At 73.7% G+C, this 55,749-nt stretch carries 51 protein-coding genes, 1 tRNA gene and 1 riboswitch (1 of these 53 running past the window's edge); of the genes, 34 read left to right on the top strand and 18 right to left on the bottom strand.

Features of this window, described 5'->3' with window-relative positions; translation table 11 throughout:
• From lhgO to ACIBEC_RS41630, 5 genes are all read left to right on the top strand, one after another.
• Nucleotides 1-1,222, top strand: the 3' portion of a protein-coding gene (gene lhgO / locus ACIBEC_RS41650; protein ID WP_360505938.1) for an L-2-hydroxyglutarate oxidase. The gene continues 17 nt to the left of window position 1, outside the view; only the last 1,222 of its 1,239 coding nucleotides appear in the window; its start codon lies beyond the left edge, outside the window; it ends in the stop codon at nt 1,220-1,222.
• A 135-nt stretch (nt 1,223-1,357) separates the two neighbouring features.
• Nucleotides 1,358-2,143, top strand: coding sequence for a tRNA (guanosine(46)-N7)-methyltransferase TrmB (gene trmB, locus ACIBEC_RS41645; RefSeq protein ID WP_396290290.1), 786 nt, complete (start codon nt 1,358-1,360; stop codon nt 2,141-2,143).
• A gap of 115 nt (nt 2,144-2,258) precedes the next feature.
• On the top strand, nt 2,259-3,599 hold the full coding sequence (locus ACIBEC_RS41640) for a PrsW family intramembrane metalloprotease (protein ID WP_360505807.1): 1,341 nt from the start codon (nt 2,259-2,261) through the stop codon (nt 3,597-3,599).
• A 50-nt stretch (nt 3,600-3,649) separates the two neighbouring features.
• Nucleotides 3,650-3,723, top strand: a tRNA-Met gene (locus tag ACIBEC_RS41635).
• 565 nt (nt 3,724-4,288) lie between these two features.
• On the top strand, nt 4,289-5,476 hold the full coding sequence (locus ACIBEC_RS41630) for a hypothetical protein (RefSeq protein WP_360505810.1): 1,188 nt from the start codon (nt 4,289-4,291) through the stop codon (nt 5,474-5,476).
• Nucleotides 5,477-5,482: 6 nt separating this feature from the next.
• On the opposite strand, the gene ACIBEC_RS41625 is transcribed toward ACIBEC_RS41630, so the two are convergent.
• From ACIBEC_RS41625 to ACIBEC_RS41615, 3 genes are all read right to left on the bottom strand, one after another.
• On the bottom strand, nt 5,483-6,238 hold the full coding sequence (locus ACIBEC_RS41625; RefSeq protein WP_360505813.1) for a hypothetical protein: 756 nt from the start codon (nt 6,236-6,238) through the stop codon (nt 5,483-5,485).
• 88 nt (nt 6,239-6,326) lie between these two features.
• The gene (locus tag ACIBEC_RS41620) at nt 6,327-7,067 is read right to left on the bottom strand and encodes a sensor domain-containing protein (RefSeq protein WP_360505816.1); all 741 of its coding nucleotides are present in this window, start codon (nt 7,065-7,067) and stop codon (nt 6,327-6,329) included.
• Between the two features lie 210 nt (nt 7,068-7,277).
• On the bottom strand, nt 7,278-7,850 hold the full coding sequence (locus ACIBEC_RS41615; RefSeq protein WP_360505819.1) for a GNAT family protein: 573 nt from the start codon (nt 7,848-7,850) through the stop codon (nt 7,278-7,280).
• 42 nt (nt 7,851-7,892) lie between these two features.
• Between ACIBEC_RS41615 and ACIBEC_RS41610 the strand changes: the two genes are divergently transcribed.
• Nucleotides 7,893-8,768, top strand: coding sequence for a hypothetical protein (locus tag ACIBEC_RS41610; protein WP_360505822.1), 876 nt, complete (start codon nt 7,893-7,895; stop codon nt 8,766-8,768).
• Between the two features lie 63 nt (nt 8,769-8,831).
• Here the strand turns inward: ACIBEC_RS41610 and ACIBEC_RS41605 are convergent, their stop codons facing one another.
• Nucleotides 8,832-9,665, bottom strand: a complete 834-nt coding sequence (locus tag ACIBEC_RS41605) for a M23 family metallopeptidase (RefSeq protein WP_360505825.1) — start codon at nt 9,663-9,665, stop codon at nt 8,832-8,834.
• Nucleotides 9,666-9,677: 12 nt separating this feature from the next.
• Nucleotides 9,678-9,836: riboswitch (cyclic di-AMP (ydaO/yuaA leader) on the bottom strand.
• A 196-nt stretch (nt 9,837-10,032) separates the two neighbouring features.
• Between ACIBEC_RS41605 and ACIBEC_RS41600 the strand changes: the two genes are divergently transcribed.
• The 11 genes from ACIBEC_RS41600 (at nt 10,033) to ACIBEC_RS41550 (ending at nt 20,047) form a co-directional block, all read left to right on the top strand.
• Nucleotides 10,033-10,323: a YiaA/YiaB family inner membrane protein gene (locus tag ACIBEC_RS41600; RefSeq protein WP_360505828.1), complete on the top strand. Its 291-nt coding sequence runs from the start codon at nt 10,033-10,035 to the stop codon at nt 10,321-10,323.
• 168 nt (nt 10,324-10,491) lie between these two features.
• A complete protein-coding gene (locus ACIBEC_RS41595) occupies nt 10,492-11,319 on the top strand; it encodes an alpha/beta hydrolase (RefSeq protein ID WP_360505831.1) in 828 nt (275 codons plus the stop codon).
• Between the two features lie 77 nt (nt 11,320-11,396).
• Entirely contained in the window at nt 11,397-11,963 is a 567-nt protein-coding gene (locus ACIBEC_RS41590) for a TetR-like C-terminal domain-containing protein (RefSeq protein WP_360505834.1), read from the top strand.
• Nucleotides 11,964-12,057: 94 nt separating this feature from the next.
• The gene (locus tag ACIBEC_RS41585) at nt 12,058-14,322 is read left to right on the top strand and encodes a SpoIIE family protein phosphatase (protein WP_360505837.1); all 2,265 of its coding nucleotides are present in this window, start codon (nt 12,058-12,060) and stop codon (nt 14,320-14,322) included.
• A gap of 233 nt (nt 14,323-14,555) precedes the next feature.
• The gene (locus ACIBEC_RS41580; protein WP_360505941.1) at nt 14,556-15,821 is read left to right on the top strand and encodes a sensor histidine kinase; all 1,266 of its coding nucleotides are present in this window, start codon (nt 14,556-14,558) and stop codon (nt 15,819-15,821) included.
• A complete protein-coding gene (locus ACIBEC_RS41575) occupies nt 15,805-16,218 on the top strand; it encodes a roadblock/LC7 domain-containing protein (protein ID WP_360505840.1) in 414 nt (137 codons plus the stop codon). Before ACIBEC_RS41580 ends, ACIBEC_RS41575 begins: the two co-directional genes overlap by 17 nt.
• Complete coding sequence (locus ACIBEC_RS41570) at nt 16,215-16,580, top strand: DUF742 domain-containing protein (RefSeq protein WP_360505843.1); 366 nt, start codon at nt 16,215-16,217, stop codon at nt 16,578-16,580. Before ACIBEC_RS41575 ends, ACIBEC_RS41570 begins: the two co-directional genes overlap by 4 nt.
• Nucleotides 16,558-17,193: an ATP/GTP-binding protein gene (locus ACIBEC_RS41565; RefSeq protein ID WP_360505846.1), complete on the top strand. Its 636-nt coding sequence runs from the start codon at nt 16,558-16,560 to the stop codon at nt 17,191-17,193. The genes ACIBEC_RS41570 and ACIBEC_RS41565 overlap by 23 nt, the downstream gene beginning before the upstream one ends.
• Entirely contained in the window at nt 17,190-18,662 is a 1,473-nt protein-coding gene (locus tag ACIBEC_RS41560) for a cytochrome P450 (RefSeq protein ID WP_360505848.1), read from the top strand. Before ACIBEC_RS41565 ends, ACIBEC_RS41560 begins: the two co-directional genes overlap by 4 nt.
• The gene (locus ACIBEC_RS41555) at nt 18,626-19,759 is read left to right on the top strand and encodes a cytochrome P450 (RefSeq protein ID WP_360505850.1); all 1,134 of its coding nucleotides are present in this window, start codon (nt 18,626-18,628) and stop codon (nt 19,757-19,759) included. Before ACIBEC_RS41560 ends, ACIBEC_RS41555 begins: the two co-directional genes overlap by 37 nt.
• Nucleotides 19,760-19,789: 30 nt before the next feature.
• The gene (locus ACIBEC_RS41550; RefSeq protein WP_360505853.1) at nt 19,790-20,047 is read left to right on the top strand and encodes a hypothetical protein; all 258 of its coding nucleotides are present in this window, start codon (nt 19,790-19,792) and stop codon (nt 20,045-20,047) included.
• 63 nt (nt 20,048-20,110) lie between these two features.
• Here ACIBEC_RS41550 and ACIBEC_RS41545 read toward each other — a convergent pair whose 3' ends face one another.
• Both ACIBEC_RS41545 and ACIBEC_RS41540 read right to left on the bottom strand, forming a co-directional pair.
• Complete coding sequence (locus tag ACIBEC_RS41545) at nt 20,111-20,929, bottom strand: isocitrate lyase/phosphoenolpyruvate mutase family protein (RefSeq protein ID WP_360505856.1); 819 nt, start codon at nt 20,927-20,929, stop codon at nt 20,111-20,113.
• An 11-nt stretch (nt 20,930-20,940) separates the two neighbouring features.
• A complete protein-coding gene (locus tag ACIBEC_RS41540; protein WP_360505858.1) occupies nt 20,941-21,438 on the bottom strand; it encodes a carboxymuconolactone decarboxylase family protein in 498 nt (165 codons plus the stop codon).
• Nucleotides 21,439-21,565: 127 nt separating this feature from the next.
• On the opposite strand from ACIBEC_RS41540, the gene ACIBEC_RS41535 reads away from it, so the two are divergent.
• The 3 genes from ACIBEC_RS41535 (at nt 21,566) to ACIBEC_RS41525 (ending at nt 23,667) form a co-directional block, all read left to right on the top strand.
• Nucleotides 21,566-22,354 (top strand): NRDE family protein, encoded by a 789-nt coding sequence (locus ACIBEC_RS41535; protein WP_360505861.1) that lies wholly within the window; start codon nt 21,566-21,568, stop codon nt 22,352-22,354.
• Nucleotides 22,355-22,457: 103 nt separating this feature from the next.
• Nucleotides 22,458-22,646, top strand: coding sequence for a hypothetical protein (locus ACIBEC_RS41530; RefSeq protein ID WP_360505863.1), 189 nt, complete (start codon nt 22,458-22,460; stop codon nt 22,644-22,646).
• Between the two features lie 100 nt (nt 22,647-22,746).
• Entirely contained in the window at nt 22,747-23,667 is a 921-nt protein-coding gene (locus ACIBEC_RS41525; protein ID WP_360505866.1) for an undecaprenyl-diphosphate phosphatase, read from the top strand.
• 104 nt (nt 23,668-23,771) lie between these two features.
• Here the strand turns inward: ACIBEC_RS41525 and ACIBEC_RS41520 are convergent, their stop codons facing one another.
• A complete protein-coding gene (locus ACIBEC_RS41520) occupies nt 23,772-24,674 on the bottom strand; it encodes a sigma-70 family RNA polymerase sigma factor (protein WP_360505869.1) in 903 nt (300 codons plus the stop codon).
• 81 nt (nt 24,675-24,755) lie between these two features.
• On the opposite strand from ACIBEC_RS41520, the gene ACIBEC_RS41515 reads away from it, so the two are divergent.
• On the top strand, nt 24,756-25,202 hold the full coding sequence (locus ACIBEC_RS41515; RefSeq protein ID WP_360505944.1) for a carboxymuconolactone decarboxylase family protein: 447 nt from the start codon (nt 24,756-24,758) through the stop codon (nt 25,200-25,202).
• A 36-nt stretch (nt 25,203-25,238) separates the two neighbouring features.
• On the top strand, nt 25,239-26,672 hold the full coding sequence (locus tag ACIBEC_RS41510) for a PLP-dependent aminotransferase family protein (protein WP_360505871.1): 1,434 nt from the start codon (nt 25,239-25,241) through the stop codon (nt 26,670-26,672).
• A gap of 65 nt (nt 26,673-26,737) precedes the next feature.
• Here ACIBEC_RS41510 and ACIBEC_RS41505 read toward each other — a convergent pair whose 3' ends face one another.
• The 9 genes from ACIBEC_RS41505 to ACIBEC_RS41465 all read right to left on the bottom strand — a co-directional run bounded on the left by ACIBEC_RS41505 (nt 26,738) and on the right by ACIBEC_RS41465 (nt 37,828).
• Nucleotides 26,738-26,944 carry a DUF6126 family protein gene (locus tag ACIBEC_RS41505; RefSeq protein WP_360505874.1) on the bottom strand — a complete coding sequence of 69 codons (207 nt, stop codon included), beginning with the start codon at nt 26,942-26,944 and terminating at the stop codon, nt 26,738-26,740.
• A 32-nt stretch (nt 26,945-26,976) separates the two neighbouring features.
• On the bottom strand, nt 26,977-27,627 hold the full coding sequence (locus ACIBEC_RS41500; RefSeq protein ID WP_360505877.1) for an XRE family transcriptional regulator: 651 nt from the start codon (nt 27,625-27,627) through the stop codon (nt 26,977-26,979).
• 79 nt (nt 27,628-27,706) lie between these two features.
• Nucleotides 27,707-29,419 carry a pyruvate dehydrogenase gene (locus tag ACIBEC_RS41495; protein WP_396290288.1) on the bottom strand — a complete coding sequence of 571 codons (1,713 nt, stop codon included), beginning with the start codon at nt 29,417-29,419 and terminating at the stop codon, nt 27,707-27,709.
• Between the two features lie 221 nt (nt 29,420-29,640).
• Nucleotides 29,641-32,046, bottom strand: a complete 2,406-nt coding sequence (locus ACIBEC_RS41490) for a glycosyl hydrolase family 65 protein (RefSeq protein WP_360505883.1) — start codon at nt 32,044-32,046, stop codon at nt 29,641-29,643.
• A gap of 175 nt (nt 32,047-32,221) precedes the next feature.
• The gene (locus ACIBEC_RS41485; protein ID WP_360505886.1) at nt 32,222-32,968 is read right to left on the bottom strand and encodes a beta-phosphoglucomutase family hydrolase; all 747 of its coding nucleotides are present in this window, start codon (nt 32,966-32,968) and stop codon (nt 32,222-32,224) included.
• Between the two features lie 119 nt (nt 32,969-33,087).
• Nucleotides 33,088-33,891 (bottom strand): VOC family protein, encoded by an 804-nt coding sequence (locus ACIBEC_RS41480; protein ID WP_360505889.1) that lies wholly within the window; start codon nt 33,889-33,891, stop codon nt 33,088-33,090.
• A 205-nt stretch (nt 33,892-34,096) separates the two neighbouring features.
• Nucleotides 34,097-34,582 carry an SRPBCC domain-containing protein gene (locus ACIBEC_RS41475; RefSeq protein WP_360505892.1) on the bottom strand — a complete coding sequence of 162 codons (486 nt, stop codon included), beginning with the start codon at nt 34,580-34,582 and terminating at the stop codon, nt 34,097-34,099.
• 116 nt (nt 34,583-34,698) lie between these two features.
• The gene (locus tag ACIBEC_RS41470) at nt 34,699-36,456 is read right to left on the bottom strand and encodes an LCP family protein (protein WP_360505894.1); all 1,758 of its coding nucleotides are present in this window, start codon (nt 36,454-36,456) and stop codon (nt 34,699-34,701) included.
• A 385-nt stretch (nt 36,457-36,841) separates the two neighbouring features.
• Nucleotides 36,842-37,828 (bottom strand): LuxR C-terminal-related transcriptional regulator, encoded by a 987-nt coding sequence (locus ACIBEC_RS41465; protein ID WP_396290272.1) that lies wholly within the window; start codon nt 37,826-37,828, stop codon nt 36,842-36,844.
• A 368-nt stretch (nt 37,829-38,196) separates the two neighbouring features.
• On the opposite strand from ACIBEC_RS41465, the gene ACIBEC_RS41460 reads away from it, so the two are divergent.
• The 3 genes from ACIBEC_RS41460 to ACIBEC_RS41450 all read left to right on the top strand — a co-directional run bounded on the left by ACIBEC_RS41460 (nt 38,197) and on the right by ACIBEC_RS41450 (nt 40,249).
• Complete coding sequence (locus ACIBEC_RS41460) at nt 38,197-38,424, top strand: hypothetical protein (protein WP_360505900.1); 228 nt, start codon at nt 38,197-38,199, stop codon at nt 38,422-38,424.
• A gap of 281 nt (nt 38,425-38,705) precedes the next feature.
• A complete protein-coding gene (locus ACIBEC_RS41455; RefSeq protein WP_360505902.1) occupies nt 38,706-39,596 on the top strand; it encodes a hypothetical protein in 891 nt (296 codons plus the stop codon).
• Nucleotides 39,530-40,249, top strand: a complete 720-nt coding sequence (locus ACIBEC_RS41450) for a VOC family protein (RefSeq protein WP_360505905.1) — start codon at nt 39,530-39,532, stop codon at nt 40,247-40,249. Before ACIBEC_RS41455 ends, ACIBEC_RS41450 begins: the two co-directional genes overlap by 67 nt.
• A gap of 192 nt (nt 40,250-40,441) precedes the next feature.
• On the opposite strand, the gene ACIBEC_RS41445 is transcribed toward ACIBEC_RS41450, so the two are convergent.
• The gene (locus ACIBEC_RS41445) at nt 40,442-42,952 is read right to left on the bottom strand and encodes an AAA family ATPase (RefSeq protein ID WP_360505908.1); all 2,511 of its coding nucleotides are present in this window, start codon (nt 42,950-42,952) and stop codon (nt 40,442-40,444) included.
• Nucleotides 42,953-43,177: 225 nt separating this feature from the next.
• Between ACIBEC_RS41445 and ACIBEC_RS41440 the strand changes: the two genes are divergently transcribed.
• From ACIBEC_RS41440 to ACIBEC_RS41410, 7 genes are all read left to right on the top strand, one after another.
• A complete protein-coding gene (locus tag ACIBEC_RS41440) occupies nt 43,178-45,454 on the top strand; it encodes a TOMM precursor leader peptide-binding protein (protein WP_360505911.1) in 2,277 nt (758 codons plus the stop codon).
• A 21-nt stretch (nt 45,455-45,475) separates the two neighbouring features.
• Nucleotides 45,476-47,038: a SagB family peptide dehydrogenase gene (locus ACIBEC_RS41435; protein ID WP_360505914.1), complete on the top strand. Its 1,563-nt coding sequence runs from the start codon at nt 45,476-45,478 to the stop codon at nt 47,036-47,038.
• Nucleotides 47,035-47,847, top strand: coding sequence for an HlyD family efflux transporter periplasmic adaptor subunit (locus ACIBEC_RS41430; protein WP_360505917.1), 813 nt, complete (start codon nt 47,035-47,037; stop codon nt 47,845-47,847). The genes ACIBEC_RS41435 and ACIBEC_RS41430 overlap by 4 nt, the downstream gene beginning before the upstream one ends.
• Nucleotides 47,848-47,858: 11 nt before the next feature.
• Nucleotides 47,859-50,141, top strand: coding sequence for an NHLP family bacteriocin export ABC transporter peptidase/permease/ATPase subunit (locus ACIBEC_RS41425; RefSeq protein WP_360505920.1), 2,283 nt, complete (start codon nt 47,859-47,861; stop codon nt 50,139-50,141).
• A 64-nt stretch (nt 50,142-50,205) separates the two neighbouring features.
• Entirely contained in the window at nt 50,206-53,172 is a 2,967-nt protein-coding gene (locus ACIBEC_RS41420) for an NHLP bacteriocin export ABC transporter permease/ATPase subunit (RefSeq protein WP_360505923.1), read from the top strand.
• A gap of 25 nt (nt 53,173-53,197) precedes the next feature.
• Nucleotides 53,198-53,548: a YciI family protein gene (locus ACIBEC_RS41415; RefSeq protein WP_360505925.1), complete on the top strand. Its 351-nt coding sequence runs from the start codon at nt 53,198-53,200 to the stop codon at nt 53,546-53,548.
• 5 nt (nt 53,549-53,553) lie between these two features.
• Nucleotides 53,554-53,907, top strand: a complete 354-nt coding sequence (locus tag ACIBEC_RS41410) for a YciI family protein (protein ID WP_360505928.1) — start codon at nt 53,554-53,556, stop codon at nt 53,905-53,907.
• A 66-nt stretch (nt 53,908-53,973) separates the two neighbouring features.
• Here the strand turns inward: ACIBEC_RS41410 and ACIBEC_RS41405 are convergent, their stop codons facing one another.
• Nucleotides 53,974-54,426: an ATP-binding protein gene (locus ACIBEC_RS41405; RefSeq protein ID WP_360505930.1), complete on the bottom strand. Its 453-nt coding sequence runs from the start codon at nt 54,424-54,426 to the stop codon at nt 53,974-53,976.
• 131 nt (nt 54,427-54,557) lie between these two features.
• Between ACIBEC_RS41405 and ACIBEC_RS41400 the strand changes: the two genes are divergently transcribed.
• Entirely contained in the window at nt 54,558-55,430 is an 873-nt protein-coding gene (locus ACIBEC_RS41400; protein ID WP_360505933.1) for a helix-turn-helix transcriptional regulator, read from the top strand.
• A 2-nt stretch (nt 55,431-55,432) separates the two neighbouring features.
• Nucleotides 55,433-55,618: a DUF397 domain-containing protein gene (locus ACIBEC_RS41395; protein ID WP_360505936.1), complete on the top strand. Its 186-nt coding sequence runs from the start codon at nt 55,433-55,435 to the stop codon at nt 55,616-55,618.
• The last annotated feature ends 131 nt before the right edge of the window (nt 55,619-55,749 follow it).

Raw genomic sequence — 55,749 nt, 5'->3', positions numbered from 1 at the left:
CGACGTGCTGGTGGTGGGCGGCGGGATCGTCGGGCTGGCCACGGCGTACGCGCTGACCCGGGCGCGGCCCGGGCTGCGGGTCGCGGTGCTGGAGAAGGAGGCCGGCTTCGCCGCGCACCAGACCGGGCGCAACAGCGGGGTGATCCACAGCGGCGTCTACTACCGACCCGGTTCGTTCAAGGCCCGCTACGCCGTGGCGGGTGCCGCCGAGCTGGTGGCGTTCTGCCGCGACCACGGCATCCCGTACGAGGTGACCGGCAAGGTGATCGTGGCCACCGGCGCCGCCGAGCTGCCCCGGCTGGCGGCCCTGGCGGAGCGCGGGCGGGCGAACGGCATCCCGGTCACCGAGCTGGACCGGGCCGGGATCGCCCGGTACGAGCCGGAGGTGGCCGGGCTCGCCGGGCTGCACGTCGGCACCACCGGCATCTGCGACTTCCCGGCCGTCGCCACCGCCTACGGCCGGCTGGCCCGGGAGGCCGGCGCCGAGCTGCGGCCCGGCAGCGAGGTCCGGACGGTGGCGCGGCGCAGGGACCTGGTGACGGTGGGCACCGCCACCGGCGAGCTGCGCTGCCGGGTGCTGGTGAACTGCGCCGGACTGCACAGCGACCGGATCGCCCGGCTGGCCGGGGACGAGACCGGGGTGCGGATCGTGCCGTTCCGCGGCGAGTACTACGAACTGACCGAGCGGCGCCGGAACTCGGTGCGCGGCCTGGTCTACCCGGTGCCCGACCCGGCCTTCCCCTTCCTCGGCGTGCACCTCACCCGAGGCATCCACGGGGACGTCCACGTCGGCCCGAACGCGGTGCCCGCGCTCGCCCGCGAGGGGTACGACTGGCGCACCGTCCGACCCCGCGACCTGGCCGGGACGCTGGCCTTCCCCGGCACCTGGCGGATCGCCCGCCGGCACTGGCGGTACGAGCTGGGCGAGCTGCACCGCTCGCTGTCCAAGCGGGCGTTCACCGAGGCCGTCCGGCGGCTGCTGCCCGCCGTCTCCGCCGAGGACCTGGTGCCGGCCGCCGCCGGGGTGCGGGCCCAGGCGGTGGCCCGGGACGGCTCGCTGCTGGACGACTTCGCCTTCGCCGGCTTCGACCCGCAGGACCCGCGCTCCCCGCGCCGCGCGGTGCACGTGCTGAACGCCCCCTCCCCTGCCGCGACGGCCTCGCTGCCGATCGGCCGGGAGGTGGCCCGCCGCGCCCTGGCCGCCCTGGAAGCAGGCGGGTGAGCGGGCGGACGAGCGGCGGAGAAGCCCCGGAATGAGCCCGGTCACAGGCCCTTCGGGGGAGCCCCGGCGGCCCCGTAGACTCGGGGGATTGTGACTGCCACCGCCCCGATCCCCCAGCCCTCGCCGTCCGCCCGGATGTCCGCGGCGCCGGCCGCGTACCCCGCGCCGATGTACCCGCACAAGGCCACCGAGGCCCAGCACCGGGAGCACCGGATCCGCAGCTTCCAGCCGCGCCGGGGCCGGATGACCAACGCCCAGGCGAGCGCGCTGGACCGGAGCTGGGAGACCTTCGGCATCCCGATCGACGGCGCCCCGCTCGACCTGCGGGAGCTGTTCGGCGAACTGCCGGTGACGCTGGAGATCGGCTTCGGCATGGGCGAGACCACCGCCGCGATGGCCGCCGCCGACCCGGGCATGGGCATCCTCGCCGCCGACGTGCACACACCGGGCCACGGCAACCTGTTCGGCCTGCTGGAGCGGGACGGCTCGGAGAACGTCCGGTCGGCCGCCGGGGACGCGGTGATCCTGCTGCGCGACATGCTCCCGGACGCCTCGCTGGCCGGTCTGCGGGTCTTCTTCGCCGACCCGTGGCCCAAGCCCAAGCACCACAAGCGTCGGCTGGTCCAGCCCTCCTTCCTCGACCTGGTGCTGCCCCGGCTCGCCCCCGGCGCCCTGGTGCACTGCGCCACCGACTGGGAGCCGTACGCGGAGCAGATGCTGGCGGTGCTGTCCGCCTCGCCGGAGCTGGAGAACCTGCACCCCGAGGGTGACGGGACCGGCTGGCTGGAGCCCGCGGACCACCCGGACGGCAGCGTCCCCGGTTACGCCCCGCGACCGGACTGGCGGCCCGTCACCAAGTTCGAACGGGCCGGGATCGCCAAGGGCCACGTGGTCCACGACCTCCTGTTCCGCCGCCGCTGACGCATCGGCCGCCGTTCGAACGGCGGCCACCCGCCGACCGTACGGGCAGGCCATCGGCGGACGGTTCGTCCCGAGTCCTCCCGACGGGCGGCTGCCGTGGCCTACCCTGTGCCGCATGGGCGGCCCGTCCGGCGGCGGGTCCCGGCCGATCGTTCGTACGACTGTTCGGACAGAGGTTCAGGTCGCCGCCGACGCACCGGAGACGGTCCCGCGCACCGGCGACACCCGGACCATCCCGGGGCCCCGGAGGCGCCGGGTCCACCGCCTGCTGCCCCGGCCGGGCGGCCCGTTACCGCGGGCCGCGAACGCCCAAGCCGCCGCGCCCGGGGGGCCGCCGGGCCGCAGCCGCTCGGTGGCGCTCTCCTCGGTCACCGCGACCGCCGTCCTGACCATGGTCGGCTGCGGGGCGCTGATCCTGCACCTGGTCCAACGGCAGACCGGCACCGTCGGGCTGCTGGTCGGCCTGGGCCTGGCGATGGTGCCGCTGCCGTTCGTGCTGGGCGGCCTGGCCTGGCTCAACCTCACCGCCCGGGTGCCGCTGCGGCACACCGTGTTCTGCCTCGGCTGGGGCGCCTGCGCCGCCACCACCGTCGCCATCCTCGCCAACAACTGGACGGCCGACTACCTGACCCGGCACCAGGGTTCGCTCGGCAAACTGCTCGGCGCCGGAATCGCCACCCCGGTGATCGAGGAGACCGCCAAGGCCACCGCCCTGCTGGTGCTGCTGCTGCCGCTCGGCCGGCGGCAGCGCTGCCAGGGCCGCCGCACCGGGCGCCCCTGCGCGCCGCTGCTGCGCCGACTGCCCGCGCCCCGGCGCCCCCGCCCGTACCAGCGCCGCCAGGTCGGCCCGCACGCCCGCGGCCGGCTGCGCCCGTACCTGCGGCCGCTGCCCTACCTCCGCCCGGCCCCGCCGTCCGGCGGCGCCGGGCCGCACCGCCGCTCCCGGCCGCGCACCCTGGCCGCCGGAGTGGTGCTCGGCGGGATGACCGCGTGCGGCTTCGCCTTCACCGAGAACGCCCTCTACCTGGGCCGGGCCTTCACCAGCGACCAGCGGCAGCGGCTGGACAGCATCGGCCTCGGCGATCGGCCCAGCCTGCGCGACTTCGACAGCACCGTGCAGACCTTCGTCCTGCGTGCCCTGCTCTCCCCCTTCGCCCACCCGCTGTTCACCGCGCTGACCGGGATCGGCCTGGCCGTCGCGCTGACCACCGGGCGACGCCGGCTCGCCCGGCTGGCCGCGCCGACCGGGCTGCTGCTGGCGATACTGCTGCACGGCACCTGGAACGCCGCCGCCGACCTCGGTACGGACGGCTTCCTGGTGGTGTACGCGGTGCTGATGGTGCCCTGCTTCGTCGCGCTGGTCTGCTTCGCGGCCTGGGCGAGGGCCCGCTCGGCCCGGCACCCGGCGCGGGGCCCCCGGCGCGGGCGGTCGAAACCCTCGCCGAGGGGCGCTTGAAGAACGGATTTCCCATCTCGGCGACTTCCACGTAGTGTTGTGTTCACCGACGCGGGGTGGAGCAGCTCGGTAGCTCGCTGGGCTCATAACCCAGAGGTCGCAGGTTCAAATCCTGTCCCCGCTACTCAGTAGCCGGAAGGCCCGGAGGATTCGTCCTCCGGGCCTTTCGCGTTCCCGGCGCCACCGCACCGCGGCGAGGCCGCGAATAAATCCGTTGCCCCCCGATCGGTGGGCTGCCTATCGTGGCAGCACACTGAAAGGAGGTGATCCTGAATTGAGTACCGTCAGGATGTGTGAGGTGGCTGCTCGCTAGAGCCGCCCCTGCCTGCGCAGGGTGAGGCCCCTGGCCTCCGGCAGGCGAAATCCATAGCAGTCACCCGGCCCGCGGGCTCACCGGAACATCCCCGGTGCCTCGGCGCCTGGCCAGTGCACGGGCCGGCGCGGAGGAGTAGCCCGCGGGTCGTCTGCGTTTCCGGGGGCGCCCGGACTCCCGCGGACTCCTGGCGCCGCAGTCGGTGCTCCCCGTGTCGTAGCCGGGGCACCCGTGTGCAGCCGGGGCACCCGTGTCGCAGTCGGTGCTCCCCCGTGTCGTAGCCGGGGCGTGCCCGGGACGTTTCCGGGGTGGGGCCGCGGCGCTAGAGTCGGCGCGGGGTTCCGGAGCGGAGCGGCACGGACACAGGGGGTAGGCGATGACGAAGGCGCGACGACTGGGCGGCGGATCGGCGCTGCGGACGGCGCAGTGGGGTGCCTCCGGAGTACTGGCCGGGACGGGGCTGATCGGGCTGCTGCTGTTCGCCCTCGGCCGGGACCAGACCTGGCAGGCGCTCGGCGGCGGCCTGGTGGTGGCCGGAGCCTCGACGGTGCTCGGCGGCGGCCTGGGCTTCCTGTTCGGTGTGCCCCGGGTGCGCGGCGACTCGGGCGAGCCGCACGGCTCGTACGCGCCGAACACCAATCTGGAGCAGGTCTCGGACTGGCTGACCAAGGTGCTGCTGGGCGTCGGACTGACCCAGCTCGGGTCGCTCGGCGAGCGGCTGCACGAACTCGGGTCGGCGCTGGCGCCCACGCTCGGCGGGGGCGACGCCGCGGTGCCGTTCGCGGCGGCCCTGGTGCTCTACTTCCTGGTCTTCGGCTTCCTCGCGGGCTGGCTGGTGACCAGGCTCGCGCTGCCGCGGGCGCTGAACGACGCCGACCGGGCGCTGGACCTCTTCCTCGCCGGGCAGGACCGCGACCGGCACGGCGACAAGGTGGGTGCGGACGACCTGCGGGTCCGCGCGATGCAGCAGCTCGGGCTGCTGGGCGGCAGCGCGGAGCACCCCGCCGCGCTGGCCGGGCAGCTGCCGCCCGCCTCGGGTTCGCCAGTCGGGCCGGCGGGCGTGGTGGCCGAGGTCCGCTCGACCGCGCGGCGGTCGGCGCTGACCGCCGACCAGGTGCGGGGCCTCTTCACGGACGGCTCCGAGGGCCGGCGGATCCAGGCGCTCGCGCTGATGCAGGGCGACCCGTCGCTCGCGGACCTGGCGAGCGTGCTGGACGCGATCGAGCACCCGCGCTCGGGCTTCGAGCAATACCACGCGCTGCTGGCCGCCCGGGGACTGCTCTCCCGGCTGCCGGCCGCCGAGGCGCAGCGGCTGCGGGACGCGGTGGCGGCGCAGCTGGTCGATCCGCGGGGCATCCCGTACGGGTCGGACCGCAGCTGGCTGGCCGAGAAGATCCTCTCCCGGCTGCAGGTGACGGCCTTCGTGCCGGCCCAGCAGGCCCAGGCGCCCCAGGCACCCCAGCCGACCCAGCCATCCCAGCCGTCCGGCTCGGCTGCACCCGATGCACCGACCGCACCGGATGCGCCGACGTCGCCCGCCTCGCCCGCCACGCCGTCTGCATAGCGGCCCCTACAGCGCGGCGGGCACGGGCTGCCCGGCCTCCGCCCGGCGGCGGTCGGCGGCCCGCAGGACCAGGACGCGGCGGGTGCGTCCGTCCTCGGCCCGGGGGAAGCGGCGGACCTCGCTGGCTATCCGGCGCTCGCCGAGCGCGTACCGCAGGGGGTCGAGGTGCCCGCAGCGGCGGCCCCGGCCGTCGTGCAGGGGCTGGACGCGGACCTCGCCGCCCAAGGAGGTGACCCGGACCAGCTCGGTCAGGGCGGCCAACTGGTGCTCGGGGCCGAAGAGTTCGGGGTAGGCGAAGAGCAGGTAGCCGCTCAGGGTGAGGGCGAAGGTGCCGTCCGCGAAAGGCAGCCGGGGCAGCGCGGCGGCCACGTACCGCTGCGGGTGCGCGGCCGAGTCGGCGGCGAACAGCCGGCGGGCGCGGTCCCAGCTGCGCAGGTAGCGCTCGGGCCGGTGCGGGCGGGGCGCGGGGTAGAGGTGCGGGCGGGCGGCCATCGCGACGGCCATCGCCGCCCGGGCGGCCCGGGCGCGGTCCGCGACCACCGGCCGCGGCAGGGCGTACGCCGGGTCGGCGGCGATCACCCGGCAGCCCAGCGCGCGCGCCTCGGCGGCCAGGCCGGCCGCGCCGCCGGGGCAGTCCAGCAACGGCCCGGGGAGGGCGGCGAGCTGGGCCCGGGTGAGGTCGAACAGGGCGCAGTACTCGTCCAGCGGGCGGGAGGTGACCAGGACGTCCGGGGGTTCGGGGGGAATGCCTGGGGCGGCCACGCGGTCATCCGAACACGCGGCGGCCCCGTCCGCATCCGGAGTGCGAACGGGGCCGGGACCGAGTCGGGGCCGGACGGTCAGCGCCTGGTCAGCGGCCGAGCAGGCCCTGGGCGGCGGCCCGGTTGACGTTGGTCAGGCCGCGGACGAGCTGCGCGGTGAGGAAGACCAGCACCACCCCGACCAGCGAGAACCCGGCGATCTGCCACATCCCCTCGACGTAGTAGACGTGCCGGACGTGGTGGCCGTCGGTGTAGTCGAACAGCTGGTACCCGCGCCAGCCGGTGTAGGTCGGGAAGACCCAGTGGTAGACCGGGTAGAGCGCCATCGCCCAGCCGAGCAGCAGGAACACCAGGGTCATGGTGAAGCTGAAGATCGCCCAGGGGAACATCACCACCTGGTACAGCGCGGCCTTCCAGCCCGCCCCGTCCGCCAGCCGCGCGGTGATCGCGCCCCAGTTGCCCGGGCGGACCGGGCGCACCGGCTTCGGGCCGGCAACGTCCAGGGCCAGCATGCCCCGCGCCCGGGCCCGCTCCAGTCGGCCGAAGCCCCGGGCGGCGATGGTCAGGCCGGCCAGCACGGGCAGGCCGAGGACGGTGACGAAGGTGCCGAGGCCGAGGCAGAACAGAGTGATCGCGACGGCGAAGCCGGCGATCGCCACCGGCAGGCCGCTGAGCACGTAGCCGACCTCGCGGTAGTAGTGCGCGGAGAACGGCGCCGTCCAGAAGGCGGGCGGCTGTCCGGTCCGGTGGGCCCGGGCGGGGCGCGGGTCGTCGCCGTGACCGTCCAGGACGTCCCACTCGTGGTCCCGTGTGCTTCGGCTGCTGCTCATGTTCCGGCCCCCGGCCCCTCGTACTGACGGTCGTTCGTGCTCGCTGACGTCGTCCAGTCTGGCCGGACCGCAGGTCGCGGCGGCATCCGGAGGCCTGGCGGATCTGGGGTGGGGTTAACCCCCCGGCCCCCGGCCCCCGGCCCCCGGTCCCCCGGCCCCCGGTCCCCCGGCCCGCCGGTCTCCCTGGCCACACGGGCGCGCCGTGGGGGTTCAGCCGGTCGGGCCCGGCCACTCGTCGACGAGCAGCGCGAAGAGGTGCGAGTCGGAGCGGACGCCGTTCTCGAGCCGGTCGTGCCGGGCCCGCCCCTCCAGCCGGAACCCGAGTCGGGTGAGCACCTTGGCGGAGGCCGTGTTGCCCACCTCGGCCGAGGCCGTCAGCCGGTGCAGGTCCAGGGTGTGGAAGGCGAAGTCGCAGAGCAGGCCGGTGATCTCGCCCGCGTAGCCTCGGCCCCGGAAATCGCGGCCGAGGACGCAGCCCAGGTCGGCGGCGCGGTGCTTCCCGAGGGTGAGTGCGGCGTGTCCGATCGGGGTCGCGTCCTGCGGGTCCTCGGCGTCGGCGAGCCTGGTGACGGCGAGCCGGTAGGTGTCCCGCTCGCCGGCCATCGCCTCCTCCAGGTAGAGCTCGATCTGGTCGGCGCAGGTCTCGCGGTCGTACGGCTCGAACGGCAGGTGGCGGGTGACCTCCGGGTCGCCGAACAGGGTGTGCAGCGCGTCCACGTCGCCGTCGGTGTGGTGGTACTCGCGGATGGCCAGCCGGGGGCCGGTGAGTCGTACGGGGACCATGGCGGCCGACCCTACCGGCCCCCGGAGGCTACCGTTCGGACTATGAACGACGAAGACCTGCGACTCGCCCCGCGCACCAGGGCCGCCGACCTGCTCGCCTGGGCGGCCGAGCAGGGCCGCACGCCGGTGGCCGAGGCGCCGCTGCGCGCGGTGCTGGCGCTGCTGGAGCTGGGCGAGGGCAGGATGCACGACGGCTGGCCCGAACTGACCTCCGACGCGGTGGAGCACCTGCTGTACGAGCGGCTCCACCTGTACGTCCAACCCACCCCCGAGGAGGACCCGCTCGCGTACGGCGACGCGGTCCGGTTGCTGATCGACCACCAGCGGGCGGTCCGGCGGCTCAACGCCAAGCGCCAGGAGCGGCTGCACGCGGAGGCCGAGTGGCAGGGCGAGGTCGCGGCCGGACTGCTGCGCCGCGCCGACCTGGTGACCTGGCCCCGGCTGTACGCGCTGCTGCTGCACGCGTACGGGGTGGACGTCGCGGACGAGGCGGCGGTGCGGCACTGGCTGACCGGCTTCGGCGAGCTCCCGGAGGAGGAGCGGCTGGCCGCGTACGAGTCGCTGGTGCCGGCCGGCTGGCTGGACGAGCCGGACGAGCGGGGCTGGGGACCGGGCCGGGTGCTGTCGGTCGGCATGGCCACGGACGGCGCGCGGCGGCTGCTGGAGCAGGGCCTGATGCGGCGCAGCTACCGCAACCTGGCCGAGCTGACCGCGCTCGGGCGGCCGATGCCGGACGAGCTGGCCGGTGACTTCGGGCAGTTCGAGGAGGCGGCGGTCGACGCGGCGCTCGACCTGTTCGGGGAGTGGACGGTGCCGGGGCTGCCGCGGCTGCTGGTGGCGGAGTTCCCCGAGCTGGCGCCGGAGCCTGGCCAGGAGGAGATCGACGCGTACGTGGCGCAGTTGCCCGCGGAGGAGTGAGACGCCGCGAAAAGCCCCCGGCCGCTCGAACCGAGCGTGCGACCGGGGGCTTTCGGGTGTCCGTTACGGGTTGAGGCCGTGCTGCTGGAGCCAGGGCTCCGGGTCGACCGGGGCGCCGCCGCCGGGGCGCACCTCCAGGTGCAGGTGCGGGCCGGTGACGTTGCCGGTCGCGCCGACCTTGCCGATCTGCTGGCCGGAGGCGACGCCGCCGGAGCCCTTGATGATCGAGGAGAGGTGGCAGTACCAGATCTCGGTGCCGTCGGGCAGGGTCTCGACGATCCGGTAGCCGTACGAGCCGGACCAGCCGGCCGAGGTGATGGTGCCCTGGCCGAGCGCGTACACCGGGGTGCCGGTGTCGGCGGCGAAGTCCAGGCCGGTGTGCAGGTTGGCCCAGTAGCGGGCGCTCTGACCGTAGTGGGCGGAGAGCCGGTAGTCCTTCACCGGGAGGGTGAGGGCGGCGGCGCGCTTGGCCTCCGCCTCCGTCGCGGCGGCCTTGGCCTCCGCCTCCTTGGCGGCGGCCTTGGCCTCGGCCTCCTGCGCGGCCTGCACGCGGGCACCCTCCTCGGCGGCGGTGCGCTGGCTGTCGGCCTGCTGCTGGATGCGGGCGGCGAGCGCGAGGCCGGGGTCGGCGGCGAGCGCGACCGGGGTCTCGTCGGGGGCCTCGACGGCGGGCGCGACGGCCGGGGTGGCCGAGGCGAAGCCGGTGGCACCGAGGGTGGCGGCGACGGCGGTGACGCCGAGCAGCGGGGAGGCGCCGCGGGTCTGACGCGGCATCCGGTGCCGGTTGGCCTCGGCCTCCGGGCCGAGGGCCTCGGGCCCGTCCGCGCCGGGGTGGTCGAGGAGCTGGGTACCGGCTGCGGGGCCGGCCGGGTGTGCCGGGGTGTGCGTCGACGCCACGGAGGCGCGCTCCTTTCCTTCCTTCGCGCCTACCGGGTTAGCTGACGGGTTCGGAGCAGGAAGGTCTCCTACGGCCGGGCCGGAGCCCCGCCGATTCACCCCAAGGAACATGGTTCCCCGGCTCCCTGACCTGCCCGGAGGCCGGTCGGCGGGATTAGGCGACGGCGCACGGTGCCGTCTGGGAACGGCGTTGACGACCGCGCTGCGTTATCAAACGTTAATCCTAGGACGCCCTGATTCCAAGCCATCCGTCCGGGACGGCAGTGGAGCGAGTGATCGGACGTCAACGAACGACCCCTCATACGAGCACCCCATCTGAGTACTCCTACTCATGTGCGGCCCGGCCGGGCGGCCGCATCCTGACGCCATGAGCGCACCGATGCAGAACCGCACGACGGCCGCGTACTACATCCAGGCCATCCTCTCCTTCGCCCTGTCGGGCACCGCCCTCGCCGTCGGGATCGCCTACCTGCCGGTCGGCGGGTGGACCCGGGCATTCCTCGGGATCGGCCTCCTCTACACCGTCACCTCCTCCTTCACCCTGGCGAAGGTGATCCGGGACCGGCACGAGTCGAACGAGATCGTCAGCCGGGTCGACCAGGCCCGGCTGGAGAAGCTGCTCAGCGAGCACGACCCGTTCAAGCCCGAGGGGATCTGAGGCGAGCCGGCCTTCCCCTCTCCCGTCGACGCCCTCTTCAACGCCCTCTTCGACAGTTCCTTCGAGACTCTCTTCGGCCGGAGGCTTGACGGCTAAGGCTATTAGCCTTAGCTTTATGGCTATCGGCAGCAGCGCCGATGTCGCAGCGAAGGACCGAGGAGGCCCACCATGAACGCCCCCATCAGCCCGGACACCCAGTACCTGACCGTCCCCGGCGGGCGGATCGCCTTCGACGACACCCGACAGGGCGACGGCACCCCCGTCGTCCTGCTCCCCGGAATGCTCGACAGCCGGGCCGCGTACCGGCACCTGCGCCCGCTGCTCGTCGCCGCCGGCCACCGCGTCGTCACCATGGACCTGCGCGGCTTCGGCGAATCCTCCATCGCCTGGGACGACTACGGCCCCGCCGCCATCGCCGGCGACGTCCTCGCCCTGCTCGACCACCTCGGCATCGAACGCGCCGTCCTCGCCGGGAACTCCTACACCGGCGCGACGGTCGTCAAGGCCGCCGGGGACGCCCCGGAGCGGATCGCCGGGATCGTCCTGATCGACGCGTTCGTCGAGAACCCGCAGCCCGGCGCCCTGATGCGCGGCGCCCTCCGCCTGATGAGCGCGGCCCTCGTCCACTGGCCCGCCTTCTGGGGCTTCTACCTGCGCCGGATGGCCTTCCCCGGCGCCAAGCCCGCCGACTTCGACGGCTACGTGAACGGACTGGTCGCCGCCCTGCGCACCCCGGGCCGCAAGACCGCCACCCGCGGATACGTCACCGGGGACTCGTCGCCGGCCGGCTGGACGGCCGCCGTGCGGTGCCCGGCGCTGGTGGTCATGGGCAGCAAGGACCCCGACTTCCCGAAGCCGGAACTCGTCGCCGACCGGCAGGTCGCGGCACTCGGCGCGCGGAAGGCGATGATCGAGGGGTCCGGGCACTACCCGATGGCCGACAACCCGCAGGCCACCGCGGACGCCCTGCTGCCCTTCCTCGCCGAACTCGCCTGACCGCCGGCCCGGCCGCCCGACCGAGCCGCCGTCCGACCCGACCCGTCGCCCGACTTCCGTACGGAGAAGCCGAAACCATGCCCCGCGTAGGACTGACCCCCGACCAGGTCGTCGACCACGCCCTCGCCCTCATCGACGAACAGGGCGCCGACGCCCTCACCCTGGCCGCCGTCGCCGCCCGGGCCGGGGTCGCCACCCCCTCGCTGTACAAGCACGTCAGCGGCGGCCTCGCCGAACTGCGGCAGCTGATCGCCGTCCGGGTCACCGAGGAACTGGCTGACCGCCTCGCGGACGCCGCCCTCGGCCGCAGCGGGGACGACGCCGTCGCCACCGTCCTGCGCGCCTACCACGCGTACGCCACCGAACGCCCGCACCGCTACAACGCCCTCCCCCAGGCCCCGCAGTCCGACGACGACCTGGCCCGGGCGGCCGCCCGGCTCGTCGGCGTGATCGTCGCCGTCCTGCGGGAGTACGGCCTCGACGGCTCCGAGGCGATCCACGCTGCCCGCACCGTCCGCTCCCTCGCCCACGGCTTCGCCTCCCTCACCACCGCCGGCGCCTTCCAACTCGCCGAGGACCTCACCACCACCCAGGACCGCCTCATCACCGCCCTCACCACCGGCCTGCGCACCTGGCCGGCGTAGCGGCCCGACCAGGTGCGCAGGCCGTGGTGGGCGGGGGCCGGTGCGGCGGCTCGGTCACCCTCCACCGTCCGGGGAAATGGGGTATTAAGAATCAGTGCCCCCCTCCGAGGACGACAGCCGGACTCCCGACCAGCGCCGGACCCCGCTCAGCGGTTCGACCACGCGCAGTGCGATGCGCTGTGTGCGCCTGCTGCTCGGCTGCACCAGCGCCGCCGAACTGCTCGGCACCGTCCTGGCCGAGGGCCCGAGTTGGATCACCGGCGAGGGTTCCGCGCTCTACCTGCCGGATGCCGCCGGGATGCTCCGGCTGACCGTCTCGCACGGGCTGCCGGAGCGGGCGCACGAGCGCTACGGCGTGGTCGATCCGGCCGGTGAGCTACCCGCGGCGATGGCCCTGCGGCTGCGCCGCCCCTACCTGCTCAGCCCGGAGCACACCGGCATCGACTACCCGAACCGGAACGCCGGCATGGGCACCGGGATGGTCACCGTGATCACCCTGCCGATGGTGGTGGACGAGCGGCCGGTCGGTGTCCTGGCGCTCGCGCTGGCCCACCGGGGCACCGTCCCGCGCCGTGACATGGACGTCCTGGAGACGATCGCGGAGGCCTGCGCGCACCGGATCGACCACCTGCTCGACCACGCCGCGGACGCCCGGCTCCCGCAGGGCGCCCGCTCACCGCAGGGCGTCCGGTTATCCGACGGCCCGGTGCCGGAGGGGGCGGACGGCCGCCCCGCCGGGTCGGCCCATCCGCTGTTGTCGCTCGCCGTCCGGGCCGCCGGGCACGGCGCGTTCGAGCGCGATCTGGTCACCGGGGAGAGCTACTGGGACGCCGCGGCGTTCCGGGTGGCCGGGCGGCCGGTCTCCCCGGACGGCGCCGCCCCCGAGCTGGACCGCCTGGTCCACCCCGAGGACCTGCCGGACGTGCAGGCCGCGCTGGCCGAGGCGCTGGCCGCCGGCGGGCACTACCGGATCGGCTACCGGGTGCAGCGCCAGGGCGGCAAGGTGGCGCGGGTGGAGGAGTCCGGCGAGGTGATGCTGGACGTGCACGGGCGGCCGGTGCGGATCGCCGGGCTGCTCGCGGACGTCGGTCACCGGGAGCGGCCGCCGACCGACGAGGGGAGCTCGCCCGCCACCGCCCGGACGGCGCTGCTGCTGGCGCTCACCCGGGTGCTGTCGCGGGCGGTGACCGTCCGGGACGTCACCGCGGCGGTCACCGACATCGCCCGGCCGGCCCTCGGCGCCGCCGGCATCGTCCTCGACCTGGTGGACGAGGGCCGGCTGCTGCCCGTCTCGCACACCGTGTACGGGGGCCCGCGGCGCACCGAGCTCACCCGGCTGGCGGACCTGTCCGAGGCCGTGATGCAGCATTCGCCGGCCCGCTCCGCCCCGCTGTTCAGCGAGCCCTCCGCCGCCCGCGCCCGGCACGACCCGCTCACCCCGGCGGCCTGGGCGGTGCTGCCGCTGGTCGCCTCCGGGCAGCAGGTCGGCTCCTGCCTGATCACCTTCGCCGCCGAGCGGGTGTTCAGCCGCGAGGACCGCACCCTGTACGCGGCCTTCGCCGGCATCCTCGCGCAGTCCCTGGAGCGGGCCCGGCTGTACGACACCCACCACCACCGGGCCACCGAGCTGCAGCGGGCGATGCTGCCGCGCACCCTGCCCCGGCTGCCCGGGATCGCCAGCGCCGCCCGCTACCTGCCGAGCACCGAGGGCATGCAGATCGGCGGCGACTGGTACGACCTGCTGCGGCTGCCGGACGGCCGGGTCGGGCTGGTGATCGGCGACGTCCAGGGGCACAACGCCGAGGCGACCGCCGTGATGGGCCAGCTGCGCAGCGGCCTGCGGGCGTACGCGACGGACGGGCACGACCCGGCCGCCACCCTGACCCGCACCAGCCGGCTTTTGGCCGAGCTGGACACCGAACTGTTCGCGACCTGCCTCTACCTGACCCTGGACCCGGCCGACGGCGAGCTGACGGCGGCCCGGGCCGGCCACCCGGCGCCGGTGCGGATCACCGCCGGCGCCCGGGCCGTCGAGCTGGACCTGCCGGGCGGGCCGCCGCTGGGCGTGGCCCCGGAGCGGCCGTACCCGCTGGCGGTCGAGCGGCTGGCGGCCGGCGAGACGCTGTTGGCGTACACCGACGGGCTGGTCGAGGACCGCGAGGAGGATTACGACGAGTCGGTGCAGCGGATGCTCGGCGGGCTGGAGCTGTGGGCCCGGCAGACCGGGCCGGGGCGGATCGGTCCGGCGCCCGCGCTGGAGCGGCTGGCCGACCTGCTCACCCTGAACGTGACCGAGCGGCGGTCCCGGCCGGACGACGTGGCGCTGCTGCTCCTGCATCGGACGACGCCCCTTCCGTAACACCCTGCACACAGGTCCCACACATCCCGGGATGTGAATCGGCCATCCGGCGTGACGCCACCGCACCGCGGTCGGCCTGGCGGCGCCGTCCCGAGGTCTCGTCAGGTGCGGCGATCGAGGGCGAACGAGTCCGGGTTGGGGGCGGATTGGCGCGATTTTGACGAGATCCGGTCACTTGGCGAGATCCGTTCACACCTTCGTAGGATCATCACCCTAGAATTCGCCGCGTGACGATGACTCAGTGGTCCGTAACGGCAACCGGCGTACTCGCCGTCCTCGCCCTCGTGGCCGCCGCGCGGTACCGCGCCGTGTCCGTCACCCAGCGCCGCCGTGCCGACAGCCTCCAGCTCTCGCTGCACATCGCCGGCAAGGAGTTCCTCCTCGAACACAGCCGCCGGAACACCGAACTGGCCGCCGTGCAGCAGGAGCAGGAGCACACCGCCTCCACCCAGCGGGCCTTCCTCAGCGTCGCCCGCCGGATCCTGGTGATGGCCCACGACCAGCAGGCACTGCTGGACGAGATGGAGCGCACCCACGACGACCCGGCGCTGCTGGAGGGCCTGCTCAAGGCCGACCACGCGGCCGCCCAACAGGCCCGGCTGGCCCAGACCCTGGCCGTGCTGTGCGGTGCCCGGGCCGGGCGGCACTGGCCGGAACCGGTCACCCTGGAGGACGTCGTCCGCGGCGCCCAGTCCCGCATCCTGCCGTTCCAGCGGGTGGTGGTCCGCAGCCGGATCGAGACCGCGGTGGTCGGCGCCGCGGCCGAGGCGCTGATCCACGCGATCGCCGAACTGCTGGACAACGCCACCCGCTACTCCCCGCCCAGCACCCAGGTGTTCGTCACGCTGATGCCGGTGCACAACGGCGCCGTCATCGAGATCGACGACGGAGGCGTCGGCATGCCCGAGCAGGCCGTCGCCAAGGCCGCCGCCGCGCTCGCCGGCGGCAGCACCCTGGAAGTCTCCCGACTGGGCGAGGTGCCGCAGTTGGGCCTGGCCGCGGTCGGCCGGCTCGCCGAGCAGTACGGCTTCCGGGTCACCCTCAGCTCGGCGCCCTCACCGTACGGCGGTGTGCGCGTGGTCGTCCTGCTGCCGAACGCGCTGCTCACCGAGCCGCTGCCGCCCACCGTCCCCGGCCTCGGGCCGGACGACCGGACGTTCGACCCCGACCCCCGACCGGCCTCTCCCGTCGGTCACCCCCTGGTGGAGACCCCGCCGCCCGGTCGGGACCCCCAGCTCGGCGACACCCCGCCGCCGCTGCCCCGCCGGAGCCACCGGCGCGACCGCGCCGATCGCCCCGCCCAGCACGCCGCTCCCCCGCCGCCGCCCGCCCCGCCGTACCGCTCCGCCCGGGACGCGCAGGCGTTCATGGCGATGTTCCAGGCCGGGACCGCCAGCGGCCGATCGGCCGCCCGGGCCCAGGCCCCCTCCGACCCTTCCCGTCCTGCTTCCCCCCGACTTCCCCAGCGCTCCGGAGAGTTCCATGACCACCACCCCTGATCTCGGCTGGCTGCTCGCCGACATCATCGCCGTACCGCAGGTCCAGCACGCCGTCGTCGTCTCCAACGACGGCCTGGAGATCGGCCGCAGCACGGGCATCGCGCGCGAGGACGCCGAACGGCTCGCCGCAGCCTGCTCCGGACTGCAGTCGCTGGCCCGCGGCGTCGCGACGGGCTTCGGCGGGCCGGGCAGCGCCACCCGCCAGATCATCATCGAGTACGGCGGCGGCTACCTCTTCATCGTCGCCGCCGGGGCCGGGGCGCACCTGGCCGTCGTGACCAGCGAGGCGGTGGACGCCGGCCTCGTCGCGTACCAGATGCAGGTCCTGGTCGAGCGGATCGGAACCCACCTCACCAGCCCGCCGCGGGTCGACCACGCGGCGGGGGGCCACCGGTGAGCGGGCCGGTCCGGCCGTACGTCATCACCGGCGGGCGCAGCCGCTCCACCCGGGCCGAGCTGGCCGTGGAGAGCCTGGTCAGCGTCCTGCCCGGACCATTAGGGCGGCCCGAACCGCCGCAACTGCCCGAGCACGTGCTCCTGAACCGGGAGCACCGGCGCATCCTCGGGCTCTGCCACAGTCTGCTGTCCATCGCCGAGGTGGCGGCCCACCTGGGGCTGCCCTTCGGCGTCGTCAAGGTGCTGGTCGGGGACCTGTGGGACCTCGGCGCCGTGCAGGTGCTCCCGCCCGTCCCGCAGGCCGAACGCCTGCCCACAACCCTCCTGGAAGAGGTGCTCGTTGGCCTCCGCCAACTCCGCTGAAGCCGTCCCCGAGGCCGCCGGTGCGGCCGACGGGCCGCAGTACCTGCCGTCCTCGGTGCAGGGCGCGGTCAAGATCCTGGTCACCGGCCCGTTCGGGGTCGGCAAGACCACCCTGGTCGGCTCGCTGAGCGAGATCACCCCACTGCGCACCGAGGAGACCATGACCGCCGCCAGCAGCGGCGTCGACGACCTCACCGGGCACGACACCAAGACGACCACCACGGTCGCGCTGGACTTCGGCCGGATCACGCTCAACCCGCGGCTCGCGCTGTACCTGTTCGGCACGCCCGGACAGCAGCGGTTCTGGCCGCTCTGGGACGACCTGTCGCGCGGCGCGCTCGGCGCCATCGCCATGGTCGACCTGCGCCGACCGGACGAGAGCTTCGACGTCCTCGGCCGGTTGGAGGAGCAGCGCATCCCGTTCGCGGTGGCGGTCAACACCTTCCCGGACACGCCGAGCTACCCGGAGGAGGAGCTGCGCACGGCGCTGGACCTGCTGCCGGACGTGCCGATCCTGTTCTGCGACGCGCGCGACCGCCGGCAGTCCTACGACCTGCTGATCGACTTCGTCGACCACCTGCACCGCAGCTCGATCCTGGAGCTGCAGGGATGAGCGCCCCCGAACCCCCCATGCCCTCCGGGTGCCCCGTCGCGCACGGCGGCGGCCGCCCGCCCGGCAGCGGACTGCCCGTCGGCGTGCCGCTGACCCCGCTGTACGGACCGGCCGTCGCCGAGGACCCGCACGGCCTGTACGCCCGGCTGCGCGAACGCCACGGCCCGGTCGCGCCGATCGAGCTGGAGCCCGGGGTCGAGGCCTGGCTCGTCCTCGGCTACGCCGAACTGCTCGAACTCACCCGCAACGAGGCGCTGTTCTCCAAGGACTCGCGCCGCTGGCGGGTGCCCGCCGAGGGCCGGCTGCCCGGGAACTCCCGGCTGCTGACGATGACCTCCTGGCGGCCCACCCTGCTCAACCTGGACGGCGCCGAGCACCAGCGGCTGCGCTCCGCCGTCTCGGACACCCTCGCCCAGATCGACCACCACCAGCTGCGCGGGACCACCGAGGCCGCCGCCAACAGCCTGATCGACAGCTGGGGGCCGGACGGCACCGCCGACCTGATCACCCAGTACGCCCGGCGGCTGCCACTGCTGGTCTTCACCCAGCTGATCGGCCTGCCGGCCGAGGCCGGCCCCCGACTGGTCGAACTGATCAGCCACTTCGTGGACAGCAGTGCCGAATCGCAGCGCGCCGGTGCCGAGTTCCAGGCGATCCTGGTCGACCTGGTCCGGCGCCGCCGGGCCGCGCCCAGCGCCGATCTCACCTCCTGGCTGCTCGCCCACCCGGCCGGGCTGACCGACGAGGAGGCGGTGCACCACCTGGTGGTGCTGATGGTCGCGGGCAACGAGACCTCGATCAACTGGACCGGGAACACGCTGCGGCTGCTGCTCACCGACCGGCGCTTCCGGGCCACCCTCACCGGCGGCCGGCTCACCGTCTCCGACGCCCTGGAAGAGGTGCTCTGGCGGGACCCGCCGACGCAGAACTTCCCCGGCCGCTGGGCCACCGGCGACACCGTGCTCGGCGGCCAGTACATCAGCGCCGGCGACATGCTGGTCCTCGGCCTGGCCGCGGCCAACGCCGACCCGGCCGCCCAGGGCGTCTCCGCCGCCGCCCAGGGCTCCCTCGGCGGCAACCGGGCGCACCTCGCGTGGGGCGCGGGCCGGCACGTCTGTCCGGCCCAGCACCCGGCCCGGATCATCACCGAGACCGCCGTCGAGACCCTGCTGCACCGCCTGCCGGACCTCCAACTCGCCGTCCCGTCGGGCGAACTGGCCTGGCGCCCGTCCCCGTGGTCACGGGCCCTGACCGCCCTTCCGGTGCTGTACAGCGCCTTCACCCCGCCCCGCCCGCCAGCCCCCGAGAGGCCCGCATGGACACCACCGTCGACTCCGCAGGAACCCGCCCCGAGCCCATCAGACTCGACCCCTTCGGAAGCGACCAGCACGGAGAGAACGCCCGACTCCGCGCGGCCGGCCCCGCGGTCCTGGTGGAGCTCCCTGGCGGGGTGGTGGTCTGGGCGATAACCCACCACGACACCCTCCAGTCGCTGCTGGCCGACCCCCGCGTCGGCAAGAACGCCGGACTGTGGACGACCTTCCGGGAAGGGCGGCTCCCGGAGGGCTGGCCGCTGACCAACTTCATCGCCGTACCCGGCATGGTCACCGCCGACGGGGACGACCACCGGCGGCTGCGCGGACTGGTCTCGCAGGCCTTCACGCCGCGCCGGATAGCCGCCCTGGCGCCCGCCATCGAGGCCAGGGCCATCACGCTGCTCGACGAGGTCGCGAAGCTGGAGGGCGAGTTCGACCTCCGCACACACTTCGCCTACCCGCTGCCGATGCAGGTGATCGGCGAACTGCTCGGCCTCGCGCTGGAGCAGCAGGACGAGCTGCACGCGCTGTCCGACACCCTGGTCTCCAGCTCGGCCACCCCGGCCGCGGCCATCGCCGCGCAGCGGGGCCTGAACGCGCTGCTGGCCTCGGTGGTGGCGGCCAAGCGGGCCGCGCCCGGTGACGACCTGACCACCGACCTGATCGCCGCCCGCGAGGCCGGCCACAGCCTTGACCAGCAGCGGCTCAGCGAGGCCGAACTGGTCGGCACCCTGCTGCTGATGCTGGTCGCCGGGCACGAGACCACGCTCAACCTGATCACCAACGCCGTCCGCGCCCTGCTCGCCCACCCGGACCAGCTGCGGCTCGTCCTGGACGGCGCGCAGCCGTGGTCGGCGGTGGTCGAGGAGACACTGCGCTACGACTCGCCGGTCGGGCAGTTCCCGCTGCGCTACGCGGTCGAGGACATCGAGGTCGGCGACGTGGTGATCCGGCGCGGCGAGGCACTGCTGGCCTCGTACGCGGCGGCCGGGCGCGACGCCGGGCACCACCCCGACGCCGACCGCTTCGACCTCACCCGCCGGCCCGCCCGGCACCTGTCGCTCGGCCACGGCCCGCACTTCTGCCTCGGCTCCGGGCTGGCCCGGCTGGAGGCCGAGACGGCGCTGCGGCACCTGTTCACGCGCTTCCCCGGGCTGGCCCTGGCGGAGGGCCGGACGAACGAGCCGATCGCGTCGTTCGTCAGCAACAGCGTGCGCACCCTGTGGGTGACGGTCGGCGCCGCCCGGTGACCTGAGGGCGGCCGGGTCGTTCGGCAGGGCATGAAGAAACTCGCCACTCTGGCCGCCCTCACCATGGCGGGCCTCGCCATCGCCGCCCCGGCGGCCTCCGCCGCCACCCAGACCGCCTCCTCGCCGGACGCCACCGGCGGCCTGACCGACGGCCTCAGCCTCTCCCCCGCCGACCTCGCTCTGAAGACCGCGAGCAAGCTCCCGGTGGTCGGGCACACCGCCGACGAGGTGGAGGCCGTCGGCACCAACCAGATGAGCCACCCCGGGCTCAGCGGGCAGATCGGCTGACCACCCGGTCAGCCGAGGGCGGCCGACCGACCCCCGAACGGCCGGCCGCCCGGTTCGAGGTGCTCAGCCGGCGAAGAGCCCGTTGAGCTCCGGGTAGGTCAGCCCGCCGTCGAGGGCGGTGTACGTGCCACTCGCGTACACCTCCTCGGCGGCCCGGCGGACCGCCGCGTACGCCGCCCTGGCCAGACCCGGGCCGAGGCTGATCCGGGCCACGCCGAGCTTCGCCAGCTCGGCGACCGACGGCGAGCCCGGGCCGGCCAGCACGTTCAGCGGCGCCGGGACGGCCGCGACCAGGGCGGCGATGGTCTCCGGGTCGGCCACGCCGGGGACGAACACGCCGTCCGCGCCCGCCTCGACGTACGCCCGCAGCCGGCGGACCGCCTCGTCCAGCCGACTCTCCGGGGCGCCGATCCCCAGTAGGAACACGTCGGTGCGCCCGTTGACGAAGAGCGGGACGCCGGCCGCGTCGGCCGCCGCCCGGGCCGCCGCGATCCGCTCGGCGGCCTCCTCCAGGGGGCGTCCCCCGTCCTCCAGGTTCACCCCGACCGCGCCGGTGTCGAGCAGCGCGGTGACGCTCTCGCCGACCCCGGCGGCGGTGTCCGCGTAGCCGCTCTCCAGGTCGGCGGTGACCGGCAGGTCGACCGACCGGACCACCTGGGCGGTCCTGGCCAGCACCTGCTCGCGGTCGGCGCCGCCGCCGTCCGGACTGCCGAGCGACCAGCAGACGCTCGCGCTGGCCGTCGCCACCGCGCGGGCCCCCGCGACGGCCACCAGGCGGGCGCTCGCCGCGTCCCACACGTTCGCCAGCACCAGGGGCTCGCCCGGGCGGTGCAGCTCCCGGAGCAGCCGGGCCTTCTCCTGCTGGGCGGTCAGCGTCGTCATGTCCCCGCTCCTCACTTCGCGGCCGGGCTCATGCGGGTGCTGACGGCGATCCGGTTCCACGCGTTGATGGTGGCGATCAGCGCGACCAGCTGGGCCAGCTCCGCCTCCTCGAACTGCCCGGCGGCCTCCGCCCACACGGCGTCCGGCACGTGGCCCTGGGTCAGCAGGGTGACCGATTCGGTGAGGGCCAGGGCGGCGCGCTCGCGGGCGGTGAACCAGGGGGTCTCGCGCCACGCCGGGAGGGAGAGCAGACGGTGCTCCCGCTCGCCCTGCTTGACGGCGTCGGTGGAGTGCATGTCGATGCAGAAGGCGCAGCCGTTGATCATCGAGGCGAGCAGCTTGACCAGCTCGACGATCACCGGGTCGAGGCCCGTCCGGGAGGCCCGGTCCACGGCCACCATCGCCTGGTAGTAGGCGGGGGCGTGCTCCGGCATCGAGAGGCGCTGGTCCGGGCCGGGCACGTGGGCGTGGGTCCCGTCCGCCGTCACGGTCTCGTTCGTCGTCGTCATGGCTGCCAGCCTAGGCAGTCGGTGGCCCGTCGCACTGGTGCATTGGGTGCCGGGTTCCTTGGGCCACTTCCGGTGCACGAACAGGCGTGCGAGGATCGCTGGGAGGACGAGGTCAGGGGACAGGGTCGTGTGCACGGCGTTCGTCAGCATCGAGCCGGGTGCGGCGGTGCCGGTGCTGCTGCTGTCCGTCCGGGACGAGTACCTGGGGCGTGCCTGGCTGCCGCCGGACCACCACTGGCCGGACCGGCCCGAACTGCTCGGCGGACTGGACCTCGCGGCCGGCGGCACCTGGCTGGCCGTCGACCCCGCCCGGCGCACCGCCGCCTGCCTGCTGAACGGCTTCGGCCCGCTCGCCCCAGCCGACTCCCGGCGGACCCGGGGCCGACTGCCGCTCACCGCCGTCACGGAGGGCGGCATCGGCCACCTCGACCTCACCCCGTACGACCCCTTCCACCTCGTCCTGGTCCGCCCGGACGGTGCCACCGTCGCCGGCTGGGACGGCAACCGTCTGGCGGAGCGCGAACTGCCCGTCGGCCTCAGCGTGGTGCTCAACGACGGGCTGGAGGGCCTGGCCGCCAACCGCTCCGCCTCCGAGCGGATCAGCGCGCTGATGGCCGCCCGCGCCGCCCACTTCCGGGCCCGCTTCACCGCCGCGCCCCGGCCCGAGCCGACCGGCGACGGGCCCGCCGCGCGGGCCTGGGGCGGGTGGCTGCCGATCGTCTCCGGCGACGGGCTGGCGCCGGACGAGGACGCGGCGCTGATCCAGCGGCGGGACTTCGGCGACGGGCGGATCTGGGGCTCCTCGTCGATCTCGCTGCTCGCGCTCGGGCCGGACCGACTGCGGTACGACTTCGCGGCCGCGCCGGCGGCGGCAGCGGCGGACGGGTCGGGCTGGCAGCGGGTGGCGGTCTCCTGAGGCCCGCCGTCGGCGGCTACGGCGTCAGGGACTTGAACCTGACGTTGCGGGAGGCGGCATCGTGGCGTGCGCCGAGCCCGAAGCCGCACCCCGAGGAGCCACGATGCACCGCCTGCCTGCCGTCCTGACCGTCGCCCTGCCGCTGGTGGGCACGCCGCTCGCGGTGAGCGCCGTCGTCCTGCTCGGCGACGCGGCGCACCGGGCCGTCCCGTCCCCCACCGTACTGGCCGTCGTAGCAGGGGCGTTGATCCACCATCTCGGCGCCGATGTCGCCCGGACGTACGGTCGGTGAACTTCTGGCGGCGGGACTGCCGGGCGTCTACATGCCCGTAGTAGCTTCGCGAGGGCCACCGGATCAGGCCGGCCGCCGACCCCCCGAGCGAAGGTGCGCGATGTCCACCCTGACCTACCCGGAAGCGATAGGCGTCGGCCTGCTGCAGGGTGTGACGGAACTGTTCCCGGTCTCCAGCCTCGGCCACAGCATCCTGCTGCCCGCCCTGATCGGCGGGAAGATCCAGCACGACCTCGACATGACCGCCGAGGGCTCGTCCTACCTCGCCGCCCTGGTCGCCCTGCACCTGGCCACCGCGCTCGCGCTGGTCGTGTACTTCTGGAACGACTGGGTCCGCATCGTCGGCGGGCTCCTCAGCTCGATCCGCCACCGCCGGGTGGAGAGCCGCAACGAGAAGCTCGCCTGGCTGCTCATCCTCTCCACCATCCCGGTCGGCGTGGCCGGCCTCGTACTGGAGAAGGCCCTGCGCAACGCGCTCGGCAAGCCCGTCCCGGCCGCCGTCTTCCTCGCCCTCAACGGGCTCGTGCTGCTCGGCGCCGAACGGCTCAAGCGCGGCGGCACCGGCCGCCGTCGGGCCACCGGGCACGCCGCCCCCGTCGACGGGCCGGGCCTGGACCCGGCGGTCGCCTCCGACCAGCGGCTCACCAGGCTGGGCTACGGGCAGGGCGCCTGGATCGGCGCCGCGCAGATTCTCGCGCTGTTCCCCGGCATCAGCCGCTCCGGCGTCACCATGAGCGCCGGCATCCTGCGCGGACTGCACCACGAGGACGCCGCCCGTTTCTCCTTCCTGCTCGCCACCCCGGTCATCCTGGCCGCCTCGGTGCTGAAGGTCCCCGAGCTGTTCAAGCCGGAGAACTCCGCCGTGCTCGGCCCGGTCGCCGCGGGCAGCATCGCGGCCTTCGTCGCCGGGTACGTCTCGGTGCGGTTCCTCACCAAGTACTTCGAGACCCGCAGCCTGACGCCGTTCGCGGTCTACTGCTTCCTGGCCGGCGTCGGCAGCGCGGTCTACCTGTCCGTCTGACGACCCACGGGGAACGGCCGGACCGGGCGGGACGCGCCGCGGTGGGCGGCCCTCCGGGCCCGGCGGGCGGGGTGCCGGACAGGCCCGGAGCACCGGCCGCGCCCTCAGACGGTGAGGCCCAGGGCGCCCAGGCGGGTCGGGTCGGTGAGGATGTTCATCTCGGTGATGCGCCCCTCGTGGATGGTGAACGACATCACCGACAGCGGACGGCCCTCGGCGAAGGACACCACCCCGGGCGAACCGTTGACCAGGACCAGAGCGCCGCCGGCGGCGAAGCGGGCGAAGGCGATCGCCTGCGAGGCGACGTCCGCCGCACCCCGGCGCAGCACGCTCGGCACCAGCGTGCCGCCGTCGGAACGGGCCACCACGTCCGGGTCCAGCACGGTCAGCAGGGCATCGAAGTCACCGCCCCGGGAGGCCGTCAGGAAGGCCTCCACCACCTCCCGCTTGCGGGCGTTGTCGGCGTCCGCGGCCGGGGTGGCGCCCTGCACCCGACGGCGGGCGCGACTGGCCAGCTGCCGGGTGGAGGCCGCGGTACGGCCGAGCACCTCGGCGATCCCGTCGAAGGGCACCTCGAACATGTCGTGCAGCACGAAGGCCACCCGCTCCGCCGGGGACAGCGCCTCCAGGACCACCATCAGCGCGATCCCGACCGAGTCGGCGACCAGGATCTCGTGCACCGGGTCCAACGCCGCCAGCCCGCTCACCACCGGGTCCGGCAACCGCACCTGCCCGTCCTGCTCCGGCAGCGGGTCCTCCCGACGGGACGTGCGGGAGCGCAACTGGTCCAGGCAGACCCGGCCGACCACCCTGGTGAGCCAGGCCCCGAGGTTGCGCACCTCTCCCACGTCGCTGCGGCTCAGCTTCAGCCAGGCCTCCTGGACGGCGTCCTCGGCCTCGGCGATCGACCCGAGCATACGGTAGGCCACCGCCCGCAGTTGCGGGCGCTCCGCCTCGAAACGCCCTGCCAGCACGGCCAGTTCGGCCGGAGAAATTTCCTCGCTCACGCTGTCACATCCTCGCGTCGGGATCCGTCGGTCCAGTGACGGACGCTAACCGAAGAGGAGATCACCGTGACCACCGCCCGCATGAAGAACCCCGCCATGGTCCTGCCGGACGCGATCAAGGGCATCCAGGCCATCTACAAGGCCGCGTACCAGGGCGGCGTCGCCCCGCAGCTCCTGGAACTGGTCCACCTGCGCGTCAGCCAGATCAACGGCTGCAGCGCCTGCGTGTTCTCGGGCGTCAACGGCGCGAAGAAGCACGGCGAGACCGACAAGCGGCTGCACGCCGTCGCGGCCTGGCGCGAGGCACCGTTCTTCGCCGACGAGGAACGCGCCGCCCTCGAACTCACCGAAGCCGCCACCCGCATCGCCGACCGCTCCGGCAAGGCTGTCCCGGACGCGATCTGGGACGCCGCCGCCGACCACTTCAACGAGGAGCAGCTCTCCGCGATCATCCTGATGATCGCGCTGACCAACTTCTTCAACCGCATCAACACCACCATCGAAGAGCCCGCCGGCACCACCTGGTGAACCCGGCGGGCCGCTCCCCCGCGCGAGAATGGGAGCGTGACCGGCTCCTGGACCTCCTTCGGCGGCGACCTGCACCTGGACCTCACCGAGCGGCGCGCCGCCGGAACCGGGCTGCGGGCCGCCCTCGAGGACGCCCTGCGCGAGGCCGTCCAGGACGGGAGACTCGGCCCCGGCACCAGACTGCCCTCCTCCCGGGCCCTCGGCGAAGACCTCGGGATCGCCCGCAACACCGTCGTCGAGGCGTACGGCCAGCTCACCGCGGAAGGCTGGCTGAACTCCCGGCAGGGCTCCGGCACCACCGTCGCCGGACGGACCGTGCCGGACCCGCCCGCCCCGGGCCGGCGGACCACCACCCGGACCGAGCCCCGGCGGCGGCCCGTCCGGCACGACCTGATGTCCGGGCGGCCCGACCTCTCGCTCTTCCCCCGCACCGCCTGGCTCGCCGCCGCCCGCCGCGCCCTCGCCACCGCACCGCACGAAGCCCTCGACTACGGCAGCCCTCTCGGCCGGATCGAACTGCGGCAGGCCCTCACCCACTACCTGGCCCGGGTCCGGGGCGTCCGCACCGACCCCGACCACCTGCTCATCTGCTCCGGCGTCACCCAGGGCCTCGGCCTGCTCTGCACCGCCCTGCGGCAGCGCGGCGCCCAGGCGCTCGCCGTCGAGGAGTACGGGCTGCCGCCCCAGCACGCCATCGCCCGGGCCGCCGGACTCACCACCGTCCCGCTGCCACTGGACGAGGAGGGCGCCCGGACCGACCGGCTCGACACCCGCCCCGGCGCCGCCCTGCTCACCCCGGCCCACCAGTACCCCACCGGCGCCCCGCTCTCCGCCGAACGGCGGGCGGAGGCGGTGCGGTGGGCGCGCGAACAGGACCGGTACGTCATCGAGGACGACTACGACGGCGAGTTCCGCTACGACCGGCAACCGCTCGGTGCCATGCAGGCACTCGACCCGGAACGCGTCGTGTACGCCGGAACGGCCGCCAAGAGCCTCGCGCCGGGCCTGCGGCTGGCCTGGCTCGCCCTGCCGGACGCCCTCGTCGAACCGGTCGCCCGGCTCAAGGTGCTCGCCGACACGATGTCCCCGGTGCTCGACCAGCTGACCCTGGCGGAGCTGATCACCTCCGGCACGTACGACCGCCACGTACGGCGCTGCCGCCTCCACTACCGGCGCCGCCGCGACACGTTGGTCGCCGCACTCGCCGAACACGCCCCGCACGTCCGGGTCACCGGCATCGCGGCCGGCCTGCACGCCGTCCTCCAACTCCCGCCCGGCTCCACCCCCGAAGCCGAACTCCTCGCCCGTGCCCAAGCCGTCGGCCTCTCCCTGAACGGCCTCACCTGGCACCGCGCCACCCCGACCCCCACCGACACCCCGCCTTCCCTCGTCATCGGCTACGGCACCCCGCCCGACCACGCCTTCCCGGCCGCACTGCAGGCCCTCTGCGACCTGCTGCGCGGCTCGTGAGGAGGAGTGGGCGAAGGGTTCCGCCCGCCTCCCTCGGGGTGGGGGCGGGCGGGCGGCGGGGGCGGCTACTTGTTGCGGCTGCCGAGTTCGAACAGGAGCATGATGAAGCCGGCGAAGACGTGGATGCCGGCGGTGTAGATGACCAGCCGGAGGTAGACCCGCTTGTTGGCCCACTTGCCGGCGTCCATGGTCTTCGGGCCGGCGGGAGTGTCAGCGGCGGGGGCCGGGGTGGCAGTGGCGGGGGCCGGGGTGGCAGTGGCGGGATCGGCCATGGGGATCTCCTCCGAGGTGTTCTGACGGCAGGTCAGTGGTTCGCGGCGGGGCCGCCGCCGAGGCAGAGTTCGCCGCCGGGACTCTGCAGCAGGGTGTGGACGAAGAGCAGTTCGACGCCGTGGTCCGACTCGGCGGCGATGCAGTGCGGGGTGAGCGAGTCGAAGTGGGCGGAGTCGCCCACGGCGAGGTGGTGGACACGGTCGCCGAGGGTGAGCCGGAGTGCGCCCTGCAGGACGTACAGCCATTCCTCGCCGGGGTGGACCCGGACCACCGAGTCCTGGACACCCGGCGGGACGTGCACCCGCAGGGCCTGCATGGCGCGGCCGGGGGCGCCGGCCCGGCGGTAGCCCCAGCCGCCGGCCCGGCCGGGTTCGATGGCGCCGCCGCGGACCACCGGGTCCGGTTCGGCCATGGTCTCGCCGAGCAGGCCGGACACCGAGGTGCCGTAGGCGCGGGCGAGGCCGAGCAGGACGGGCAGCGAGGGCTGGCGCCGGCCGGTCTCCAGCCGGGAGAGATACGCTGGGGACAGTCCGATCCGCGCGGCGGCCACCTCCAGGGTGAGGCGGCTGCTGAGCCGGTGCTCGCGGAGGCGGGCGGCGAGGCCGGCGACCTCCTGGTCGTCGAGCTGGTCGCCGGTGGCGGGGGTGCCGGTGGCGGGGGTACCGGTGGAGCTGGTGGTCATGTGCCCAGTGGACACCTGGCGTGCCGCACGGGCAAGAATTTTGCCTCAGAGGCAAGCCCCGGAGGCGCTCCCCCGTCGCTCAGGGCCGGGGGATGTTCCGCAGGTTGCTCCGGGCCAGGTCGATCATGCGTCCGACGCCGCCGGAGAGCACCGTCCGGCCGGCCGCCAGCGCGAAGCCCTTCAGCTGGGCGGCGGTGATGTGCGGCGGGATGGACAGCGCGTTGGGATCGGTGACCACGTCCACCAGGGCCGGCCCGGGCCGTTCGAGCGCCTCGGCCAGCACCTCCCGCACCCGGGCCGGTTCGGCCACCCGCTTGGCCGGGATCCCCATCGCCCGGGCGATCCCCGCGTAGTCCACGTCCCCGTTGTCGATCTCGTACTCCGGGTAGCCGGAGACCAGCATCTCCAGCTTGATCATGCCGAGCGCGCCGTTGTTGAACACCACCGTCTTCACCGGCAGCCGGTGCTTCGCCACCGTGAGCAGTTCGCCGAGGAGCATGCCGAGGCCGCCGTCGCCGGACATCGCGATCACCTGGCGGCCGGGGTTGGCGAGCTGGGCGCCGATGGCGTGCGGGAGGGCGTTGGCCATCGAGCCGTGGAGGAAGGAGCCGATCACCCGGCGGTGGCCGTTGGGCTGCAGGTAGCGGGCGGCCCAGACGTTGTTCATGCCGGTGTCGACGGTGAACACCGCGTCCTGGGCGGCGACATCGTCGAGGACGGCGGCGACGTACTCGGGGTGGATCGGCAGGTGCTTCTCGATGTCGCGGGTGTAGGCGCCGACCACGTCCTCCAGCGCGCGGCAGTGCTTGCGCAGCATGCCGTCGAGGAAGGCGCGGTCGGGTTCGGCGTCCAGCAGCGGCAGGACGGCCCGCAGGGTGGCGGCGACATCGCCGTGGACAGCCAGGTCGAGCGCGGTGCGGCGGCCGAGGCGGGTCGCGTCGTGGTCGACCTGGACGGTGTGGACCTGCGGCAGGAAGGAGTCGTACGGGAAGTCGGTGCCGAGCAGCAGCACCAGGTCGGCGGAGTGCAGCGCCTCGTGGCAGGCCCCGTAGCCGAGCAGGCCGCTCATGCCGACGTCGTACGGGTTGTCGTACTGGATCCATTCCTTGCCGCGCAGGGAGTGGCCGATCGGCGCGTTCAGGGCCTGTGCCGCCTCCATCACCTCGGCGTGCGCGCCGCGCACCCCCGCGCCGCAGAACAGCACGACCTTACGGGCCGCGTTGAGCAGCCGGGCCAGCTCCTGCACCTGGGACCACGGCGGCGCGGCGACGGCCTGCTCGGTGAGGAAGTGGCTGGTGCCGGTGGGTCCGGCGGCGGGCAGCGCGGCGACGTCGCCGGGGAAGGCCAGCACCGAGACGCCGTGCGAGCCGAGCGCGTGCTGGATGGCGATCCGCAGCAGCCGGGGCAGCTGGGCGGGGGTGGAGAGCATCTCGCACCAGTTGCTGCAGTCGGTGAACACCCGCTCGGGGTGGGTCTCCTGGAAGAAGCCGGTGCCGATCTGGCCGGACGGGATGTGCGAGGCGAGGGCGAGGACGGGCAGGCCACTGCGCTGGGCGTCGTAGAGGCCCTGGACGAGGTGGGTGTTGCCGGGGCCGCAGGAGCCGGCGCAGACGGCGAGCCGACCGGTGAGTTCGGCCTCGGCGGCGGCCGCGAAGGCGCCGGCCTCCTCGTTGCGCACGTGCACCCAGCCGATGCCCTCGGACCGGCGGATCGCGTCCACGACGGGGTTGAGGCTGTCGCCGACGACGCCGTAGACCCGCTCCACCCCGGCCTGCCGGAGCACCTCCACCATCTGTTCGGCCACGCTCGCCACGGGTGCGACTCCTTCGCTGGGCGCCGATCGTCATGGGCACCTGCACCCTCCGACGGACGGGGGGTGCGCGCAGCCGGGGTGCGCCGAACGGGTGACAGAGCAGGTCGGGTGACAGGACAGGTCGAGGGTCGGGCAGGTCGGGGGTCGGGCAGGTCGGGCGACAGGACAGGTCGGGGGTCGGGCAGGTCGGGGGCCGGGCGCTACTCGGCCGCGAGGTGGTCCGGTTGGCCGAGTTTGCCGGCGGCCAGGCCCGCCTGGGGTTGGCGGCGGGCGGGTTCGCGGCCGGGAGGCTGGGCGACGCGCTCCTGGGCAGGCGGGGCGGTGGTGGGCAGGGTGACCGGTCGGCCGGCCTTGACCTGGACCGTCTCGCCGTCGTGCCGCAGGTGGAGGACCTCGCCGCGGCGCAGCGTGTACGTCGTCTGCTCGTGGCTGATCCGGACGCCGAGCAGGTGTCCGCGCACCAGCAGGGAGAAGCTCAGCCGCATCAGCCCGGAGGGCAGCCGGGGGCGGAAGAACAGCGTCTCGTCGTGGTCGCGCAGGCCGCCGAAGCCGGCCACCAGGGCGATGCAGGCCCCGGCGAGCGAGGCCATGTGCAGGCCGTCGCGGGTGTTGCCGCCGAGGTCGTGGAGGTCCATCAGGGCGGCTTCGGCGGTGTAGTCGTACGCGAGGTCGAGCTGGCCGACCTCGGCGGCGATGACGGCCTGGGTGCAGGCGGAGAGCGAGGAGTCGCGGACGGTGAGGCGCTCGTAGTAGGCGAAGTTGCGGGCCTTCTGCTCGTCGGTGAAGGCGTCGCCGCGGACCTGCATGGCGAGCACCAGGTCGGCCTGCTTGACCACCTGCTTGCGGTACAGGTCGAAGTACGGGAAGTGCAGCAGCAGCGGGTACTTCTCGGGCGGGGTGTTCTCGAAGTCCCAGACCTGGTGGTGGGTGAAGTCGTCGGCCTGCGGGTGGACGCCGAGGTCCTCGTCGTACGGGATGTACATCGCGGCGGCCGCGTCCCGCCAGGCGGCGGTCTCCTCGGTGTCGACGCCGAGGGCGGCGGCCTCGCGCGGGTGGCGGACGGCGGCCTCGGCGGCGGCGCGCAGGTTCGCCTGCGCCATCAGGTTGGTGAACACGTTGTTGTCGGCGACGGCGCTGTACTCGTCGGGGCCGGTGACGCCCTCGATCCGGAACCTGCCGGCGACGTCGTGGTGGCCGAGCGAGCGCCACATCCGGGCGGTCTCGACGAGGAGTTCGAGCCCGTACTCGCGCTCGAACTCCTCGTCCGCGGTGGCCCGGACGTAGCGGGCGACGGCGGCGGCGATGTCGGCGCCGATGTGGAAGGCGGCGGTGCCGGCCGGCCAGTACCCGGAGCACTCCTCGCCGCGGATCGTCCGCCACGGGAACACCGCGCCGGACAGGCCGAGTTGGGCGGCCCGCTCGCGGGCCAGCGGGAGCGTGGTGTGCCGCCAGCGCAGGGCCTGGTTGACGGCGGCGGGCAGGCAGTAGGTGAGCACCGGCAGGACGAAGGTCTCGGTGTCCCAGAAGCTGTGCCCGTCGTAGCCGGGGCCGGTCAGCCCCTTGGCGGGGATGGCCCGCTCCTCGCTGCGGGCGCCGGCCTGAAGAACGTGGAAGATCGCGAACCGGACGGCCTGCTGGAGTTCGACGTCACCCTCGATCTCGATGTCGCTGGTCTCCCAGAACTCCCGCAGGAACTCGGCCTGTTCGGCGACCAGTCCGTCCCAGCCGGTGTACCGGGCGGCGGTCAGCGCGGCCTCCACCTGGTCCCGGACGGCGGGTAGCGAGCGGGTGCCGGACCAGCCGTAGGCCATGAACTTGGCCAGCCGCAGCCGCTGTCCCGGCTCCAGCACGGTGGTGACGCTGATCCGGCACTGGTCGGGGTCGGCCTCGGCGACGGTGTCGAGCTTCTCCGGGCCTTCGATGACGTGGTCCATCCCGGCCGCGACCCGGATGCCGCTGTAGCGGGTGCGGTGGACCAGGACGCCCTTGGTGGCAGTGGCGTGGTGCGCCTCGGACTGCAGCGGCGCCTCCAGGACGGCCGCGGCGCGCGGGTCGCCCTCGGGGCCACCGGGCAGCTGCTCGTTGGCGACCAGCTCGGACTGCAGGACGATCCGCACCGGGCCGTCCACCGCCTCGACGCTGTACTCGACGGCGGCGACGGCGCGCTGGGTGAGCGAGACCAGCCGGGAGGAGCGCACCCGGATGGTCCGGCCGGCCGGGGAGACCCACTCGGCCTCGCGGTGCAGCAGCCCCTCGCGGAAGTCCAACCAGCGTTTGTGGCTGATGAGTTCGCCGTAGCGCAGGTCGAATGGCTCGTCGTCCACCAGCAGCCGGATGATCTTGCCGTTGGTCACGTTGATGACGCTCTGACTGGACTCCGGGTAGCCGTAGCCGCCCTCACCGTACGGCAGCGGGCGCAGCTCGAAGACGCCGTTGAGGTAGGTGCCGGGCAGGCCGTGCGGCTCACCCTCGTCCAGGTTGGCCCGCAGGCCGATGTGCCCGTTGGAGAGCGCGAAGACGGACTCGGAGCGGGCCAGCGCGGCCAGGTCCAGGCCCAGTTCGGTGATCTGCCAGGGGTCGATCGCGAAGTTGTCCGAGGGACTCATGCACCCACCTCGCTGCGCTCGGCAGGGGCATTCGCCCAGACGCACCCCTCGATGACTCGCTCACTACGCTCGCTCATGCACCCACCTCGCTGCGCTCGCAGAGGCATTCGCCCAGACGCACCCCTCGATGACTCGCTCACTACGCTCGCTCATGCACCCACCTCGCTGCGCTCGCTCATACGGGCTCCTGCAGGAGTTCGGAGAGGTCGTCGACGACCACGGTGGCGCCATCGCGGCGCAGTTCGGCGGCCTGTCCGGTGCGGTTCACGCCGACCACCGCGCCGAAGCCGCCGGCCCGGCCGGAGGCGACCCCGGCGAGCGCGTCCTCGAAGACGGCGGCGTGCGCGGGCTCGACGCCGAGCACGCGGGCGGCGTACAGGTAGGTGTCGGGGGCGGGCTTGCCGGGCAGGCCCTCGGCCTTGGCGACGGTGCCGTCCACGATCACGTCGAACAGTTCCTCGATGCCCGCCGCCCGCAGCACGTCACGGCAGTTGGCGCTGGAGGAGACCACCGCGCTGGGCAGCCCGGCCGCGCGCAGCCGGTGCACGTAGGCGACCGAGCCCTCGTACGGCTGGACGCCCTGCTCGCGGATCATGCGCAGCACGGTGTCGTTCTTGGCCCGGCTGACCCCTTGGACGGTACGGGAGTTGGGCGGGTCGTCGGGGGTGCCCTCGGGCAGGTCGATGTCTCGGCTGTGCAGGAAAGCCCGGGTGCCGTCGAGGCGTGGGCGGCCGTCCACATAGGTGTCGTAGTCGATGACGGCGTCGAAGGGGACGAACGGCCCGCCGGTGCGGGCGGCTTCGGCGCATAGGAAGGCGTCGAAGGTGTCCTTCCAGGCCGCGGCGTGCACCTTCGCGGTCTGGGTGAGCACCCCGTCGAGGTCGAAGAGGAAAGCGCGGATGTCGTCCGGTAGCCCCAGCATGGGTGCAGTCTTACCCGGGAACGGGGGGAAGCTGCCCATTTCCCGGCGGCGCGTCGCGGGAAGGGCGGCTTCCGCCGGCCCGGCCGCGCCGCGGGCGGCTACGGGGGGCACGCGAATGACTACGGGGAGTCGGGCAGCTGCGTGTCGGGCGCCTGGACGACCGCGAAGACCGCGCCCTGCGGGTCCTGGACCACGGACATCCGGCCGGACTGCATGTCGAACGGCGGCTGGATCACCGAGCCGCCCGCCTTGACCAGGGCGTCCACCGTGGAGTCGGTGTCGTCCACCGAGAAGTAGGTCATCCAGTGCGAGGGGGTGCCCGGCGCCAGATAGCCGGGGATCGGCTGCATGCCGCCCACCGTGCGGTCGGCGACGTTGAACGAGAAGTAGCCGTCCATGCCCTGGATGGTCGCCGGGCGCAGCCCGAGCGCCGGCCGGTAGAAGCGGGCGGCCGCTTCGGTGTCGGCGGTGTTGAGCTCGTTCCAGACCAGCGCGCCCGGTTCGTTGACCACGCCCGCACCGATGAAGTCCATGGCCTGCCAGACGCCGAACACCGCGCCGGTCGGGTCGGCGGCGACCATCATCCGGCCGATCGTGCCGACGTCCATCGGCTCGTACAGGATCGTGCCGCCGGCCGCGGCGATCGCCCGGTTGCTCTCGTCGGCGTCGTCCGAGGCGAGGTAGGTGGTCCAGGCGACGGACGGTGCCACGTTGCTGCCCGACGGCGCGACCGCCGCCATGATCCCGGCGACCGGCCGGTCGTTGAGCATGCACACGGAGTAGCCGCCGAAGTCGGCCGGGCCGACCTCGCCCTGCCAGCCGAACAGGTCGCGGTAGAAGTCGAGCGCGGCCTGCTGGTCGCTCGCCATCAGGTCGACCCAGCACGGGGTGCCGGGCTGGTACGGATCGGTGACTACGGGCATTGCGGGGCCTCCCGGAGGCGGTGGTGGCCGACGGCTGTGGAGACAGGGGGGCGGGGAAACAGGGGGGCGGGGAAACAGGGGGGCGGGGAGACAGGGGGCGGTGGTCGCGGGAACGGGGCCGGTGCGACGGCGCCCCACCGCCACCATCGGCCCGGCGCCGCGATCCCGCCACCGGACGGGGCCCCGGCGGGCGACCTGCGGCGGGTTACGGAGCGTCGTGGCGCCGGGCGGTGACGAAGTACGGCTGCACCTTGCCGCTCTGCGCGTAGTCCTTGAGCCGGACCAGCAGTTCGGCCCAGGTGCCGGCCACCGCCGGGACGCCTTCCTCGCTGCCCGGCTGCCAGCCGCCGTGCCGGAACAGCAGCCGGGTGCGGTCGGGCGCTCCGGGCTGCTCGGGCTGTCCGGGGTGCTGAGGCTGCTCGGGCTGCTCGGCGAGGTCCCAGCTGATCCAGGTGCCGGACCAGTGCGGCGGGAAGGCTCCGGCGTTCGTCCACACCACCCGGTCCCGGTCGGCCCGTTCCACGCGGAGCCGGAACGGCTCGGGGACCTCGGGGAAGTCGAACAGCAGGATGTCGTCCTCCCGGTCCACGGCGGTGGTCCACCAGGCGGTCAGCCCGTCGTGCGTGGTGAGTGCGGCGAGGACGACGGTCCGGGGCGCGGCGATGTCGAGCTGCAGGGCGATCTCGGGCATGGGGTCCGCCTTTCGGGACCTCGGACAGGCCTACGGCCACCATGGCACGACCCCCGGGCCCACGCGCCCCGGAGAGCGCCGGCCCGGGGGTCGTCCCCGCTGTCCGGTGGCTGCGGTCAGCCGCCGCTGCCGTAGGTGGTGTTGGCGCAGATGTCGTCGTCCGCCGAGCGGGCGTCGTTGGTGACGGTGGTGGGCAGCGGCTGCGGCGGGGTCGAGGCGCCCGGGGCGCCGCCGGCCGCGGCGGAGGGGACGCCGAGGCCGACGGCCGACGCGAAGTCCTGGCCGACGATCACCGAGATGCCCCGCGAGCTGCCGGAGGAGAGCTCGGCGCCGGGGAACAGCGCGGCGATCTTCTCGGCGTTCGCCTTCTGCCCGGAGCCGTACTCGATCGTGGTGGTCTTGTACTTGGTGCTCGCCGCCTGGCCCCCCGTAGTGGCGGTGAACTTGGCGGCCTTCAGCTGCTCGGTCCCCTTGCCGGCCAGGCCGTTGACGACGGTCCCGTTGTAGACCGCCACCTTGATCGCGGCGTTGGAGGCGTCCCCGACCGGGGCGGGCGGGGTGGTGGGCGAGGGCTGCTGCGGAGCCGGGCTGGTGCCGCTGCCGGCCCCGTCCGGCTGCTGGCCGGTGGCGTTCTGGCCGTCGATGGTCTGGTCGGCCTTGAGGGTCTCCCAGAGCTTGTTGGCGTCCGGCTGGATGAGGTCGATGTTGGCGTCCTGGGTGCGGTAACGCCAGGGCGCCGTCACGAACTTGAGGTCGTGCAGGTCGATGTTCTTCAGCGACAGGCCGAAGGAGAGCAGCTTGTCGGCGGAGTCCAGGCCCGGGTCGACGGTCAGCGACTTGGTGGCGGCGTCGGCGAGCGGCAGGAGGGTGGTGGGGCCCATTCCCTCCTTCTTGATCTTGCTGATGAGGGAGCTCATGAAGGCCTGCTGGCGCTTCATCCGGCCGATGTCCGAGCCGTCGCCGATGCCGTGGCGCAGGCGCACGTAGTCGAGCGCCTTCTGGCCGTCCACGGTCTGCTTGCCCTGCGGGAGGACGAGCGCGCCCTTCTTGTGCAGGTTGGGGTTGATGTCCCCCTCATAGATCGGCTCCGGCAGGCAGACGTCCACGCCGCCGACGGCCTTGGTCATCGAGGAGAAGCCGTTGAAGTCGACCACGAGGGTGTGGTCGACCCGGATGCCGGTCACCTTCTCCACGGTGTTCTGGGTGCAGGCCGGGTTTCCGGCGTCAGTGCCGCCGGTCGAGAAGGCGGCGTTGAACAGGTCGTTGTTGCCGCCCTTGCTCCACTTGCCGTTGGGCAGCTTGCAGGACGGCAGCTGGACAATCGTGTTGCGCGGGATCGAGATGCCCACGGCGTGCTTGTGGTCGGCGTAGACGTGCAGCAGGATCGTGGTGTCCGAGCGGGCGCCGCCGTCCTCGCCGCCGCCGAGGTCGTTGTTCCCGTTGCCGCGGCTGTCCGAGCCGATCAGCAGGATGTTGACCGGCTTGTTGCCGTCCGCGTCGGCCTTGGCCTCGGGCGGCCGGTCGGTCGCTATCGCGTCGGCGTCGAAGGACTTGATGTTGGCGTTCAGCTTGAAGTAGATCGCGCCGCCCGCGCCGGCGATCAGCACCAGCACACCGGCCGCCGACCAGGCGACGATCTTCTTCACGTTCTTCTTCGGCTTGGCGTTCTTGCGCGCCGCCGCCCGGCCGCCGGCCCCGGAGTCCGCGTTGCCGCCGCCGCGGCCGCCCTTGCCCTGGGCAGCGGCACGGCGGGCCTCGGCCCGTCCGCCGGACCGCGGGGACGGCACGGCGTCACCGCTCTCGGTGCCCTCCGCCGTGAGGGCACCGGGCGCGTCCTCGCCCCGAGCCGGGCCCTCGCCCCACTGACCTGACATGCGCGTACCTTTCACCGACGGAAGCGACGCCCCGGACGATCTGGCGCACCGCACACAGAGAGACGGCCCGAACCGTTCCCAGGTTGCACATACGACCGTCGGCATCAACCGACGATCGTGGCTTCCGATCATATTTAGGTGCGACACGGTCACGGACCCCCGGTCGGCGGGCAAACCCGCCGACACCCGGGCAACCACCAGGCAGAACACCCGAAACCGCCCGATTCCGACGTGACTTACGCCACTCCGGCGCTCCCTGCCCGGGGTGCGGACGGGCGCTGCGACGGGCTCCGCAGCAGGCCCTGGGACATGCCCCGGGACATGCTCCGCGGCAGGCTCTGAGACATGCCCCGTGGCAGGCCCTGAGGCATGCCCCGCACAAGGCTCAGAGCCAACCTCGGCGCCCGGCCAGGAGGCCGGCCTCGAAGCGGCTACGGGCGCCGAGCCGGTCCATGAGGTCGGCCATCATCCGGCGCACCGTGCGCAGGGAGACACCGAGGTGCTTGCCGGCCGCCTCGTCGGTGTAGCCCTGACCGAGCAGGCGGAGCAGCTCCTGTTCCTGGCGGGTCAGGCCCTGGGCGTCGCGCTCGCGCGGGGCCCCGAAGGGGGTCGCGTCGGCCCAGGTCTGCTCGAACAGCGAGAGGAGGGCGGTGATCACCCCGGGCGAGGAGATCTGCACCGCGCCCTTGCGGGTGTTGGCCGGGTCGATCGGGACGAGGGCCACCCGCCGGTCGATGACCATCATCCGTAGCGGGAGCGCGGGCACCGTCCGCACCTCGCAGCCCAGTCCGGTCAGCCACTCGGCGTGCCGGACGGTGGCCCGGTCCTTGCGGACGCTGTCCAGGTAGACCGTTCGCATCGCCACGCCGCGGGCGAGCAGTTCCTCGTTGCCCGGGCGGCTGGCCTGGAGCGAGGCGGCGGACTGGGCGCCGCCGGGGTTGAAGGTGAGCAGTTCGTTGGAGACCGAGCGGACCAGCTCGTCCAGTCGGGCCTGCACCGTGGCGAGCCCGATCAGCCGCTCCAGCTGGCTGTCCTCCCGCGCCGACTCGTCCCGGTACTCGGCGAGCAGGGTGGTGATCGCCGCCTGGCGCCGCTCGAACTCCTGCTGGGCACGCTGCTGGACGGACTCGTAGTGGCGCAGCAGGGCGGGCAGTCCGACCCTCGGGTCGACCGGCCGCAGGCCGCCCGGGAGCTCGCCCGGGAGTTCCTCGGACGGTCGGAGCAGGCGGAGGTCGGCGAGCTGGTCGAGCGCGCCGCGGACCCGCCCCTCGGTCAGGCCGAGCTCCTCGGCGAGGCCCTTGGCATCCAGGTGATGATCAGTCAGCATTAACCGGTAGACCGCCTGTGCCGCGTCGTCGATCCCGTCCAACATCGGCGCACCACCCCCGCAGTCCGTCCCCTCGACCGGCAACTTCGACCGGACGAGTTGCCGCCTGATCATGCCAGGGCGAACGGACCGGGACAACCGTCCGACGCCCCCCGTTCCGCCCCCCGGATCGGCCGGATCGGGACAAGGTAATGGAAGGGTAATGGCACCATCGTGCCAGGGCGATCTTCCTGCCGTCCCGAACACCTTCCGGTGCCCCTCGGCGTGCAGCAGACTTTCGGTTGTCGGGGAGCGGCGAGCTCCCCGGCCGGGCCCGCCAATGACCGCGGACCGCCCTCACCGGCGGTCGACCGCCGCGGCCGCGGAAATGCCCGGCATCCGCTTCCGAAACATCGCTCGTCCAGGGGGAATCCATGCTTTCCTGTCGCAAGTTCGCCTGCACCACCGCCGCCGCGATCGCCCTGGCCTGTGGCGTCCTGGCCGGGTCCGCGCAGGCCGCGACCGGCCACGCGCCGACCGTCGGCACGGGCGTCACCCTCCCGGCCGCCACCGTGCCGGGCCACCTCGCCGACGAGATCAACATGTCCCGGCTCGCCGAGGCGCCCGCCATCAACACGCCGGGAGACTGGCGCTGGGAGTGATCGGCAACACCGCCGACAAGTCCCGCAGATGACGTCTCCTCACCGCACCCCGGCAGCCGGGCAGCCTGACCGGACGGTGAAGGACTTCCCGGCGGACGCGCCCGGCCACTGAGCCGGGCGCCGACCCCCATACACCGCGCACCCCCCACCCGTCTGCACCGACCGCAGCGCCGCCGACAGGAGCTCCCCGGCCCCGCACGCCCCACCTGGGCCGTCGCGGCCGGGACGAACTCCGGGTGCCATCAGAAATTGAATGTGCAACAAACCCGTCAGGAGCGACAGTGCCGGTTATCGAACCGATTGTGCTGAACTTCTTCGGCATCGAGGTCGGCCTCGTCCGGGCCGACCGCGACGAGATCTCGTTCCATTTCGGCCCGCACCTCACCGGGATTTCCCAGGACCCCGACCAACTGCGGGTGGAATTCTCCGGCACCCCCGGAAAGGGCGACCCGGTCGATTTCCTGGTCCGCCGCAGCGACGGCACGCCCCTGCTGCGCCGCACCTTCCGGGGCTGGGGCAACGTGCCGCCCGCCGTACCGCCGTTCGCCGCGCTGCAGGACCGGTTCTGCCTGGCCCCGGCCGTCGTCCTGGCCAAGGGCGGCGCCACCGTCGCGCTGCTCGGCGGACCGTACTCGGAGCAGGCCAACGTGGGCGCCGCGCTGGCGCAGCGCTCCTGGGCGTTCGTCTCCGGACGGCTGCTGGTGCTGGACCGGCGCAGCGGCCACGTGCTGCCCTACCTCGCCCCGCTGGAGGCGCGCGGACCCGCCGCGGCCTGGCTGCGCGGCGCCGGACTGCCGGAGGGGATGTGGCGCACGGTCGCCTCGCCCATCGGCGGCGAGGTGCTGCTGGTGCGCCCGGAGTGCCTCGGCCCGGTCGTCCCGGTACGGGCCCGGCTGGCGCCGCCGGCACTGGTTCGGCTGTGTCGCAGCGCCGACGAGGAAGTACGCCTGGCACCATGGGAGTTCACGACCCAGACCTGGCCGGCCGGATCGGCCGGCCTGCTCGCCGAAGCGCCGACCCACTGCCTGCACCTGCCCGGTGTGGGCGGAGCGGAGGAGGCGGCGGGCCTGATCGACCACGCAATGACCAACGAGAAGGACGAGTCGTGCCTCGACGTACCCGCTATGCCATCGGTGCACCGTGCTGGGCTGACTGCATCACTCCCGATCTGAGCGGCAGCCGGGACTTCTACTCGGCGCTGTTCGGCTGGGAGTTCGTCACCGAGTCGACGGACTACCAACTGGCCATGCTGGACGGGGAGATCATCGGCGGCTTCGGTGCCGCGCCGACCGGGCTGCCGCCCGGCGCGGTGTGGAACATCTACCTGGCGACCAAGGACGCGAACCACAGCTGCGCGCAGGTCGGGCGGCACGGGGGCCGGGTGGTGATGCCGCCGGTCCCGGTCGGGGCGAACGGACGGCTCTTCCTCGCCGTCGACCCCGCGGGCGTCGCGGTCGGGTTCTGGGAGGGCAGCCGCGCCGAGGGCGTGGTGCTCGCCGACGAGCCCGGCGCGATCTGCGGCCACGAGCTGCGGGTGCCGCTCGCCGCCGCCGCCGAGTCCTTCTACGGCGCGCTCTTCGGCTACCGGCTCACCGCCGACGGGGAGTTCGAGCTCGACGGGGTCGGGCAGGCCCGGGTGGTCGAGAGCGACCAGGGCCGCCCGCTGTGGCTGCCCCACCTCGGCTCCTCCGATCCGGCGGACACCGTGCGCCAGGCGATGGAGCTGGGCGCCCGGCTGATCCGCCCGGGCCGCGAGGAGCCGCCGGTGCTGCGCGATCCGTGGGGCGCCGAGTTCGGCGTCGTCGCGGTGCCGGACGGGGCCTGACCGGCCGAGGCCGCGGGGCCGGCACGGCCCGGGTCACGGGGGACCCGTGGGGGGGCGGGAACGGGGGACCGCACGGGGGCGGGAACCGGGGGGAGCGAGTGGGCGGGGTCACGGCTTACGGCCGTGGCCCCGCCCCTCGGCATGTCCGGGCGTGGGGCGGGGGCCGGGCGGGGCCCGAACCGGCCCCCGCCGTCACAGCGCCTTGACGGCCGAGGCCAGTTCAGGCCTCCCCTTGATGGCCAGCTTGCGGTAGATCCGGCCCAGGTGGGTGTCGACGGTGCGCTTGCTGAGGCAGAGGCGTTCGGCGACCTCCAGGTTGCTCAGCCCCTGCAGGACCAGTTCGGTGACCCGGCGTTCGCTCGGCGTGAGCCGGACCGGGCCGGCGTCGCGGGTGCCGATGGCGGGGCCGCGGTCCTCGGCCGGACGGGGGCGGGCGTCGCCGCCGGGGAGCGGGTCGGTGGCGATGGTACGGGCGGCAGCGGGTTCGCCGAGTGCCTGGTAGGCCTGTGCGGCGTGCGAACGCCACGGTACGCAGGCCGGGTTGGCGATCCCCCGGGCGGCCAGCTGGTGGCCGCACTCGAGGAAGAGCCGCAGCGCCTGCTGGTGGTCGCCGCGGTGGGCGGCGAGCAGCCCGCGGGCCTCCAGCACCACCGCGCGCAGCAGCGGGTGGGCCTCGGCCGGCAGGTCGACTGCGGCGAGGTCCGCGCCGTCCACCGGAAGGCCCCGGCGCAGCCGGGCCCGGACGACCAGTGCCCTGGCCGCGCCCGCGAGTTCGTCCGCCCGGACCCGGCAGGCCAGTTCGGCGGCGTGTTCGGCGTCGGCCAGGGCGGCGTCCAGCCGGCCCTGGCGGTGGGCGATGTCGGAGCGGGCCAGCAGGGCGAGGGCCAGTTCGCCGCGGTGGTTCCAGCGCTGGGCGGAGCGGACCGCCCGGCCGGCCCAGGCGGCGGCCTCGTCCAGCCGGCCGGTCCAGGCGTAGGCCATCGCCGCGCCGAGCACTTCGACACCGGCCTCGGCGGGCGAGACCCCGCGCACGCTGCGGGCCGCGAGCCGGACCGCCGTACGGGGCAGTCCGCCGGCGGCGGCCAACGCGGCCTGGGCGCCCAGCAGGTCGGGGGCGGCGGCCGCGGAGGCGTCGGCGCGCAGCGCGGCGACGGCCTGCCGCAGGGCGGTGCGCCGGCCGGTCAGCAGCGCCTGGGCGGCGAGCGGCAACAGGAGGTCGGCGGGCGGTTCGGTGGTGGCGGCGAGGGCGTGGGCGGCCTCGGTGAAGGGGACCGGCGCGGCGCCGGAGGAGCTGAGTGCCAGGACCGGGCCGGCGAACGGCCGCAGCAGCTCGGCCCGTTCGACCGGGTCGGCGACGGCGGCCAGGCCGGTGGCGCAGCGGGCGGCGGCGGAGACGTCCCGGTGGAGTTCGACGGCGCCGAGCTGCCCGGTGAGCGAGCGGACCGTGTCCGGGTCGGTGGTGTCGGCGAGCGCGCGCTGCAGGTAGCGGGCGGCGTCGTCCCAGTGGCCGTCGGCGGCGGCCTCGCGGGCGGCGGTCCGCAGGACCGGGACGGCCCAGTCGAGGCCGGTGGTGCCGGAGGACATCAGGTGTTCGGCGGTGCGGCCGGCCGGGGCCCCGAGCCGGACCAACAGGGCGGCGGCCCGTTCGTGCAGGGCGACCAGGACCCGCGGGTCGGTGCGGGCCAGCACGGCGGTGCGGACCAGCTCGTGCCGGAAGGTCTCCGGCGGTCCGGGCTCGATCAGGTCGGTGCGGCGCAGTGCCTCGCGGGCCTCGTCGGCGAGCAGTTCGCCCTGGCCGGCCAGCAGGGCGGCGGTGGCGAGGTCGGCGTCGGCGCCGAGGACGGCGAGGCCGGTGAGCAGTTCGGCGGCGCGGGGGTGGCTCTGCCGCAGCCAGCTGAGCGTGGTGTCGGCGAGGGTGCCGGCGCCGATCCGGCGCACGGTGTCGAGGTCGGGCGAGCCGGGTGAGATCCGGGCGGCGACCAGCCGGGCGGTGAGCTCTTCCAGCACCAGCGGGTTGCCCCGGGAGAGGTTGTGGCAGACGGCGGCCAGTTCGGGGTCGACCGGGGCGTCGAACTCCTCGGCGACCCGCTCGGCCACGCAGCTGTCGCAGAGCGGTCCGGGGGCGACGGTCCGGGCGTGGCCGAGTGCGCCGAGTTCGGCGGCCAGTGGGTCGTCGGCCTCGTCGGCGGTGGTGGCGAGCAGCGCGACCGGCAGGCCGTCGAGCCGGCGGGCGAGGTAGGAGAACCACTGCCGGGACTCCTCGTCGGCCAGGTGGAGATCGTCCACGGCCATCACGACGGGGGTTCGGGAGGTCAGCGAACGGGCCGCGTGGAAAAGGCTGTTGAGGACCCTTTCGCGCCCGTTCCCGGGGGTTTCGGAACTCTCCGGGATCGCTTCGGCGAGGAATTCGCCGCCGGGGAATTCCCCGTCTTGCGCGGAGATGCTTGACATGCGCATGATGGGGTCGAAGAGCTGGCGCACCACCCCGTACGGAAACTCCCGCTCGTTGTCGTGACATCGGGCCCGCAGCACCACCGCCTCGCCCGGCATCCGGGCCAGCGCGGCCCGCAGCAACGCACTCTTGCCGATCCCCCGCGGACCCCTGACCAGCACCACCGCAGGCCTCCCGGCACCGGCACCGGCCACCGCGCGGGCCAACTCGGCCAGCTCCTGTTCACGGTGCAGCAAAACTCCAGTCGGCATCGCAACCCCCCGTCGACACGCTCGCGCGGACACAGCAGTATCCCCTGCCCCACCCCACTGTCAACGCACCGGACGAATACGTACCGCACTACGTACCGGCGCCGCGGAATACGTAATTCCACGCGATGCGTATATCGACCGGCCGACCGAATATGCAGTATGTACAGCTGTTTTGACGGCGTGTTGAATATCCGCAAGGAACTTGTGAACACAGGGGGATGACTTATGGAGCGTCCGCGGCTCAAGGCCCATTTCCTCACCGAGACGGTGGGCGAAAAGGTCTTCCTGCTCGGAGAGGGTCAGGACTACCTCGTACCGGGGGCCGCCGCGGTGCGCCTCCTGCCCTACCTGGACGGACGGCGCACCGTCGCCGAGATCCTCCAGGAACTCGGCACCACCGTGCCGCTCGGCCAGGCGCTCACCGCGCTGCGCCGCTACGAGGCGGCCGGGCACCTCGCCGAGGGCCGGCCCGACCTGCCGGACCACGTGCTCGCCTACTGGGACGCCCAGGGCGTCGACCCGGCCGTCGCCCTGGAGGCCGCCCAGGCCACCGAGCTGCTGGTGCTGGCCCTCGGCGCCGCCGACGCCGCGCCCGTCGTGGACGCGCTGACCGCGACCGGCCTGCGGGCCCGGGCGGTGACCGAGGACGACGCCGTCGCCGCCGGCCCCGACACCATGGTGATCGCGCTCACCGACGACTACCTGGACGGCGCGCTGGAGCGGCTGAACACCGCCCGCCTCGCCGACGGCCGCCCGTGGCTGCTCGCCAAGCCCACCGGCACCGCCCCGTGGCTCGGCCCGCTGCTGCGCCCCGGCGAGACCGGCTGCTGGACCTGCCTCGCCCAGCGGATCAGCGGCAACCGCCAGGTCGAGCGCTACCTGGCCGGCAAGCGCGGCGAGACCGTGCCGCTGCACCCGCTGCGCGCCGCGATCCCGGCCGGCCCGGCGATGGCCGCCCAGCTGCTGGCCGCCGAGACCGCCCGCACCCTGGCCGACGAATGCTGCTCCGCGCTGGCCGGCACGATGGTCAGCCTCGACCTCAACACCCTGCAGACCACCGAGCACACCCTGGTCCGCCAGCCGCAGTGCCCGAGCTGCGGCGACCCGGCGCTGCTCACCGAGCGCAGCCCCAAGGTCGTCCTGCAGCCCAGCCCCGCCCGGCACACCACCGACGGCGGCTACCGGGTGCAGGCCCCGCAGTTCACCTACGACCGGCTGAAGCACCACATCAGCCCGCACCTGGGCGCGATCACCCGGCTCGGCGCGCACGAGGACACCGGCAACGGCATCACCTACAGCTTCACCGCCGGCCACAACTTCGCCATGGTCAACGACAACATGGACCTGCTGCGCCGCAACATGCGCGGCCAGAGCGGCGGCAAGGGCCGGTCCGAGATCCAGGCCAAGGTCAGCGCGATCTGCGAGGCGATCGAGCGCTACTCGGCGGTCTGGCGCGGCGAGGAGCCGGTGGTGCGCGCCGCCTACCGCGACCTCGACCCGGCCGTCGCCGTCCACATGGACGCCCTGCTGCAGTTCTCCGAGGAGCAGTTCGCCGGCCGCACCGCGTGGAACGCCGACCCCAACCACCGGCTGCACCTGGTGCCCGACCCGTTCCCGACCGACGTCGAACTGGACTGGACCCGCGCCTGGTCGCTCACCCACGACGCCGAGCGCCTCGTCCCCTCCGGCTACGCCTGGTACGGCCACCCCGACCTGCAGCAGCACTTCTACTGCGTCGGCGACTCCAACGGCTGCGCCAGCGGCAACACCCTTGAGGAGGCGATCCTCCAGGGCTTCTGCGAGGTCGTCGAGCGCGACGCGGTGGCGCTGTGGTGGTACAACCGGCTCGCCCAGCCCGAGTTCGACCTCGACTCGCTGAACGACCCGTACGTGGACACCATGCGCGCCTTCTACGCCTCGGTCGACCGCGAGCTGTGGGTCCTGGACATCACCTCCGACCTCGGCGTACCGGTGTTCGCCGCCATCTCCCGGCGCAAGCACGCGGTCGAGGACATCATGGTCGGCTTCGGCGCCCACCCGGACCCGCGGATCGCCGCGATCCGCGCGCTCACCGAGGTCAACCAGTTCCTCCCGTTCGTCGACCGCCGGGACGAGGAGGGCAACACCCTCTACCGCACCGACGACCTGGAGACCCTGGAGTGGTGCAAGACCGCGACCGTCGCGAGCGAGCCCTGGCTGCTGCCCGCCCGCGACCAGGCCGCCAGCACCCTCGCCGACTTCGCCCCGCTCGTCGGTGACGACCTGGCCGGGCACGTCCGGGACTGCGTCGAGCGGGCCGCCAAGGCCGGCGTCGAGGTGATCGTGCTCGACCAGAGCCGCCCCGACCTCGACCTCAGCGTGGTCAAGGTGATCGCCCCCGGCATGCGCCACTTCTGGCGCCGCCTCGCCCCCGGCCGGCTGTACGACGTGCCGGTGCGCCAGGGCCGGCTGGCCCAGCCGCACACCGAGGAGCAGCTCAACCCGAAGAACGTCTTCTTCTAGGAACGGCCGGGTGCTGACACCATGACCACCGCACTGACCACCGCGTTGACCTCCGCGCCGACCACCGCCGTGGACGAGATCCACCTGCCCGCGACCACCCGGACGGTGCGCCGGCTGCGGCTGCGCCCCGACGGCGCGTTCGCGCCGCTAGGCCCGCGCGCCGTCCGGCTGACCGCGCCCGTCGGCGCACTGAACCTGAACGACCTCGCCCCCGGCGCCCTGGAGGCCGTGGCCGCGCTGGCCGCCGGGGAGCAGACCGAGGAGGAGCTGGCCGCCCTGGTCGCGGCCCGGGACGGCGACGCCGGGCTGCTGCGCTGGCAGCTGACCCGCCGCCGGCTCGGCACCGCCGGGCTGCTGGAGCACTCCGTCCACCTGGTGACCGAGCCCTCCGAGGCTTCCGAGGCCTCGGACGAGCCGCTGGCCCGGCTGCGGCCCGTCGGGCGCGGCGCCGCCGAGCCGGGGCCGACGCCGGACCCGACCGGACAGGTCAAGCTGTCCCGCTTCGCCTGCGCCTCGGCCGAGGACGGCGCCCTGCTGGTCCGCGCCCCGGGCAGCCCGCTGGCCGTCCAGCTGACCGCTCGGGCGGCCGGGCTGCTGGCCGCGCTGGCCGGCTGGACCAGCCCCGCCGCCCTCGCCCAGCTGCCCGGCGGCCTGCCCCTGGACGCCGTCCGGCAGACCCTGCGGCTGTTCGCCGCGGCCGGCCTGCTGGCGTACGGGGCCCCCGGCGCCGAGCCGGAGGCCGAGGAGCAGCGCTTCGCCCAGTGGCAGGCGGCCGACCTCGCGTTCCACTCCCGCACCCGCCGGCCCACCACGGTCGCCGGGTACGGCGGCACCTACCGGTTCGGCGACCGGTTCGCCCCGGAGCCGGCCTCGCCCGCGCCGTTCCCCGGCGAGAAGGTCGCCCTGCCCGTCCCCGACCCGGACGAACTCGCGCGGGCCGACCGGCCGTTCACCGAGGTGCTGGAACAGCGCCGCTCGGTGCGCGACCACGACGAGCAGGCGCCGATCACCGTCGAGCGGCTCGGCGAACTGCTCTGGCGCTCCATGCGCCGACGGCAGACCTTCACCGGCGGCGACGGCCAGGAACTGGCCGACCGGCCGTACCCGAGCGGCGGCGCGGTGCACGAGCTGGAGGTGTACCCGCTGGTCACCTCCTGCGCCGGCCTCGCGCCGGGCCTGTGGCACTACGCGACCGACCGGCACGAGCTGGAGCTGGTCAGCGAGCCCAACGCGGCGACCGCCCAACTGGTCGCCGGCGCCCGCAAGTCGAGCCTGATGAAGGCCGACCCGCAGGTGGTGCTGCTGGTCACCGCGCGCTTCGGCCGGGTGATGTGGAAGTACGAGACGGTCGCCTACCCGCTGATCCTCAAGCACGTCGGCGCGCTCTACCAGACCCTCTACCTGGTCGGCACCGCGATGGACCTCGCGGTCTGCGGCCTCGGTGGCGGCGACGCCGCCGACTTCGCCGCGGCCAGCGGCATCGACTACTTCACCGAGGGCACCGTCGGTGAGCTCGTGATCGGCAGCCGGCCCCCGACGCTGCGTCAGGACGTCGGCGTCCCACGGAGAGAAGCCAGACGATGAAGTTCCGTTTCAAGGCCCTGCAGCGGATGCGCGAGCCGGACGAGCTGGACTCGCCCACGCTGCTCGCCGCGCCGCGGGGCTGGATCGCCCTGTTCGTCGTGATGATCACCATGGCCGCGGCGCTGCTGTGGACCTTCGCCGGGAACATCCCGATCACCGTCGACGCCCCCGGCCTGCTGACCCGCCCGCACGGCACCGCGATGATCCAGAGCCCGTTCGGCGGGATGGTCCGCTCCGTCCTGGCCCGGCCCTCCGACCAGGTCAAGCAGGGCCAGTCGGTGGCCCGGATCGAGGACGCCGAGGGCCACAGCCGGGAGATCACCAGCCCGTTCGGCGGGCGGGTGGTCGGCCTGTCGGTCACCGACGGGCAAGTCGTCACCCCCGGCTCCCCGGTCGTCTCGGTCGAGCGGATCGAGGACCCGCAGGAGGGCATGGTCGCGATGGTCTTCGTGCCCGCGGCCCGCACCGTCGGGCTGGAGCCCGGCGACCAGGTCGACCTCAACGTCTCCACCAGCCCGGCCGGTGCCTTCGGCCTGCTGCGCGGCACCGTCAGCTCGGTCAGCCCGTACGCGCTCACCAAGGAGGCCGTGTCCGGCCTGGTCGGCGGCGACCTCGCCGCCCAGCGCTACCTGGGCAAGGAGGCGCCCCGACTCGTCGTCGTCGACCTGATGCCCGACCCGAACACCCCGACCGGCTACTCCTGGACCTCGCAGAGCGGCCCGCCGAACCCGCTCGGCACCCAGGTGTCCGTGACCGCCACGATCAACGTCGGTCAGCAGACGCCGTTCAACCTGATCCTCGGCCGCTGAGGGGGGCTCCGATGACAGCCACGATCCCGGAGAGCACCCGGACCACCGCCCCGGAGCCCGCACCGGGCAAGAAGCCGAGGAAGAGCCGCCGCGACCGCCCCACCCGGGCGGCCGCGTCGCGGCGCTGGCGGCACGTCGTACCGACCGTCCTGCAGATGGAGTCGGTGGAGTGCGGCGCCGCCAGCCTCGCCATGATCCTCGCCTACCACGGCCGCTGGGTGCCGCTGGAGGACCTGCGCGGCGTCTGCGGCGTCTCCCGCGACGGCGCCCGCGCCTCCACCCTGCTCAACGCCGCCCGGACGTACGGGCTCAAGGCGCGCGGCTACCAGACCGAGGCCGAGAAGCTCCGCGACCTCGACGGCCCGGTGATCATCTTCTGGGCCTTCCAGCACTTCATGGTGGTCGAGGGCATCCGCACCCGGTACGGCCGCACCGTCGTCGCGGTCAACGACCCGGCCAGCGGCCCGCGCCTGATGGAGTGGGACGAGTTCGACTCCGGCTTCACCGGGATCGTGCTCTCCTTCGAGAAGGGCCCCGACTTCGAACCCGGCGGCGACAAGGGCGGCATCACCCGCGCCCTGCTGGAACGCCGGCTGCCCACCGGCCGCGCCATGCCGCTGGTGCTGCTCGCCAGCCTGCTGCTGGTGCTGCCCGGCATCGCGATCCCCGCCTACACCCGGGTGTTCATCGACCGGGTCCTGGCCGGCAGCGGGAGCGGCTACCTCCTCCCGCTGCTGGCCGCCATGACCGCCACCGCCGTGGTCGTCTTCGTGCTGACCTCCGTCCAACGGCACTACCTGCTGCGGATCGAGATCCGGATGGGGCTGGTCAGCTCGGCCCGGTTCTTCCGGCACCTGCTGCGGCTGCCCGTCGACTTCTTCCTGCAGCGCCGCCCCGCCGAAGTGGCCAAACGGGTGTCCGGCAACGACGTGGTCGCCGAGATCCTCTCCCGCGACCTCGCGCTGACCGTCATCAACCTCGGCCTGGTGCTGTTCTACGCGGCCATCCTGATCCGCTACGACATCCTGCTCGGCGTCGTCGGCGTCGGCATGGCGCTGCTCAACATCGTCGTCCTCCAGGCCGTCGCCCGGTCCCGCACCGACGCCGTCGCCGCGCTGCGCACCGACCGCGGCAACCTGACCGCGACCACCTTCACCACCCTCTCGCTGATCGAGACGGTCAAGGCCACCGGCGCCGAACCGGACGCGTTCAGCCGCTGGGCCGGCTTCCTGGCCAAGGTGGTCACCGCCAAGCAGAAGCTGGGCATCCCCAGCGCCGTGCTCACCGTCGTCCCGCCGATGCTGGCCGCCCTCAACAGCGGGCTCATCCTGCTGGTCGGCGGGCAGCGGGTGGTGGACGGCGCGATGAGCGTCGGCATCCTGGTCTCCTTCCAGACCCTGCTCTCCTCGCTCAGCCGCCCGGTCACCCAGCTCACCAACCTGGGCGGCCGGCTGCAGGACGTCACCGCCGACATCAAGCGGCTGTACGACGTCGAGCGCTACCCGGTCGCGGCCGCCTTCGCCAAGCCGGAGCCGCCCGCCGGGCCCAAGCTGGACGGCAACCTGGAGTTCGAGAACGTCCGCTTCGGCTACAGCCCGCTCTCCGACCCGATCATCAAGGACCTCAGCCTGACCGTGGTCCCCGGCCGCCGGATCGCCGTGGTCGGCGGCTCCGGCAGCGGCAAGTCCACCCTCGGCCGGCTGCTGACCGGCCTCTACACCCCGTGGTCGGGCCGGATCCTGCTCGACGGGCGGCCCCGCGAGGAACTCTCCCGGACCGTCCTGGCCTCCTCGCTGGCCTACGTCGACCAGGACATCTCGCTGTTCGAGGGCACCGTCCGGGACAACCTCACACTGTGGAACGACGACGTCCCCGACGAGGCGGTCACCGCCGCCCTGCACGACGCCGCCGTCTTCGACACCGTGATGACCAGGCCCGGCGGCATCCACAGCCCGGTCCTGGAAGGCGGCCGCAACTTCAGCGGCGGCCAACGCCAACGCCTGGAACTGGCCCGGGCCCTGGCCACCGAACCGACCCTGCTGGTCCTGGACGAGGCCACCAGCGCACTCGACCCGGAGACCGAGCGGGTGATCATGGACAACCTGCGCCGCCGCGGCTGTGCCTGCCTGATCATCGCGCACCGGCTCTCCACGGTCCGCGACGCCGACGAGATCATCGTGCTGAACCAGGGCGAGATCGTCGAACGAGGCACCCACGACGAGCTGTTGGCGCTGGGCGGGCACTACACCGCGCTCATCGAGTCCGCGCGCCGCGAGGAGGAGGACGAGCTGTGAGCGAGCGAACCATCGGAAGGTGCGACTTCGCGGCAGCGGCTGCCGAGCGAAGCGAGGTGGCCGCATGAGCACTGCCCTGGAGGTCTTCTCGCCGTTCTTCACCGAAGCCGCCGAACCCGTCGAACCGCTGACCGACCGCTACCTCGTGCTCGACGACCCCGAGCGGATGCTGCTGGTCCGCTCCGGCGCCGTCGACCTGTTCGCCGTCAGCCTCGACTCCGGCACACCACAGAGCCGTTGGCACTTCCTCTGCCGGATCGAGGCAGGCACCCTGGTACCCGGCGCGGCCGCCGGACCGCGCCGCGGCATCGTCGCCCGCCCGGTGCTCGGCGCCGAACTCTCCTTCCTCGCCACCACCTGGGTCGAAGGCCTCTCCGCCCGCGGCCGCGAATGCGGCACCGCGGCCGGCGCCGCCGTCCGGGCCCTGCCCGCAGGCGAACAGCAGCAGGCCGCCGACCAGTTCCTCGCCGGGCTCGCCCGCGGCCTCACCGCACTGGCCGGCGCGCTGCGCGACACCCTGCCGCCCCGCGAGTTCACCCCGCTCGACCCGGCCGAACCGACCGTCCTCAAGCGCGGCCAGGCGCTGCGCTCCGTGGACGGCCTGCAGTGGGTCCGGGTCGAGGAAGGCGCCGTCGAGGCGCCCGAAGGCGCGGCCGGCTGCGCGGCCGGCGAACTCGCCGAGGGCGCCGAACTCTGCCTCACCGAGAAGGACTGGCTGGTCGCCACCGGCCCGGCCACCGTCCGGGCCCGCTCCCCGCGCGAACTCCTCGACGAAGGCGGCCTCTGGGAACGCCTCGCCACCCACTGCGGCCGACTGCTCGACGCCGTCGACCGCCGGATCGGGACCCGCCGCGACAGCGAGACCGAACTCATCGCCGCCCGCCGCGAACGCGACGCCGGCACCCTCGCCGACTCCGCGCGCGGCTTCGAGACCATCCTGCGCGACACCGCCTCCCGGCTGCGGATCGGCGACGCCACCGGCGACGATCCCACCCTGGCCGCCGCCCGGCTGGTCGCCGCCCACGAGGGCTACACCGTCACCGCCCCGGTCTCCGGCAACGGGCACGACCGCCGGCTCGACCGGCTGCAGGCGATCGCCCTGGCCTCCGGCGTCCGCACCCGCTCCGTCCGGCTGGACGGCCGCTGGTGGCACCACGACCTCGGCGCGATGATCGGCTACCGCAAGGCCGGCTCCCCCGTCGCGCTGCTCCCCCTCGGCGACGGCTACGTCCTCGCCGAGGGCGGCAAGGTCACCCCGCTGACCCCGAAGGTCGCCGCCGAACTGCAGAACAAGGCCACCGTGCTGTACCGGCCGCTCCCGGCCACCGTCCGGACCGTCGGCGGACTGCTGAAGTTCGGCCTGCGCAACAACCGGCGCGACCTGTGGATGTTCACCGGCATGGCCGCCCTTGTCGCCCTGATCGGCCTGCTCGTCCCGGTGATGACCGGCGAAGTACTCGGCACCTTCGTCGCCCACGCCCAGCGCAACCTGATCACCGAAGGCGCGCTGGTCGTCATCGGCTCCGCGATGGCGGTGGCCGCACTGTCCATCGTCCAGAACATCGCCGTACTGCGGATCGAAAGCCGTTCCACCGCGGCGATGCAAGTCGGCGTCTGGACCAGGCTGCTGTCCCTGCCCGCGCCGTTCTTCGCCAACTACTCCACCGGCGAACTGGGCACCACCGTGCTCGGCGTCAGCGCCGCTCAGGAAACCCTCTCCGGGATGATGACCACGGCAACCCTCGGGCTGCTCACCGGGCTCGCCAACCTGGTGCTGGTCTTCTTCTACGACCTGCGGCTGGCCGGGCTGGCCACCCTGCTCGTCCTCGTCGGCGGCGGCTTCGCCCTGGCCGCCGGCCGGTTCGAGGTCCGCTGGCAGCGCCGGCTGTACGCGCACGAGCAGACCATGTCCGCCCGGGTCTTCCAACTGCTCACCGCCATCCCCAAGTTGCGGGTCACCGCAGCCGAGGACCGGGTCTTCGGGGTGTGGGCCGCCGAATTCGGCAAGGGGCGCGGCCTCGCCGCCGCCTCCCGCCGGGTCCAGAACGCCGTCACCACCTTCAACGCCGGCTTCCCGCTGGTCTGTTCGGTCATCGTCTTCGGCGTGATCGCCGGGCCGCTGGACGGCCGCGTACCGATCCCGGTCTTCCTCTCCTTCTTCACCGCCTTCAACCTGCTGATCGCCTCCAGCCTCCAGTTCACCTCGGCCGCGGTCACCGCGATGGGCGTCGTCCCGATGCTCGAGCGGCTGCGCCCGATCCTCGAGGAGAAGCCCGAGGTCGACGACACCAAGGCCGACCCGGGCGACCTTTCCGGACGCCTCGGCCTCAGCCACGTCACCTTCCGCTACGGCCAGGACGGCCCGCCCGCCCTGCAGGACGTCACCCTCACCATCGAACCCGGTGAGTTCGTCGCCGTCGTCGGGCCGTCCGGCAGCGGCAAGTCCACCGTCCTGCGACTGCTCCTCGGCTTCGAACGGCCCGAGGCCGGCACCGTCCTCTACGACGGCCAGGACCTCGGCGAGTTGGAGGTCTCGGCGGTCCGCCGACAGTGCGGCGTCGTGCTCCAGCACGGCGCACTACTGGCCGGCGACATCAAGGCCAACATCGTCGGCTCCACCAACCACACCCTCGACGACGCCTGGGCCGCCGCCGAAATGGCCGGCATCGACAAGGACATCGCCGCCCTCCCGATGGGCATGAACACCGTGCTCTCCGAAGGCACCAGCACCCTCAGCGGCGGCCAGCGGCAACGCCTCATGATCGCCCGCGCACTCGTCTCCCGGCCCCGCATCGTCTTCTTCGACGAGGCCACCAGCGCCCTCGACAACCCCACCCAGCGCCTCGTCACCGAATCCACCCGCCGGCTCAACGCGACGCGCGTGGTGATCGCCCACCGGCTCTCCACCGTCGCCGAAGCCGACCGGATCATCGTCATGGACCAGGGGCGGGTCGTCCAACAGGGCCGGTACGAGGAACTGCTGGCCGACCGGGACGGACTGTTCGCCCGACTCGCCAGCCGCCAGATGTAGGCCGTTCTTCCCGGGGAGGGGACGCATGGAGTACGCACTGCTGGTCTACGGCCAGGAAACGGACTGGGACCGGATGACACCCGAAGAACGCGAGGCGCGGTTCACCGCCAACCGCGCCTTCGGCCGGGAGCTCGCCGAAGCCGGCGTACGGATCGCCTACGGCGCGCGGCTCGCCCGGCCCGCCGCCGCCGAAGGCGAGGCCCGGGCAGCGGACGGCGTACCGGAGGTCGGCGGCCTCTGGGTGATCGACGTGCCCTCCGACCAGGAGGCGCTCGGCTGGGCGGCGAAACTGCCGGTCAGCGAATCAGGCCGGGTGGAGGTCCGTCGCTGCGACGGACCCCCGCGGACCAACCGGCCGGTGGGAACGGAGAACTGAGGATCATGGAATACACCCTGCTCATCCACGGCGACGAGCGGGTCTGGAACGGGCTGACCGAGGCCGAGGAGGCCGAACTCGACGCCGCCCACGCCAGATTCGGCCGCGACATGCACGAGGCAGGGGTGGCCGTCCGGTACGGCGGCGGGCTGCACCGCAGCTGCAGTGCCCGACTGGTAGTGCCGGGCGGCGCCTCCGGAGCCCCGGTCTCGGACGGACCGTACCGGGAGGGCCACGAACACCTGGGCGGCATCTGGGTCATCGACGTCGCCGACGAGGCGGAAGCCATCACCTGGGCCCGCCGCATGCCCTCCGCCCCGGGCGACCTGGTCGAAGTCCGCCCAGTCCGGGCCACCTGAGGCATCCGACGGAGGAGTGGGAAGTCGACCCGGCCGACTTCCCACTCCTCTTCGTTATCGCGGTCCTCATCGGGCACCAGTGAGGTCGATCTCCGCCCAGACCGTCTTGGAGTTGGGGTGGCGGGGGATGGTGCCCCAGCGGTCGCAGAGGGCATCGATGAGGGTGAGACCCCGCCCTGACTGCGCGGTGGGGGTGAGGACGGCGGGGAGGACAGGAAGCCTGTCTCCCCTGGGATCGCTGATCTCGATGCGCAGGGTGGTGCCCCGGCGCGCGGTAGTGGTGAGCGCGAGGTGCAGCTCGAAGCCGCGCCCCGGAACACGACCGTGCGTAGTCGCATTAGCGGCCAGCTCCGCGACGATGAGGAGAGCCGCGTGGAACGGCTCGGTGTGCGTCGAATTCAGCCGCCAGACGGTGAGTTGACGCCTGGCGACGCGCCGGCAGATGGCAGCGCCCTTGGGCGAGGCGGCGAGCGTGGTGGTGTGGCTGCGCGGGCTGTCGAGCGGGATTTCGGTCGTCATGGGAGAAAAGCGTGACGGCGCGGACGTACCCTGACCATGCATCCGGCGAGTACGGAGAGTGCATGTGCGGATGCGCAGGGTCTGCCTGTCGGGTGGCCCGGATCATTCGATCGAAAGGGCGGGTGATTGCCGTGGGTGGCGTCGAACGCACGGTCTCCGACGACGGCGAGACGGCGGAGAACTCCGACGGGGTCGCGGAGTTCTACAGCGCGGTGGGGAAGCTGATCAAGCTCTTCCGGGAGCGGGCGGGGCTCACGCAGAAGCAGTTCGCCAAGCTGACGGGCTACAGCGAGGACCTGATCGGCGCGATGGAGCGCGGCGTGAGAACGCCGAGGATCGAGTTCCTGACGATGGCCGACGACCTCCTCAACGCGGGCGGAGTGCTGAGGGCCGTCGCGGACGACGTGATGAAGGCGAAGATCCGAGTGGCCACGCGGCACCCGGCGTTCAACAGGGCCTTCACAACGGAAGAAGCCAAGGCCCTGGAGATCCACGACTACAGCACGCTCGACATCCCAGGCTTGCTTCAGACCGAAGCGCACACCCGGGCGCTCTATGAGATGCGGCGACCCTGGCTGTCAGTCGAACAGATCGAGAAGTGGGTCGAAGCGCGCCGAGCGCGGCAGGAGATCCTCACCCGGTGGCCGCTGCCGCTGATGACCTGGGTGATCGACGAGAGCGTTCTGCGGCGCCCCCTGGGCGGTTGGGACGTACATGCGGGGCAGCTCCGGCACATCCTCAAGGTCGCGGAGATCAGGGGCCTTGAGATGCAGGTGGTTCCGCTCGACAGCACGGAGCACGCCGGGATGGGCGGACCCTTCACCCTGCTCACTCCGCCCGGCCGTCCACAGATTGCGTACGTGGAGGTCCAGCACGTCAATAGACTCATCACGGACCCCGAAGAAGTCCGTAGGATGGCCGCACGATACGGCACCCTCAGGGGGCAAGCGCTCAACATGAGGGAGTCCTTGGCCTTGATCGAGAAGATCCTGGGAGAGCGGTGAGCATGTCCGAGATGGCATGGTTCAAGAGCAGCCACAGCGGCAACGAGGGCGCCAACTGCGTGGAGGTCGCCGAGACCCCCGGCACCGTCCACGTCCGTGACTCCAAGGACAAGAGCGGCCCCCAGCTGGCCTTCGAGCCGGCCGCCTGGGCGGCGTTCGTGGCCTTCGCCGCCACCACCGAGGTCTGACCGGACTTCTCCCGTCGGGGGGGGGGGGGCGCGCGGGGGGGGGGGGCCGGGGGCCGCCCCCCCCCGCCGGGGGGGGGGCGGCCCGCGCCCCCCGCGCCCGCCCGCGCCCCCCCCCCCGCCCCGCGCCCCCC

The organism is Kitasatospora sp. NPDC051164 (assembly GCF_044455625.1).
Classification (GTDB): Bacteria; Actinomycetota; Actinomycetes; order Streptomycetales; family Streptomycetaceae; genus Kitasatospora.
This window is presented reverse-complemented; position numbering and strand designations above follow the sequence as displayed.

Bases quoted from the DNA above. Each gene is read 5' to 3' on its own strand.
- trmB (WP_396290290.1), top strand. From the start codon at position 1,358: ATGTCCGCGGCGCCGGCCGCGTACCCCGCGCCGATGTACCCGCACAAG.
- ACIBEC_RS41640 (WP_360505807.1), top strand. From the start codon at position 2,259: ATGGGCGGCCCGTCCGGCGGCGGGTCCCGGCCGATCGTTCGTACGACT.
- ACIBEC_RS41630 (WP_360505810.1), top strand. From the start codon at position 4,289: ATGACGAAGGCGCGACGACTGGGCGGCGGATCGGCGCTGCGGACGGCG.
- ACIBEC_RS41620 (WP_360505816.1), bottom strand. From the start codon at position 7,067: ATGAGCAGCAGCCGAAGCACACGGGACCACGAGTGGGACGTCCTGGAC.
- ACIBEC_RS41615 (WP_360505819.1), bottom strand. From the start codon at position 7,850: ATGGTCCCCGTACGACTCACCGGCCCCCGGCTGGCCATCCGCGAGTAC.
- ACIBEC_RS41610 (WP_360505822.1), top strand. From the start codon at position 7,893: ATGAACGACGAAGACCTGCGACTCGCCCCGCGCACCAGGGCCGCCGAC.
- ACIBEC_RS41600 (WP_360505828.1), top strand. From the start codon at position 10,033: ATGAGCGCACCGATGCAGAACCGCACGACGGCCGCGTACTACATCCAG.
- ACIBEC_RS41595 (WP_360505831.1), top strand. From the start codon at position 10,492: ATGAACGCCCCCATCAGCCCGGACACCCAGTACCTGACCGTCCCCGGC.
- ACIBEC_RS41590 (WP_360505834.1), top strand. From the start codon at position 11,397: ATGCCCCGCGTAGGACTGACCCCCGACCAGGTCGTCGACCACGCCCTC.
- ACIBEC_RS41580 (WP_360505941.1), top strand. From the start codon at position 14,556: ATGACTCAGTGGTCCGTAACGGCAACCGGCGTACTCGCCGTCCTCGCC.
- ACIBEC_RS41575 (WP_360505840.1), top strand. From the start codon at position 15,805: ATGACCACCACCCCTGATCTCGGCTGGCTGCTCGCCGACATCATCGCC.
- ACIBEC_RS41560 (WP_360505848.1), top strand. From the start codon at position 17,190: ATGAGCGCCCCCGAACCCCCCATGCCCTCCGGGTGCCCCGTCGCGCAC.
- ACIBEC_RS41550 (WP_360505853.1), top strand. From the start codon at position 19,790: ATGAAGAAACTCGCCACTCTGGCCGCCCTCACCATGGCGGGCCTCGCC.
- ACIBEC_RS41545 (WP_360505856.1), bottom strand. From the start codon at position 20,929: ATGACGACGCTGACCGCCCAGCAGGAGAAGGCCCGGCTGCTCCGGGAG.
- ACIBEC_RS41540 (WP_360505858.1), bottom strand. From the start codon at position 21,438: ATGACGACGACGAACGAGACCGTGACGGCGGACGGGACCCACGCCCAC.
- ACIBEC_RS41530 (WP_360505863.1), top strand. From the start codon at position 22,458: ATGCACCGCCTGCCTGCCGTCCTGACCGTCGCCCTGCCGCTGGTGGGC.
- ACIBEC_RS41525 (WP_360505866.1), top strand. From the start codon at position 22,747: ATGTCCACCCTGACCTACCCGGAAGCGATAGGCGTCGGCCTGCTGCAG.
- ACIBEC_RS41515 (WP_360505944.1), top strand. From the start codon at position 24,756: ATGAAGAACCCCGCCATGGTCCTGCCGGACGCGATCAAGGGCATCCAG.
- ACIBEC_RS41505 (WP_360505874.1), bottom strand. From the start codon at position 26,944: ATGGCCGATCCCGCCACTGCCACCCCGGCCCCCGCCACTGCCACCCCG.
- ACIBEC_RS41500 (WP_360505877.1), bottom strand. From the start codon at position 27,627: ATGACCACCAGCTCCACCGGTACCCCCGCCACCGGCACCCCCGCCACC.
- ACIBEC_RS41495 (WP_396290288.1), bottom strand. From the start codon at position 29,419: ATGGTGGAGGTGCTCCGGCAGGCCGGGGTGGAGCGGGTCTACGGCGTC.
- ACIBEC_RS41490 (WP_360505883.1), bottom strand. From the start codon at position 32,046: ATGAGTCCCTCGGACAACTTCGCGATCGACCCCTGGCAGATCACCGAA.
- ACIBEC_RS41485 (WP_360505886.1), bottom strand. From the start codon at position 32,968: ATGCTGGGGCTACCGGACGACATCCGCGCTTTCCTCTTCGACCTCGAC.
- ACIBEC_RS41480 (WP_360505889.1), bottom strand. From the start codon at position 33,891: ATGCCCGTAGTCACCGATCCGTACCAGCCCGGCACCCCGTGCTGGGTC.
- ACIBEC_RS41475 (WP_360505892.1), bottom strand. From the start codon at position 34,582: ATGCCCGAGATCGCCCTGCAGCTCGACATCGCCGCGCCCCGGACCGTC.
- ACIBEC_RS41470 (WP_360505894.1), bottom strand. From the start codon at position 36,456: ATGTCAGGTCAGTGGGGCGAGGGCCCGGCTCGGGGCGAGGACGCGCCC.
- ACIBEC_RS41465 (WP_396290272.1), bottom strand. From the start codon at position 37,828: ATGTTGGACGGGATCGACGACGCGGCACAGGCGGTCTACCGGTTAATG.
- ACIBEC_RS41460 (WP_360505900.1), top strand. From the start codon at position 38,197: ATGCTTTCCTGTCGCAAGTTCGCCTGCACCACCGCCGCCGCGATCGCC.
- ACIBEC_RS41445 (WP_360505908.1), bottom strand. From the start codon at position 42,952: ATGCCGACTGGAGTTTTGCTGCACCGTGAACAGGAGCTGGCCGAGTTG.
- ACIBEC_RS41440 (WP_360505911.1), top strand. From the start codon at position 43,178: ATGGAGCGTCCGCGGCTCAAGGCCCATTTCCTCACCGAGACGGTGGGC.
- ACIBEC_RS41435 (WP_360505914.1), top strand. From the start codon at position 45,476: ATGACCACCGCACTGACCACCGCGTTGACCTCCGCGCCGACCACCGCC.
- ACIBEC_RS41430 (WP_360505917.1), top strand. From the start codon at position 47,035: ATGAAGTTCCGTTTCAAGGCCCTGCAGCGGATGCGCGAGCCGGACGAG.
- ACIBEC_RS41425 (WP_360505920.1), top strand. From the start codon at position 47,859: ATGACAGCCACGATCCCGGAGAGCACCCGGACCACCGCCCCGGAGCCC.
- ACIBEC_RS41420 (WP_360505923.1), top strand. From the start codon at position 50,206: ATGAGCACTGCCCTGGAGGTCTTCTCGCCGTTCTTCACCGAAGCCGCC.
- ACIBEC_RS41415 (WP_360505925.1), top strand. From the start codon at position 53,198: ATGGAGTACGCACTGCTGGTCTACGGCCAGGAAACGGACTGGGACCGG.
- ACIBEC_RS41410 (WP_360505928.1), top strand. From the start codon at position 53,554: ATGGAATACACCCTGCTCATCCACGGCGACGAGCGGGTCTGGAACGGG.
- ACIBEC_RS41405 (WP_360505930.1), bottom strand. From the start codon at position 54,426: ATGACGACCGAAATCCCGCTCGACAGCCCGCGCAGCCACACCACCACG.
- ACIBEC_RS41395 (WP_360505936.1), top strand. From the start codon at position 55,433: ATGTCCGAGATGGCATGGTTCAAGAGCAGCCACAGCGGCAACGAGGGC.